Below are 42,415 nucleotides of genomic sequence, written 5' to 3' on the forward strand. Positions count from 1 at the left end.
CGCCTGTGTCGAGGGCATCGCGGCGCTGGCCCGCGCCACCACCTCGGCCGAGGCTGCCGCCGCCTACCATGGCGAGCAGCTGACCTTCGGCGCCGATTACCTGATCCCCAAGCCCTTCGACCCGCGTCTGTCGTCGGTGGTGTCCTCGGCCGTGGCCAAGGCGGCGATGGAAACCGGCGTGGCCGAGCGCCCGCTGCCGGACCTCAAGGCCTACAAGGACTCGCTCAACGCGTCGGTCTTCAAGTCGGCGCTGCTGATGCGCCCGGTGTTCGACGCGGCGGCGACCGCGGCGCGCAAGATCGTCTTTGCCGAAGGCGAGGACGAGCGCGTGCTGCGCGCGGCGCAGGCCGTCCTGGAAGAAACGACGGAGACGCCGATCCTCATCGGTCGCCCCGAGGTGCTGGAGATGCGCTGCGAACGGCTCGGCCTGACGGTGCGCCCGGGCCGCGACTTCCACGTGGTCAACCCCGAGAACGACCCACGCTACCGCGACTACTGGGAGACCTACCATGGGATCATGGCGCGGCGTGGCGTGACGCCGGATCTGGCGCGCGCGGTGATGCGCACCAACCTGACCGCCATCGGCGCGGTCATGGTGCACCGCGGCGAGGCCGACAGCCTGATCTGCGGCACCTTCGGTGAATACCGATGGCACCTGAACTACGTCACGCAAGTGCTTGGCAGCGAACGCATGAAGCCGCATGGCGCGCTATCGCTGATGATCCTCGAGGACGGTCCGCTGTTCATCTCGGACACGCAGATCTGGATCGAGCCGACGCCCGAGCAGATCGCGCTGACGGCCATTGGCGCGGCGCGGCACGTGCGGCGCTTCGGCCTCGAGCCCAAGGTCGCGCTCTGCTCGCGCTCGCAGTTCGGCAACCATGCCGACGGCTCCGGCCCGCGCATCCGCAAGGCACTGGAGATCCTTGACAGCGCGCCGCGCGACTTCGTCTACGAGGGCGAGATGCACGTGGACTCCGCGCTCGACCCCGAGCTGCGCGAACGTCTGCTGCCGAATGGCCGGATGCAGGGCGCGGCGAACGTGCTGGTCTTTGCCGAGGCCGATGCCGCCTCGGGCGTGCGCAACATCCTGAAGGTGAAGGCGGGCGGCCTCGAGGTCGGCCCGATCCTGATGGGGATGGGCAACCGCGCGCATATCGTGACCCCCTCGATCACCACGCGCGGCCTGCTGAACATGGCCGCCGTCGCCGGCACCCCGGTCGCGCACTACGGCTGAAGCCGCCCGGGCCGCGGCAGAGCCCTGCCGCGGCCCTCTATGCCTGTGTTTCCGCCGGGGCTGATCGCGCGGCGGGGCCATCATGGCGCCGCCATCGGCATATTCCCGCCCGCAGATCCGGTGCGGTGGCCCGCCTTGGGCCGCATCTCCCACGGGGACCAGGGGATTCTACGGCCCGGCGCCGCGCCGAATTTGCAAAAATCGGGATGATTTGCAGAAGAATTTGCAGCCGAGGACGGTTTGCAAAGTTTTCTGCGCCGAACTTCGCAAAAAATAGCAAATCTCTGCGTCCATCTGTCCCTGTGCGCGGTAACAGGCTTGCCCGCCGGCCGCCCCGAGTCCTATCAAATTGTGCACCGACGTGGAGACGGCGCTAGGAGGAGGCACCATGGGCTACAAGGACATCTATGACCGCTGGGCATCGGATCCCGAGGGATTCTGGATGCAGGCCGCCGAGGCGATCGACTGGGACAAGGCCCCGTCCAAGGCGCTCTTCGACAAGGGCGAAGGCATGTTCGAATGGTTCGCCGACGGGATGACCAACACCTGCTGGAACGCCGTCGACCGCCATGTCGAGAACGGACGGGGCGAGCAGGTGGCGATCATCTGGGACAGTCCGATCACCCACACCAAGCGCGAGATCACCTACGTCGAGCTGCGCAACCGCGTTGCCACGCTGGCCGGCGCGCTGCGCGCCAAGGGCGTCGAGAAGGGCGATCGCGTCATCATCTACATGCCGATGATCCCCGAGGCGCTCGAGGCCATGCTCGCCTGCGCCCGGCTCGGCGCGATCCATTCGGTGGTCTTCGGCGGCTTTGCCGCGCATGAACTGGCGGTGCGGATCGACGACGCCAAGCCTAAGTGCATCATCGCCGCCTCCTGCGGGCTCGAGCCGAACCGCGTGGTGCATTACAAGCCGCTGCTCGATGGCGCGATCGACCAAGCCACCCACAAGCCCGACTTCTGCGTCATCTTCCAGCGCGAGCAGGAGGTGGCAACGCTGACCGAGGGCCGCGACGTGAACTGGCACGGCTTCCAGTACGGCGTGGAGCCCGCCGAATGCGTCCCGGTCGAGGGCAACCACCCGGCCTATATCCTCTATACCTCCGGCACCACCGGCCAGCCGAAGGGCGTCGTGCGCCACACCGGCGGGCATCTCGTGGCGCTGAACTGGACGATGAAGAACATCTACAACGTCGAGCCCGGCGACCGCTTCTGGGCCGCCTCGGACGTCGGTTGGGTCGTCGGTCACAGCTACATCTGCTACGCGCCGCTGATCCATGGCAACACCACCGTCGTCTTCGAGGGCAAGCCCATCGGCACTCCCGACGCGGGCACCTTCTGGCGGGTGATCTCGGAGCACAAGGTGAAGAGCTTCTTCACCGCGCCGACCGCGTTCAGGGCTGTGAAACGCGAGGATCCGAAGGGTGAATTTGTTAAGAAGTACGACCTCAGCTGCCTGAACGCCGTCTACCTCGCCGGCGAGCGCGCCGACCCGGACACCATCCAATGGGCGCAGCAGCAGCTCAACGTGCCGGTGATCGACCACTGGTGGCAGACCGAGACCGGCTTTGCCATCGCCGCCAACCCGCTGGGGATCGAGGAGCTGCCGGTCAAGCTGGGCTCGCCCTCGGTGCCCATGCCGGGCTACGACGTGCGCATCCTCGACGAGGGCGGTCACGAGGTGAAGGACGGCGAGCTGGGCGCCATTGCCATCAAGCTGCCGCTGCCGCCGGGCACGCTGCCGACGCTGTGGAATGCCGAGGAGCGCTTCAAGTCGGCCTATCTCACCCATTTCCCCGGCTACTACGAGACCGGCGACGCGGGCATGAAGGACGAGGACGGCTATCTCTACATCATGTCCCGCACCGACGACGTGATCAATGTCGCGGGGCACCGGCTCTCGACCGGCGCGATGGAGGAAGTGCTCTCGAACCATCCCGATGTCGCCGAATGCGCGGTGATCGGCGTCACCGACCCGCTCAAGGGCCAGCTGCCCATGGGCTTCCTCTGCCTGAACTCCGGCTGCGACCGGCCGCATGACGAGGTGGTCAAGGAGGCGGTGAAGCTCGTGCGCGACCAGATCGGCCCGGTGGCGGCCTTCAAGCTCTGCACCGTGGTCGACCGGCTGCCGAAGACCCGCTCTGGCAAAATCCTGCGCGCCACCATGGTCAAGATCGCCGATGGCGCCGAGTTTAAGACCCCCGCGACGATCGACGATCCCGCCATCCTCGGCGAGATCCGCGAGGCGGTCGCGCCGCTCGGATACGCCAAGGAGCCCGCCTGACGCGGCGGGCCCTTGCGGCGTCGCACGTCCTGCCTCGGGAGGGGCAGGGCGCGTTTAACATCAGGGCGACCGACACAGCGGCGGTGCGGCTCAGCCGTGGCTCATTGCCGAGCCATGCGCATGGCTCCCGCCCGAGTGATGGTCATGATGGTGGTCATGCGCCCCGGCGTGGCCTTCGCCGTGGTCGGTCATCCGCGGGTCCATCATGCCCTCCTTCACGCCGAACTTCAGCAGCAGCAGGTTCACCGGGTAGGCGGCGAACAGACCGCAGCTCAGTGAGACGATCATCGACGACCAGAAAAGCACGTCTCCCATGCCGGCATTCCCCGCCAGCGAGAGGTCGACGCCGATGGCGACGATCTCCATGACCGCGATCGAGGGGCTTTCCGCCAGGAACGTGTCCTTCAGCGCCTTGCGCAGCGGCATGCCGTCTTGCACCAGCGGGCCAAGCGTCAGCAGGAAGCCGATCACATAGGCAAAGGCAAAAGTGGTCAGCGCGGTGCCGAGGTTGCCGAAGCGCAGCAGCCCGACGGCGAGCGTCACGCCGACGATCTCGCCGAGGCCGCAGCCCGAGTAGCAATGCGCCACCGAGCGGAAGCCGCGCCGCCAGAGGCTGTCGGTCGCGATCTCCTTGCGGCCGCAGGTCCAGTAGACGGCGAGGCCGATGGGACCGGAGTAGAGCACGGTCAGCCCCCAGACGAGTTTCATCAGGCTCATCAAGTGCGCGTTGTTCCGTTTCAGGTCGCGGATCAGTACGATCTCTGACGGGATCATCAGCGCGAGCCAGACGACGAGGAACCAGGCGGACGAGAAGATTGTGGTCAGCATGCGGGCCTCCTTGCAAAAGGCCAACCCGTCGCGGCGCGGCAGGGTTCCGACCGGTCAGTCGACGTTCGGCAGCAGCACCCCCACGGCAAGCTCCGGCTCGCTGCCGCCGCCCTGCGCCTTGCGGTATTCGGCGGGGGTGATGCCGCGCTCGGCCTTGAGCGTGCGCGACAGGTGCGGCCCGTCGCAGAAGCCGCAGGCCAGCGCCACCTCGGTGACCGAGGCATCGGTGCTGCGCAGCCGGATCAGCGCGCGCTCGAGCCGCAGCTCGGTGTAGGCCTTGAGCGGCGTCTGGCGCAGGTCCGCGAGGAAACGCCGCTCCAGCGTGCGCCGCCCCACGCCCAGTTCGCGGGCGATCTCGTCGATGGGCTTGGGCATCTCGATGTGCTGCTGCATGCGCAGCACCGCGCGCTTCACCAGCTCGTCGCTGGCGCGGCGGGTGAGCGCCTGCCCGGGCTGCGCCTTCTCGCCGCTCATCGCCTCGTCGATCATCATGATGTTGAGGCTCTTGATCGCCGCCGACTGGCCGATATGGCGCTGCACGAGAAAGGCCGCGAGATGCGCCGCGCCATGCCCGCCCGAACAGGTCAGCCGATCGCGGTCGACCACGAAGATCTGGTCCGACACGGGGGTCTCCGCCTCGAACCGGTCGACGAAGTCCTGATGGTGGAACCAGCTCACGCAGCAGCGGTAGCCCTTGAGCAGCCCCAGTTCCTGCAGGATGAACACGCCGGTGCAGAGCCCGACCACCGGCACCCCCGCCGCCGCCTGCCGCCGGAGGAAGGCCAACTCGGCGGGGCTCAGCGCCACCTCGTCGCTGATCAGCCCGCCGACCACCACGAGGTAGTCGTAGCTGCCCGCGTTGCGCAGCCGCGTGTCGGGCTGCACCCGCACGCCGCAGCTCGAGCGGACCGGGCCGAGCGTGTCCGACAGCACGGTCCACTCGCAGAGGATCGGTCGGGACATGTCGGCCTCGTCGGCAGCGAGGCGCAGCACGTCGACGAAATTGGCAAAGGCCGAGAGGGTGAACCGCCCGGCAAGAAGAAAGGCGACACGCAGGCGCTTGTTGGGCTGAACAGGGGGCATGGCGGAAATCTTCATGGTTTGGCGGAAATGTACAGGAGTGAAGCGGATGGCGGAAGGGGCATAAGGCGCTGCGCAAACCGGGCGCGCATCTGCCGGTGGGTCGGCGCCGCAACGAGCGAGGTCTGCACTTTGTCCCGCCAAATCCCGACCAAGTCTTAGCTTCCTGCGAACGCCGCGCATTGGTGAGACTGCGCCGATCCGTCGGGGCGGCATCGTGCATCGGGCTTGGTCCGATGGCGCCACGTTGAGCAACGGCTCGTCCGGTGGATTGGGCTTGAGGCCGGGCGAGGACGCGCTGGGTCAGAAAACTGTCACATGACGCTTCAGTTCATTTTCGGTGGCGCATTTCTTCACATCGGCCACCTGCGGATGATTTAGCAGGGAGTCACGCACTCCCACCACAGCCGGGGCACGCCCATGACGCGGTTCAACGCCTTCACCCTTCTCAAGAACGCCGTCACCGGTCACAAGGACTGGACCGAGCAATGGCCGGACAGCCAGCCGAAAGCCGAGTATGACGTGGTCATCGTCGGCGCGGGCGGCCATGGCCTCGGCGCGGCCTACTACCTCGCCACCCAGCACGGGATCACCAATATCGCGGTGATCGACAAGGGCTGGCTCGGCGGCGGCAACACCGGGCGCAACACCACGATCATTCGCTCCAACTACCTCTACGACGAGAGCGCGCGGCTGTTCGATCACTCGGTCGACCTGTGGCAGAATCTCAGCCAGGAGCTGAACTACAACGTCATGTACTCCAACCGTGGCTGCCTGATGCTGGCGCACAACGTGCATGACGTGCAGAGCTTCAAGCGCCACGTCCATGCCAACCGTCTCAACGGCGTCGACAACCGCTGGCTGACGCCGGAGGAGTGCAAAGAGTACTGCCCGCCGATCAATATCGCCAAGGACGCGCGCTACCCGGTCATGGGCGGTGCGCTGCAGGAGCGCGCGGGCACGGCGCGGCACGACGCGGTGGCCTGGGGCTATGCCCGCGGCGCGGCGGCGCGCGGCGTCGACATCATCCAGAACTGCGCCGTGACCGCGATCCGCCGCAACCCCGACGGCTCGGTTGCCGGCGTCGACACCGAGAAGGGCTTCATCAAGGCGGGGAAGGTCGCGGTTTCGGCCTCGGGCCACAACACCCAGGTCATGGCCACCGCCGATGTGCGGCTGCCGCTGGAGAGCATGCCGCTGCAGGCGCTGGTGTCGGAGCCGGTGAAGCCGATCTTCCCCTGCGTGGTTATGTCGAACGCCGTGCACGCCTATTGCAGCCAGTCCGACAAGGGCGAGCTGGTGATCGGTTCGGGCACCGACCAATACGTCAGCTACAGCCAGCGCGGCGGCCTGCCGCTGATCGAGCACACGGTCGCGGCGATCTCCGAGGTCTTCCCGATCTTCAACCGCATGCGGATGCTGCGCAAATGGGCGGGGATCACCGACAACACCCCGGACCGCTCGCCGATAATCGGCAAGACCCCGGTGAAGAACCTCTACGTCAACTGCGGCTGGGGGACGGGCGGCTTCAAGGCCACCCCGGGCTCGGCGCATGTCTTCGCCTGGACCATCGCCAAGGACGAGCCGCACCCGATCAACGCCCCCTTCACGCTCGACCGGTTCCGCACCGGCCGCCTGATCGACGAAGCGGCAGCCGCCGCGGTCGCGCACTGACATGCGCGCCATAATGACTGCCCACTAAGGACGACGACCATGCTTCTGATCCATTGCCCCTATTGCGAAGAGACGCTGCCCGAGGTCGAGTTCACCTATGCCGGTGAAGCCCATATCGCGCGTCCGGAAAATCCCGCCGAGATGAGCGACGAGGACTGGCAGCAGTTCCTCTTCATGCGCGACAACGTCAAGGGCGACCACTTCGAACGCTGGCGCCACCTGCATGGTTGCGGCCGCTTCTTCAACGCGGTGCGCAACACCATCACCGACAAGTTCCTCACCACCTACGAGGCGGGCGCCCCGCGTCCCGACCTTGCCGCACTCAAGTCCAGCGTCTCGGAGGGCCAGAAATGAGCAGCTATCGCGTTTCCGGCAAGGGTCGCGTCAACCAGACCCGCCCGGTGAACTTCACCTTCGACGGCAAGACCTATCAGGGCTTCGAGGGCGACACCGTCGCCTCGGCTCTGCTGGCAAGCGGTGTGCATCTGATGGGCCGCTCGTTCAAGTACCACCGCCCGCGCGGGCCGGTGGCGGCGGGCTCGGAAGAGCCCAACGCGCTGATCGGCACCCGCCGCGGCCCGGGCCGCTTCGAGCCAAACACCCGCGCCACGGTGCAGGAGATCTGGGGAGGGCTCGAGACCACGTCGCAGAACAAGTTCCCGAGCCTCAAGTTCGACGTCGGCGCGGTGAACGACGGCGCCTACATGCTGTTCTCGGCCGGTTTCTACTACAAGACGTTCATGTGGCCGCGCAGCTTCTGGGACAAGGTTTACGAGCCCTTCATCCGCGCCGCCGCCGGTCTGGGTGTCAGCCCGACCGAGGAGGATCCGGACAGCTACGCCTCGCGCAACCTGCATTGCGACGTGCTGATCGTCGGCGCGGGCCCCTCGGGCCTCGCCGCGGCGCGCGTGGCGGCGGAGGCGGGCCTCAAGGTCGTGCTGGTCGACGAGAACCCGGAGGTGGGCGGCACGCTGCTGTCGGAGCCGCAGGCGCAGATCGACGGCGCCGCGGCCTGGGATTGGGTCGCCGCCGAGCTGGCCGCGCTCAAGGCCGCGGGCGTCAAGGTCATGACCCGCACCACCGCCATCGGCTATTACCACCAGAACCTCATCGGCCTCTGCGAGCGGCTGACCGACCATCTGCCCAATCTGCCCGCCGACACCCCGCGCGAGCGGCTGTGGCGGGTGCGCGCCAAGCAGGTCGTGCTGGCGCAGGGCGCGCTGGAAAAGCCGCTGGTGTTCCACGGCAACGACCGCCCCGGCGTCATGCTGGCGGGCTCGGCGCAGACCTACCTGAACCGCTACGGCGTGCTGGTCGGGCAGCGCCCCGTCGTGCTGACCTCGCATGACAGCGCCTGGTACGCCGCCTTTGATCTCGCCGATGCAGGCGCCAAGGTGCAGGCCATCGCCGACACCCGGGCCAGCGTTGACGAGGCGCTGCTGGCCGGGGCCCGCGCGCGCGGCATCCCGGTCAAGCTCGGCCGCACTGCCACCGCCACCAAGGGCCGCCTGCGGGTCAGCTCCATCCGCATCAACCCGGTCTCCGGCAGCACTGTCGGGTCGGGCGAGGACATCGCCTGCGACGCGGTGCTGATGTCGGGCGGCTGGACCCCCTCGCTGCACCTCTTCTCGCACACCAAGGGCACGCTGGCCTGGGACGACGACCGCACCACCTTCCTGCCCGAGCGCACCCCCGAGGATTGCGTCATCGCGGGCGCGAGCCGCGGTCTCTGGGGCCTCGAGGCGGTGCTCAACGACGGCGCCGAGAAGGGCCGCGAGGTCGTGGCCGCACTCGGCAAGTCTGCCGGAGCCGACGCATATGAAGTCGCGCAGGACCGTCCCGGCACCGGCGTGTCGCACAAGGAGCTGCCGACCGACCTGTCGGCCGGCAAGGCCAAGGCCTTCGTCGACTACCAGAACGACGTGACCGCCAAGGACCTGCGCCTTGCGGTGCGCGAGGGCATGCGCTCGATCGAGCACGTCAAGCGCTACACCACCAACGGCATGGCCACCGACCAGGGCAAGATGTCCAATATCAACGGCCTCAACATCGCCTCGGATGCGCTTGGAAAGAAACAGCCCCAGGTCGGTCTGACCACCTTCCGCCCGCCCTATACGCCGACCAGCTTCGGCGCCTTCGCGGGCTACCACCGCGGCAGCCACTTCGAGGTGACCCGCAAGACCCAGATCGACCTCTGGGCCGAGGAGAAGGGCGCGGTCTTCGAGCCGGTCAGCCAGTGGCGCCGGGCCTGGTACTTCCCGCAGACGGGCGAGGACATGGAGGCCGCCGTTTCCCGCGAGTGCAAGGCGACCCGCGCCAGCGTCGGCATCTTCGATGCCTCGACGCTGGGCAAGATCGAGGTCGTCGGCCCCGATGCGGTCGAGTTCATGAACCGCATGTACACCAACCCCTGGACCAAGCTCGCCCCGGGCCGCTGCCGCTATGGCCTGCTCTGCGGCGACGACGGCTTCATCCGCGACGACGGTGTCATCGGCCGCATGAGCGACGACACGTTCCACGTCACCACCACCACCGGTGGCGCGGCGCGGGTTCTGAACATGATGGAGGACTACCTGCAGACCGAGTGGCCCGAGCTCAACGTCTGGCTGACCTCGACCACGGAGCAATGGTCGACCATCGCGCTCAACGGCCCGAACGCCGCCAAGCTGCTCGCCCCCTTCGTCGAAGGGGTGGAGCTGACCGAGGAGACCTTCCCGCACATGTCCTGCGTGGAATGCACCGTCGCGGGCATGCCCGCGCGGCTGTTCCGGGTCAGCTTCACCGGCGAGATCGGCTTCGAGGTCAACGTGCCCGCCCCCATGGGCCGCAAGCTCTGGGAGACCCTCTGGGAAGCCGGGCAGCAGTACGACATCTGCGCCTATGGCACAGAGACCATGCACGTTCTGCGCGCCGAGAAGGGCTACATCATCGTCGGCCAGGACACCGACGGCACCGTCACGCCCTATGACGCGGGCATGGGCTGGGCCGTGGGCAAGAAGAAGCCCGACTTCGTCGGCATGCGCGGCCTCGCGCGGCCCGACCTGGTGGCATCCGGCCGCAAGCAGCTTGTCGGCCTGCTGACCGAGGATGGCAGCAAGCTGGAGGAGGGGGCGCAGATCGTCTTCGACCCCAAGCAGGCGATCCCGATGACCATGGTCGGACATGTGACCTCCTCCTACCACTCCGACGCGGCGGGCCGTCCCATCGCGCTGGCGCTGGTGCAGGGCGGGCACGACCGGATGGGCGAGACGGTGCACATCCCGATGCCGGACCGCACCATCGCCGCCAAGATCACCTCGACGGTCTTCGTCGATCCCGAAAACGCCCGCCTGAAGATCTGAGGAGGCCTTGATGAACGCTCCGCTTTCCGCCTTCCCACCCGCCACGCTGGCCGAGACCTCGGCCGCCAAGGTGAGCTCGATCCTGCCCAAGGTGCGCTTCTCGCTGCGCGCCCGGGGCGATCTCGCGCCGCTCGATCAGGCGCTCGGCGTCGCGCTGCCGCGCAGGATCGGCGAGACCGTGAAGGGGGCCGTCGAGGTGGCCTGCCTCGGTCCCGACGAATGGCTGGTGCTGGCCTCCGAGGCCGCGCCCGTCGCCCAGGCCTGCGCCGGGGTCTACGCGACCCTGCCGCACAGCCTGGTGGAGATCTCGGCCCGCGAGGTGACCTTCGTCATCGACGGCCCGCGCGCGTCTGAGCTGATGACCATCGGCTGCGCCCGCGACATCGACGCGATCGCGGTTGGCTCGGCCCGCCGCACCCTCTTCGACGGCGCCACCGTTACGCTGTGGCGCGATGCCGAGGACCGCTTCCGCATGGACGTGTGGAACAGCTTTGCCCCGCACCTGCTGCACCTGCTGCAGGTCGGCGCACGTGAACTTGCAGCGGAAAGTGTCTGACACATGGGCGTTTTGACGGATATTAAGGCGCCCGCAGCGCCGATCGCGAACGAGGGGTCCCAGACCATGTCCTACCTTCTGACCGTGTCCTGCCCGGTGCGCACCGGCATCGTCGCGGCGATCTCGGGATACCTTGCCGAACAGGGCTGCAACATCCACGACAGCGCGCAGTTCTCGGACCTCGCCAATGACCGCTTCTTCATGCGCCTGAGCTTCCGCTCGGAGCAGGGCCAGAGCCTCGAGGCGCTGGAGGCGGGCTTTGCGGGGATCGCGGACGAGATGGAAATGGACTTCGCCTTCCATGACCCCAGCCGCAAGACCAAGGTCGCGATCATGGTGAGCCGCTTCGGGCACTGCCTGAACGACCTGCTCTACCGTTCGCGCATCGGCGCGCTGCCAGTGGAGATCGTCGCGGTCATCTCCAACCACCTCGACTACCAGAAGGTCGTGGTCAACCACGACATTCCCTACTACTGCGTCAAGGTCACCAAGGAGAACAAGCCCGAAGCCGAGGCCGAGCAGATGCGCATCCTGCGCGACAGCGGCGCCGAGTTGGTGGTGCTGGCCCGCTACATGCAGGTGCTGAGCGACGAGATGTGCACCGAGATGTCGGGGCGGATCATCAACATCCACCACTCCTTCCTGCCGAGCTTCAAGGGCGCCAACCCCTACAAGCAGGCCTATGAGCGCGGGGTGATGCTGATCGGGGCGACGGCGCATTACGTGACCGCCGATCTCGACGAAGGGCCGATCATCGAACAGGACGTCATCCGCGTGACCCATGCGCAGAGCGCCTCGGACTACGTCTCGCTGGGCCGCGACGTCGAGAGCCAGGTGCTGGCGCGGGCGATTCACGCGCATATCCATCGCCGGGTTTTCCTGAACGGAAACAAGACGGTCGTCTTCCCGGCGAGCCCAGGCGAATACGCCTCGGAGCGCATGGGCTGACACCAGCGCCGACGACATTGCAAAAGGCCCGCCGCGACATCCACGGCGGGCCTTCGCTTTGCGTGGCGCGGCGGGCAGGGCGCCCGCCGATCGCGGCTTACCAGGAGGTCAGCACGGTGCCGTGGTACTTCTCTTCGATGAAGGCCTTGATCTCGGGGCTGTGGTAGGCGTCGATCAGCGGCTGCACCCAGGGCTGTTCCTCGTCACCCTGACGCACGACGATGATGTTCACGTAGGGGTTGTCGGCGCTTTCCATGGCGATCGAATCTTCCTTCGGATTCAGGCCCGAGGCGATCGCGTAGTTGGTGTTGATCAGCGCCGCGTCGAGGTCGGCCAGCGAGCGCGGCAGCTGCGCCGCGTCAAGCTCCTGGAAGCGCATGTCCTTGGGGTTCTCGACCACGTCGAGCACGGTCGGCACGAGGCCGGTGCCCTCGGCGAGCTTGACCAGGCCGAGCTGCTGCAGCACCAGAAGGGCGCGGCCGCCGTTGGTCGGATCGTTCGGGATGCCCATGGTGCCGCCCTCGGGGAAGTCGTCCATCGAGGTGACTTTGTCCGAGTAGACGCCCATCGGGGTGGTGATGGTGGTCGCGATCGGCGCCAGCTCGAAGCCGCGGTCCTTCATCTGGTTGTCGAGGTAGGGCTCGTGCTGGAACGAGTTCGCCTCGATGTCGCCATCGGCCAGCGCCTGGTTCGGCACCACGTAGTCGGAGAATTCGACCACGTCGATGTTCAGGCCCATGGGCGCGGCGATCTTCGCCACTTCTTCCATGATCTCGGCGTGCTCGCCGGGCGAGACACCGACCTTGATGTCTTCGGCCATTGCGGTGCCGGCCATCAGGGCCAGGGCGGAGACGAGGGGGATCATACGCTTCATGGGAATTCTCCTTCCATCTGCGTTTTTATTATCGGGTCAGCGGCCGCGATTGCGCGGCGCGCGCTTGTCGACCAGCCGCGCCAGTCCCTCGCCGAGGGACTGCACGAGCTGGACCAGCACGATGAGGATGACGACCACCGCCAGCATCACCTCGGGCATGAAGCGCTGGTAGCCGTAGCGGATACCAAGATCGCCAAGGCCCTCGCCACCGACCGCGCCGACCATGGCCGAGTAGCCGATCAGGCTGACCAGGGCGAGCGTGAGGCCGAGGGTGATGCCGGGCAGCGCCTCGGGGATCAGGACCTTGCGGATGATCTGCAGCGGCGTGGCGCCCATGGCGCGGGCGGCCTCGATCAGCCCGCTGTCGACCTCGCGGATGGCGTTCTCCACCAGACGCGCGATGAAGGGCACGGCGGCGATGGTCAGCGGTACGATGGCGGCGCTGGTGCCAATCGAGGTGCCGGCGATCAGCCGGGTGAAGGGGATGATGGCCACCACGAGGATGATGAAAGGCACCGAGCGCGTCGCGTTGACGATCAGGCCCAGCACCTTGTTCACCCAGGGCGAGGACAGCAGCTCGCCGCGTTGCGAGACGGCGAGGTAGACGCCGATGGGCAGACCGAAGAGCGTGCCGATCGCGCCCGAGATGGCGACCATGTAGAGGGTCTGAAGCGTGGCTTCGATCAGCAGGTTGATGAGGTTAGCCGACATAGCCCAGCACCTCCGTGAGCAGGTCGTGACGGTCGAGATAGGCGCGGGCCTCGGCACCGCGGTCGGCTTCCACCGAGACCAGCAGGTTGCCGAAGGGATGCGGGCCGATCTCCTCGATCGCCCCGGCAAGGATGTTCACCGGGATGCCGAGCTCCGATGTGAGCTTGGCGAGCATCGGGTCGGTGGCGTGTGTCCCGGCAAAGGTGATGCGGATCACCTCCTGGCTGTCGCCCTGCGGGCGCTCGGCCTGCAGCTTGCCGGCGATGAAGCTCGGCAGGGTGATGCCGGTGATGCCCGACAGGAACGAGCGGGTGGTCGGATGCTTGGGATCGGCGAAGACCTCGTAGGTCGATCCGGCCTCGACGATCTTGCCGCCGTCGATCACCGCGACGTGGCTGGCGATGTCGCGGACCACGGCCATCTCGTGGGTGATCAGCAGGATGGTCAGCCCGAGGTCGCGGTTGATGTCGGCCAGCAGCTTCAGCACGGTCTGCGTGGTCTCGGGGTCGAGCGCCGAGGTGGCCTCGTCCGACAGCAGCACCTTGGGCTGGGTGGCGAGTGCGCGGGCGATGCCGACTCGCTGCTTCTGCCCGCCCGAAAGCTCTGCCGGGTAGCGGTTGCTGAACTGCTCGAGCCCGACGCGGCCGATGAGGTCGTTGACCCGGCGCTTTATCTCGGCACCGGGCACGCCCGCGATCTCGAGCGGCAGGGCGACGTTGCCGTAGACCGTGCGCGAACTCAGCAGGTTGAAGTGCTGGAAGATCATCCCGACCTCGCGGCGGATGCGGCGCAGCTCGGCGGCATCGGCCCGGCCGACGTCATGCCCGGCCACGGTGACCGTGCCGGCGGTCGGCTGCTCGAGCCCGTTGACCATGCGCAGCAGCGTCGACTTGCCGGCGCCGGAACGTCCGATGATCCCGGTGATCGTGCCGGGGGCGACGTCGAGGTTTACATCCTCGAGCGCCATGACTTGACCGGAGCCCTTCTTTTCGAAGGACTTGCCCAGCTTGTCGAAGGTGATCGCGGCACCTGATGTCTGTACGTCGGCCATCCGAGTCTCTTGTTTCCGTCCGGCCTCCTCCCGCGGCGCGATAGACCGGATATGCGCCGCGGACGCAAGCCCTGCCGGGCGCTTGCAGGCGCAGGGGCGCTGTGCGGCAGAGTGTATCATGGGTGAGGGGCAGGAGGGTGTTCCGGCTTGTGGCGGTGAGCGTACGGGTTGTTCGCCGCGTGGCGGGGCGGGCCGGAGGATGTTCTTTTTGGTGCGGTGGCGCTGGCAGATGAGGGCTGCGCCCGAGCCTGGGTGGGCGCCTAGCACGGCTGGGACAGCGGGATTTATCTTGCGACCCCTTGCGCCACACGAGCCGGAGAGCGGCGTAGCCATTGCGCCCTCCCGGGGCGAGGGGCGGGCGCGGCCCGGGGCTGGTCGCCCCGAGCCAATAGGAGGCGGACGTGCCCCTATCCCTGGCTGCGTGCCGCCAGCCAGGCCCGCCAGTTCGCTTCGTTCCCGGCAAAGGCGTTGAGATCCACCGGCCCCCGCACCCCGGGCACCAGCCCGGTGCCGGTGTACTGCCAGAAACTCCAGCGCTCGTCGGGGTAACGCTCGGACGGGTGCGCGGTGACCGAGCGCAGCCAGAACTCGGTCCCGCGCAGGCTCCCGAGGTCGTTGCGGGCGTAGAAGTCCGGCGTGGTGTAGATCACCGGCGCGGTGCCGTAGTGACGCTCGACGATGCGGGAGAACTCGCGGATGCTGGCGCGCACCTCCGCCGCGGGCGGGCGGATGCGGCAGGTCGGCGAGAGGTGGTTCCACTCCATGTCGAGGATCGGCGGCAGGTCGCCGCGCCGTTTCGGGACATTGGCGATGAACCAGGCTGCCTGCTCGCGCGCCGGGCGGCAGAAGTAGTAGAAGTGATAGGCCCCCACCGGCACGCCCGCGGCCCGCGCACCCGCGGCGTTGCGGGCGAAGGCTGGGTCGATGTGATCGCCGCCCTCGGTGGCCTTGAGATAGCCGAAACGAATGCCGGCGTCGCGGGCCTCGTGCCAGTTGATCACACCCTGGTAGCGCGCCGCATCGAGCCCGTGCACCGGGTAGCGCTGCGGGCTGACCGCGCCCCAGTCGTGGGGCTTGGTGTCACCGAAGCGTCGGGGGATGCCGGAGGCGCGGTTCTCGCGAATGTAGAGCGCCTGGGTTTCGTTGGCGGAAAGGGTCGCGGTGCGTGGCGCCGAACTGCCGCAACCGCCGAGGGTTGCCGCGAGTGCGACGATCATCGCGCCCGCCCTGACCCATGGTCTGGGGGATGTCGTGATCATCTTCTTGTCCTGCTCTTGCCTGGGACAAGCGTAACGCGAAAAGTGATTCACGGCATCATGTAGTTGTGCAACCTCGGGTCATCCCCAAGTGGTGCAGCCGCGCCGCCGCGAGGGCGGCGCGGGACGATGATCAGCGCTGCGCCGTCTGCCAGTCCGGGTGGATCCACGGCTGGGCATTGTCGCGGGGCAGGGGCTGCTTGCCGAGGATGTGGTCCGAGGCCTTCTCGCCGGTCATGATCGAGGGCGCGTTGAGGTTGCCGTTGGTGATCTGCGGGAAGATCGAGCTGTCGGCGACCCGCAGCCCCTCGACACCGATCACCCGGCATTCCGGGTCGACCACCGCCATTGGATCACTCGCCGCGCCCATCCGGCAGGTGCCACAGGGATGGTAGGCGCTTTCGGCGTGCTCGCGGATGAAGTCGTCGAGCTCCGCGTCCGACTGCACCGCGTCGCCGGGCTGGATCTCGTGGCCGCGGTAGGGGGCAAACGCCTCCTGGCCGAAGATCTCGCGGGTCAGGCGGATGCAGGTGCGGAAATCACTCCAGTCGTCTTCATGCGACATGTAGTTGAAGAAGATGCTGGGCGCGTCCTTGGGATCCGCCGACTTCAACGACACGGCGCCGCGCGATTTGGAGCGCATAGGGCCGACGTGGGCCTGGAAGCCGTGGCCTTCCGCAGCCGCCTTGCCGTCATAGCGCACGGCGATGGGCAGGAAGTGGTACTGGATGTCGGGGTATTCGACACCGGGCTTGGAGCGCACGAAGGCGCAGCTCTCGAACTGGTTCGAGGCGCCCGGGCCCTTGCGGGTGAAGAGCCATTGCGCGCCCACGTAGGCCTTGCCGAAGAGGTTCCAGTACTTGAACAGCGACACCGGCTGGGTCGCCGCCTGCTGGATGTAAAGCTCCAGATGGTCCTGCAGGTTCTGCCCGACGCCTGGACGATCGGCCACGACCTCGATGCCATGCTCCTTGAGATGGTCGGCGGGACCGACGCCGGAGAGCATCAGCAGCTTCGGCGAGTTGATCGACGAGGCCGAAAGGATCACCTCCTTCTCGGCCTTGATCACCTCGACCTTGCCCTTGCGCTCGATCTCGAGGCCCGTGGCGCGGCCGTTCTCGATGACCACCTTGCGGGCGAAGCCGCGCACGACCTCGACGTTGCCGGTGGCGATGGCGGGCTTGAGGTAGGCCTTGTAGGCCGACCAGCGCTCTCCCTTGTAGATGGTCGCCTCGAACGGGCCGAAGCCCTCCTGCTTCTCGCCGTTGTAGTCGTCGGTGGCCTCGTAGCCCGCCTGCACACCGGCCTCGACGAAGGCGCGGGTGAGCGGGTTGTCGCGCTTGCCGCGCGAGACATGCAGCGGGCCGGACTTGCCGCGCCAGTCGGCATCGCCGCCGTGGCCGCCCTCGTGCCAGGTTTCCATGCGCTTGTAGTAAGGCAGCACGTCGGCATAGGCCCAGCCCTGCGCACCCATCTCTTCCCAGGTGTCGAAGTCGCGGGCATGGCCGCGCACATAGACCATTCCGTTGATCGACGAGGAGCCGCCCAGCACCTTGCCGCGCGGCGTGGCGAGGCGGCGATTGTCCAGGTGCGGCTCGGGTTCGGACTCATAGCCCCAGTCGTAGCGCTTCATGTTCATCGGGTACGACAACGCGCCGGGCATCTGGATGAAGGGGCCGGCGTCGGTGCCGCCGAACTCCACCACGATGACCTTCTTGCCCGCCTCCGCGAGGCGGTAGGCGATGGCGCAGCCTGCGGAGCCGGCGCCGACGATGACATAGTCTGCCTGCATCAGGGCCTCCTTCAGAACGGGGCTTCGGTCGGGTTCATCCCGACGTAGACGGATTTCAACTGGCTGTAGTGCTCGATGGCGGCCTTGGAGTTCTCGCGGCCCACGCCCGACATCTTGGAGCCGCCGAAGGGCGCCTCGACCGGCGTCAGGTTGTAGGCATTGATGTAGCAGGTGCCCGCCTCGAAGCCCGCCGCCACGCGGTGCGCGCGGGTGAGGTCCGCGGTGAAGACACCGGCGGCGAGGCCGAACTGGGTGTCATTGGCGCGGGTCAGCGCCTCCTCCTCGGTGGCGAACTTGAGTACCGACATGACCGGCCCGAAGATTTCCTCGCGGGCGATGGTCATCTCGTCGGTGACATCGGCAAAGAGCGTCGGCTCGATGTAGAAGCCCGCACCGTCCAGCACCTTGCCGCCCTTCACGAGCCGTGCGCCTTCCTCGACACCCTTGGCGATATAGCCCTCGACGATCTCGCGCTGACGGGCCGAGACCATCGGGCCGATGGTGGTGGCCTCGTCCATCGGATCGCCGATCAGCGCATTGTCCATGCGCTCGGCGACGCGGGCGACGAACTGATCGTAGAGCCCCTCCTGCACGAAGACGCGGGTGCCATTCGAGCAGATCTGGCCGGTGGAGTAGAAGTTGCCGTTGATCGCCGCGGCGACGGCGCTTTCGAGATCGGCGTCATCGAAGACGACGATCGGGGACTTGCCGCCGAGCTCCATGGTCACGTGACGGATGCCGTCGGCGGCCGCGGCATAGACCTTGCGGCCGGTCGGCACGGAGCCGGTGAGCGACACCTTGTCGACCCGCGGATCGGTGATCAGCGATGCGCCGACGGCGCCATAGCCCTGCACGACGTTGAAGACGCCCGCCGGAGCACCCGCCTCGATCAGGATCTCGGCCAGCTTCAGCGCGGTGAGCGGGGTCATCTCGGAGGGCTTGAAGATCATCGCGTTGCCGCAGGCCAGCGCCGGGGCGGCCTTCCAGCTGGCGATCTGGATCGGGTAGTTCCAGGCGCCGATGCCGACGCAGACGCCGAGCGGCTCACGGCGGGTGTAGACGAAATCGCCGCCCGCCACGGGGATGTGCTCGCCGGTCAGCGTGCCCGCCAGACCGCCGAAGTATTCCAGAGCGTCGGCGCCCGAAGCGGCGTCGGCGATCAGCGTCTCGGACATCGGCTTGCCGGTGTCATGAGTCTCGATCTCGGACAGCTCGCGGTTGCGCTCGCGCAGGAGGTCGGCCGCCTTGCGCAGAACGCGGCCGCGCTCGGTGCCCGACAGAGCACCCCATGCGGCCTGCGCCGCCTTGGCCGCGGCGAGCGCCTGCTCGATGATCGCCGGGGTGGCGGCGTGCAGGGTGGCGATCACCTCGCCGGTGTGAGGATAGATCACCTCGATCTTCTCGCCTGCGGTGTCATCTACATAGGCGCCGTTGATGAAGTGGCTTCCAGCGGGTTGGTAGGCAGAGGTCATGATTACTCCTGAGGTCCTGCAAGGGGGGCCATGGGCGCCGGATCGGCGTCCGCCATGGAGATGTCGTCGTTTTCGTGAACTTCGGTGCATTCTGCGGCGATGGCGCGCAGCACGTGTTGGGCGCCTTCCGAGCCGTCGACTTCGCCGACGGCTTCCTCGCGCGGGCGCAGCATCTTGGTGTCTAGCGCGTAGCGCAGGTAGAGCCCGTCGATCAGACCACCGATTCGCCGCGCCACATCCGGTGCGCGCTCGGCGATTCTCGGGCGCAGCGCGAAGACGAGGTTGCTGTGCAGCCGGCGCTGATAGAGGTAGAGCAGCCGCCGCGCCTCTTCCGAGCGCAGCGCGAGTGCGTAAAAATTGACCCAGGCCGAGATCGCCTCGCGGCGGAAGCTGCCCATGCCGAAACTGGCCTGCACGATGGCGTTCACCCGATCCTCGGGCGTCCTGGCCCCGGCGAGGGCATGGGTCACGTCTGCTTTATATTCCGAGAGGATAGAGCGCATCGCGGCGAGAAACAGCGTGTCCTTGTCGTGGAAGTAGTGGAACGCCAGCCCCGGCGAGACACCGGCGCTCTTGGCGATCTGGCTGGTGGTGACGTTGAGCGTGCCCGAGGCACCGATCTCGCGGATCGTCGCAGCGATCAGATCTCTGCGTCTTTCTTCCTCGGATTTGCGTGCCATGCGGGGCTCCCACAGATTTTTGGTTGCTTTTCTGGAATAACCCGTCATTAATTGACTCGTCAATCAATAACTCAGACTTCATCACGCTAACCTCAAAAGGGGACCCTATGAAACTCGTACTGACCACCTCCGCCATCGCTCTTTGCGCAAGCGCCGCCGCTGCAGATTGCTCCAAAGTCAGGTTCTCGGATGTGGGATGGACGGACATCACCGCCACCACGGCCGCGACCACGACCGTGCTGCAGGCGATGGGGTATGATACCGAGATCAGCGTGCTTTCCGTGCCGGTGACCTACGTGTCGCTGGAAGAGGGGGACATGGATGTCTTCCTCGGCAACTGGATGCCCACCATGGAGGCCGACATCGCGCCCTACCGCGAGGCAGGCACCGTCGACACGGTCCGCGCCAACCTCGAAGGCGCGAAGTACACGCTGGCCACCAATGCCGCCGGGGCCGCGCTGGGAATCACCGATTTCGCCGACATCGCCGCGCATGCCGATGAGCTGGACGAGACCATCTACGGCATCGAGCCCGGCAACGACGGCAACCGCCTGATCATGGACATGATCGAGGCGAACGCCTTCGGTCTCGAGGAGTTCGACGTCAAGGAAAGCTCCGAGCAGGGCATGCTGAGCCAGGTCGCGCGCCTGTCCAAGAAGGACGATCCCATCGTCTTCCTCGGCTGGGAGCCGCACCCGATGAACGCCAACTTCGACCTAACCTACCTCTCGGGCGGCGACGAGTGGTTCGGCCCGGACTTCGGCGGGGCCACGGTCTACACCAACACCCGCGCCGGCTATGTCGAGGAATGCCCCAACGTCGGCAAACTGCTGAACAACCTCGAGTTCTCGCTGCAGATGGAAAACGAAATCATGGGCGCGATCCTCAACGACGGCGAAAAGGCGGATGACGCCGCCAAGGCCTGGCTGACCGCCAACCCCGAGGCGCTGGACGGCTGGCTCGACGGCGTGACCACGCTCGACGGCGAGCCCGCGCTTCCGGCGGTGAAAACGGCCCTGGGTCTCTGATCCCGGCTGTCGCACCTTGGCTTCGCGTTCCGGCGCGGAGCCAGACGGCATCTTTCTCCTGATTGCTCATAAAAAGGAGCGCAGCCTTGGATTGGCTCACTTCATACAAGATACCTGTCGGCGACTTCGCGGCCTTCATCTTCGAAGGCATCCGTGACCACGCCGAAGGTCTGCTCGATCTGCTCTCCGTCGTTCTCGAAACGATGATCGAGGGCATCCTCTGGGTTCTGCAGGAACCCCATCCGTTCATCATCATCGCCGCCTTCATGCTGTTCGCCTGGCTGATCCAGCGCAGCTGGAAGATCTGCGCCTTCGTCGCGCTCGGTTTCCTGTTCGTCCTCAACCAGGGCTACTGGGAGGAGACCACGGAGAGCCTGACGCTGGTGCTTTCGGCCTGCGTCGTCTGCATGGCCATCGGCGTGCCCGTGGGGATCGCCGCCGCGCACCGGCCCCGGCTCTACGCCGTGCTGCGCCCGATCCTCGACCTGATGCAGACGCTGCCCACCTTCGTCTACCTGATCCCGGCGATCGTCTTCTTCGGCATCGGCATGGTGCCCGGCCTCATCGCCACGGTGATCTTCGTGCTGCCCGCGCCGATCCGCCTGACCCAGCTCGGCATCTCCTCGACCCCGGACCAACTGACCGAGGCGGTGCGTGCCTTCGGCGGCACCAACCGCGACGTGCTGCTGAAGGCCGAACTGCCCTATGCGCTGCCGCAGATCATGGCCGGCCTCAACCAGACCATCATGCTGGCGCTGTCGATGGTGGTGATCGCCGCGCTGGTCGGTGCCGACGGTCTCGGCGTGCCGGTGGTCCGCGCGCTCAACCAGGTGAACACCTCGCTCGGCTTCGAGAGCGGCCTGGTGATCGTGGTCGTGGCCATCCTGCTCGACCGTCTACTCAACCTGGGAGGCGACAAGAAATGACCGTAGCCGTGAAAATCGACAACGTCTCCATCGTCTTCGGCGAGGAGCCGGAGACGGCGCTGCCGCTGATGGACGAGGGCCTCGACCGGGCCACCATCCAGGAGCGCACCGACCAGGTTCTGGGCGTGCACGACTGCAACCTCGACGTGCAGGAGGGCGAGATCCTCGTGCTCATGGGGCTGTCGGGCTCGGGCAAGTCGACCTTGCTGCGTGGGATCAACGGCCTCAACCCGGTGGTGCGCGGCGGCGTGCATGTCCGCGAAGGCGAGCGGATGGTCAATGTGACCGACGCGAGCGCCAACGACCTGCGCCGGATCCGCCGCGAGCGCGTCGCCATGGTGTTCCAGCAGTTCGGCCTGCTTCCCTGGCGCTCGGTCGCCGAGAACGTCGGGCTCGGCTTGGAACTGGGCGGCATGGGCAAGGCCGATCGCCGCAAGAAGGTGCTCGAGCAGCTCGAGCTGGTCGGACTGTCCGACTGGGCCGACAACAAGGTGAGCGAGCTTTCGGGCGGCATGCAGCAGCGCGTCGGCCTGGCCCGCGCCTTTGCCACCGAGGCGCCGATCCTGCTGATGGACGAGCCCTTCTCGGCGCTCGACCCGCTGATCCGCACCAAGCTGCAGGACGAGCTTCTGGAGCTGCAGGCCAAGCTCAAGCGCACGATCATCTTCGTCAGCCACGATCTCGACGAAGCCTTCAAGATCGGCAACCGCATCGCGATCATGGAGGGGGGGCGCATCGTGCAGTGCGGCACGCCGAACCAGATCGCCGGTGATCCGGCCAACGACTACGTCGCCGAGTTCGTGGCGCATTCCAACCCGCTCAGCTTCCTGCGGGCCAAGGACGTGATGCAGCCCTCCGAGGCGCCGGCCGAGGTCGAGGTCGACGAGGAGACGCCGGTGCTCGAGTTTGCCGCCAACATGACCGAGCGCAACGCGCCGGTGGCGGTGACGCGGGACGGCGTGCGCGTCGGCACCGTGACGCCCGCAACGCTGCTGGAGCGGCTGGTGGCGCAGTAGCGTCGCCTTGGAACTTGAAGGCTGGAAGGCGCGGCATCAGCCGCGCCTTTCTTCTTTTCCGGCGGTTTCGGCTTGTTTCCGGGGGCGTTCAGCCCGCGTAGACCAGCAGCAGGTTCACCCGCGCCCCGCCGCGCCGCATCTCGCGTTCCAGCAGCGCCTGCCGGCGGGCCAACTGCAGTTTCTCGAGCGCCCTTTGGCGGGCGTTGTAAAGCTCGCGGACGCGCGAGCCGCGGTTGCCGATCTGCACCGAAAGGTGGGTCTGCCGCCCCGGGAAGAACCCCCTCACGTTGCGCTGCGCCGCGCGAAAGGCCTCGTCCGCCTCGATCCAGGCGCTGTAGGTTTTCAGCAAGAGTCGTCGTGATGCGGAAGCCATGCGTCTCCTCCCCAGGATGTGCCTCGTTCTCGACAGGGTTCCAGTATAGGGGGCACGGCTGCGGCTGTCAGCATCGCCAAGTGACGCAGGGGGAAGATGTGAACGGCCGAGAGGCTCAGCTCCCGGCGCGCACCGCCCAGGGCAGGATCTCGGAGATCATCTGCCGCGCGGCCCGGTCGAAGGCCGCAACGATGCTCGCCGTGCCGTCATCAGCCGCGGGCGCGCGCACCTCGAAGGTGCGGCTGGCCACCACCACCACGTCGCGCTCGCGCACCAGCCGCAGCATCAGCCGCAGATGCACCGACACCGGCGCGTCGGCAGAGCCGCCGTAGCTCTCGGCCTGGAAGTCGGTCAGCTCGCCGAGCAGCGCGTAATCGCCCTGTGCCCCGAGCGGCGCCCGGCCCACCGAGGCGAAGGCGCCAGTTTCGGCGAGGCTGCGCACCAGCAGGGTCTGCAGCATGGCGGGCGCGTCGTCGGACCAGCGCGCCTCGGGCAGGTATTGCGCCTGCAACGGGGCGGGGCGGATCATGATCCGCTCGCTGCTCAGCGCGCCGCTGGCAATCGGCGGCTCGACCACCAGTTCGGCCCAGCCGCGCCCCGCCGCACCGTCGATGGCCGGCGTCTGCAGCTCGTAGACGTCGAGCGGCTCCGAGGCCGTGTCGAGCGCCGAGATCGCGGCGCAGCCGGAGGTGCCGAGGGCAAGGGCAAGGGCGGGAAACAGGAATCTCGGGAACATGGGATCACCTTCGGTATTCGGGGGCACGGTCGTCGAGGAAGAAGCGCGTCGGGTCGCGGCGGAGCTGCGTGGTGAGCGCGTCGAGGTTGTCGATCAGCGCGCGCGCCTCCGCGGCGAGCCGGCCGAATTGGGGCAGGGCGGTAGCGCTGAAATCGCGCAGCGCAGGGCGGGTCTCGCCGACCGCGCCTTCGAGGCCGGCGAAGGCGGCAGCGGCGGAGCGGCTGGCGGCCCGCAGCTCGCTGGTGATCCCGGGGATCTCGCCCGAAACCTGCCCGATCGCCGTCTCGAGTTCGGCGAGCGTGTCGCGCAACTGCGCGGCGATCGGCGCGACTTCCTGGGTGATCGCCCGGTCGGCGCCGTCAAAGGCACGCTCGGCGGCCGAGAGCGCGCGGTCGCCGGTCTCGAGCGTGCCGTTGATCGTCGAGAGCGTCACATTCGCCGCGGCAAAGGTCGAGCGCGCGGCTTCCAGCGTCTCCGAGGCCTCCCCGGCGAGCCCGTCGAGCTGGCCCGAGGCGGAGCTGAGGTCGGCGCCGACGGTCTCGATTGTCTGCACCGCCGAGCGGGTGGCGGCGCGGATGTCCTCGAAGATGGCGGTCAGATCGGCGCCGGTGCTGTCGCCGAAGCCGCGGATCACCGCGGTGGCCTCGGTCGTGGCCTCGCGCAGCTCTGCGATCAGCGCGGCGCCATCCCCGGCCAGCAGCCCGTCGAGCCGCTGCGCCGCCCCGTCGACGCTGCGCGAGGTCTGCGACAGGTCTGCAATCAGCCCGTCCATGGCGGCAATCGTGGCCTCGGCCTCGCTCAGGCGCGCGGTGGCGGCGCTGCCGGTCTCGGTGAAGGTCTCGGCAAGGGTTCCGGCCTGCGCGCTCAGCTCGGCGAAACGGGTCTCGATCTCGGCCACGGTGCCTTGCAGCTGGTCGGTCGCCGGGCCGAGCCGGTCGGTGATGTAGCTCTCGGCGACCGCGGCCGTGTCGGTGCCCTGCGCCACGAGCCCGCGCGCCTCTTCCGACAGGGTGGTGATCGCCCGCAGCGTCTCCTGCGCCTCGGCCATGACCCCGGCGACATCGCCGGTCAGCCCCTCGACGCTGGCGTTGAAGCGGTCCATCTGGTCGGTGAAGGTCGAGACCGCCCCGGTCACGCTGGACAGATCCTGCAGCGTCTGCGACAGCTCGCCCGAGGCCTGCTCGACGTTGCTGAGGATCGTGGTCACCCGCTGCTGGTTCTCGCTGCCAAGCATCTGGCGCAGACCGCGGACCAACTCGAGCGTCTCGTCGAGGATCTCGGGGCCGGATTCGGTCAGCGATTGCAGGGCGGACTGCCCGGCCTCGATCTGCGGCACCGTCTCGCCGGTCTGTTCCGGCAGCAGCCGCGCGCCGGGGCTGCCGGAGGTGATGCTGACGTAGCCGACGCCGGTCACCCCCTGCGCCTCGATCGTGGCGATGGAATTGCTGCGCACCGGCGTCCCGGCGGCGACCTCGGCGCGGACGCGAACCGTGCCGTTCTGCTCGGGCGAGAGCCCGAGGCTCACCACCTGTCCCACCGGCAGGCCGGCAAAGCGCACCTCGGAAGCCACCGAGAGGCCCGAGACCGAGGGGAAATCGATGTCGTAGTAGTCGAACTGCCGGTCGAGCTCGACATTGGCGAACCACAGCAGGAAGCCAAGCAGGCCGAGAAAGCCCGCGATGGCGAAGGCTCCGACAAGCACGTAGTTGGCGCGGGTTTCCATGGTCAGTCAGCCTCGGTCTTCGTGTCGGGCCGGACCGCGTCGCGCGCGAGGCGCGCTCTCGGCCCGGTGAAATATTCCTGCACCCACGGGTGATCGACCTCCAGCATCTCGGGCAGCGTGCCGGTGACGAGCACCCGCTTTTCCGCCAGCACCGCGATACGGTCGCAGGTTGCATAGAGCGTGTCGAGGTCATGGGTGACAAGAAAGACGGTCAGCCCGAGCGCCTCGCTCAAGGTGTTGATGAGCTGGTCGAAGGCAGAGGCGCCGATCGGGTCGAGCCCGGCGGTGGGCTCGTCGAGAAACACCACCTCGGGATCGAGCGCCAGCGCCCGCGCCAGTCCGGCGCGCTTGCGCATCCCGCCCGACAGCTCCGAGGGGTAGGCGTCTCCGGCGCGGTAGGGCAGCCCCACCAGCGAGATCTTGAGATCGGCCAGCGCCCGCCGCAGCTCGGGCGTCAGGTCGGGGATCCGGCGCAGCGGCACCTCGACGTTCTCGCGCACTGTGAGCGAGGAGAAGAGTGCGCCGTCCTGAAACATCACGCCCCAGCGGTCATCGAGCCGGTCACGGTCGTCGGGCGAGGCGGTCAGCACCTCGGTGCCGAAGGCCTCGATCCGGCCCGCCGCCGGGCGCTCGAGCCCGGTGATGGCGCGCAGCAGCACCGATTTGCCGGTGCCCGAGCCGCCGACCACGCCGAGGATCTCGCCGCGGTAGACATCGAGGTCGAGCCCGTCGTGCACCACGTGGCTGCCGAACTGGGTGCGCAGGCCGCGCACGCGGATGATCGGCGCGCTGTCGTCAGGCTGGGTCACATCCCCACCTCGGCAAAGAAGATGGAAAAGAGCGCATCGGCGACGATGACCGCGAAGATCGCGGTGACCACGGCGCTCGAGGTCATCCGCCCCAGCGATTCCGCGTCGCCCTTCACCTGCATCCCGGCGTGGCAGCCGACCACGCCGATGATCACCGCGAAGACCGGCGCCTTGACCAGCCCGACGATCACGTTGCTGATGTCGATGTCGGCCACCAGCCGGGTGCGGAACATCGAGGGCGAGATGCCCAATTCGATCCAGGACATCAGGGCGCCGCCGAACAGCCCCATGATGTCGGCGATAAGCCCGAGGATCGGCAGCATCAGCAGCAGCGCGAGGATGCGCGGCACGAAGAGCACGGTGACCGGGTCGAGCCCGAGCGTGCGCATGGCGTCGATTTCCTGGCGCATCTTCATCGAGCCGATGGCGGCGCAAAAGGCCGAGGCGGTGCGGCCCGCGACGATGATCGCGGTGAGCAGGATGCCAAGCTCGCGCAGCACCGAGATGGCGATGAGATCGACCACGAAGACCTCGGCGCCGAACTGGCGCAGCTGTGTCGCGCCCTGGAAGGCCAGCACCACACCGATCAGGAAGGCCATGAGCGACACGATCGGCACGGCGCGCAGCCCCACGTCGTCGCAATGGGCAACCAGCGAGGTGAAGCGAAATTCGCGCGGGTGGATTACCACGCGGAAGAGCCCGGCGAGGAACATGCCGAGGAAGGCCACCAGTCCGCGCAGGAAGTCGTAGCCGCCGACGACGCGTTTGCCGGTGGCCTCGAACAGGGCGCGCAGCCCGGTCGCCGTGCCGGGCGCGGGCTCCGCCACCGGCATCGCGCGGCGCACCGTGTCCAACAGCAGCTCCGCCGCCTCGCTGGCACCCCGGTAGCGCAGGCGGCCGCCGCTTGCGGCAGCGCGCCGCTCGAGGTCCGCCAGGGCCCAGGCCCCGGCGGTGTCGATCCTTGTGACCTTGGAGAGATCGATGACCGAGGTCTGCGGCACTTCCTTGAGCCCAGCCTGCAGACTGGCGAGTGCGTGCACGGTCAACGCCCCGGAAAGGCTGATCACCGGCGCGGCGCCTGATTCTTCGTGCTCGATCTGCAAGCCTGAGGTGGGCATGGAAGTGGTCATGGGCCGGAAGGCTCCCCGCGTATCTTTTTCATTTTGAAGGCTTTTGCCCGGCTTCGCCAGTAGAATTCGCTGCGCCGGGCCGGGCGGTTTGACGCAACCTTGCGTTGGTCGCGTCGGCTGGCAGGTCGCTCCGCGTCCCGCTTTCTGCCTTGGTTCTGGCCGCTGTCACTCGCGGCTCTCGCCCCCGGCTGCACGGAATTTAGGCAACCGCCGCCTCGAAACGCTTTGGAGGTGATTAAACGTTTAATTTCCCGTTGACCGGCGGGAATGGCGCTGATTAATCGTTTCACCAAAGAGGAAACGGCATGGCCAGCATAAAGCAGATCGCACAGGATATCGGGGTTTCGGCCGCCACGGTTTCGAACGCGCTGACCGGCAAGGGTCGCGTGTCGAAAGAGCTGGCCGATCGCATCCGTGCCCGCGCCGAGGCGCTCGGCTACCGCCCGAGCAGCGCCGCGCGCGCGCTGAAGACCGGGCAGAGTGGTATTCTCGGCCTCGTCATGCCCGACCTGACCAACCCGCTGTTTCCGCGCATCGCGCAGAACCTGTCGATCGCCGCCGAGGCGCGTGGTCTCGGCATCCTCATCGCCGACTCCCGCGGCAGCGAGGCGCGGCAGACCGAGGCGCTGCAGCAGCTTGTCGGCCGCGGCGTCGACGGGGTGGTGGTGGTGCCGCAGAAGGGCACCTCGCCCGCGGCGCCGGGGCTGCCCATGGTGACGATCAACACCGCCCGCGATCCACGCAACACCGTTTCGGCCGATCACATCGGCGGCGGCGCTCTCATCGGCGCGCATATTCGCGAACTGGGCCACAGCGATGTCGTGCTGCTCGGCGGCGACCGGGTGTCGGACGTGCAGCAGGACCGCATGCGCGGCATGGCCGACGGCCTCGGCCCGAGCGTCCGCGTCCGGACGGTCTGGGGCGACGCCGGTCTTGCGGCGCTGCCGGACCTCGTGGGGCAGGGCGCGACCGCCATCCTCGCCACGTCCGACCTGTTGGCGCTCGCCGCGCTGTCGGAGCTTGCGAGGGCGGGGATTTCCGTGCCCGAGCATGTCAGCCTCACCGGCTTCGACGATCTGCCGTTTGCCACCGCCATGCACCCGGCGCTGACCACCACCGCGCAGGACGTGGGCGCCATCGCGGAATACGCGCTGGAGGTGCTGACCAGTCTCATTGCCGGCGGCCTGCGCCCCGATGCCGGCCATGCGGTGCCCATGCAGCTTGTGCCGCGCGCGTCGACAGCCGCGCCCCGATAAGCAATCACGCCCCTGATAAGACCCCCGACCAACACGGAGAGACTGCCATGAAGACCACTCTTTCGATCCTCGCGCTTGCCAGTGCACTCGGCACCGCCGCCCAGGCCCAGGACAAGACGCTGACCATCTCGGTCTATTCCTTCGCCCAGGACGAGTACCGCGAAGCGCTCTACGATCCCTTCGAGGCGATCTGCGGCTGCGAGCTGGTCGTCGAGACCGGCAACAGCGTCGAGCGCATGGCGAAGATCGAGGCCAATGCCGCCGATCCGGTGATCGACATGGCGGTGATCTCCACGCAGGACGCGCTGGCGCTGGCCCGCAAGGATCTGATCCAGCCGCTCGACACCGCGAAGCTGAGCAGCTTCGACAAGCTCTACGACAGCGCCAAGGACCCCATCGGCAACAACATGGCCGTCGGCTACACGTTCTACGCGAGCTCCATCGTCTACCGCTCGGACCTTGTGGAGATTTCCAGCTGGGGTGACCTGCTCGGCGAAGAGCTGGCCGGTCAGGTGGCCCTGCCCAACATCACCGGCACGCAGGGCCCGCTCACCGTCATGATGCTGGGCAAGGCCATGGGCGAGGAAGGCGATCTCTCGCCGGTGATCTCCGAGATCGGGGCGCATTCCGATGACATCGTGACCTTTTATTCGCGTTCGTCCGAGCTGGTGCAGCTGATGAACCAGCAGGAAGTGATCGCCGCCCCGGTGGGCCGTTTCGCCTGGGGCAGCTTCAAGGACGCGGGGCTGCCCTTCGCCTGGGCCGAGCCCGAGGAAGGCCAGGCCGGTGGCATGAACGTGATGGTCATGACCAAGGGCAACGGCAACGAGGAGCTGGCCTACCAGTTCATGGACTACTGGCTGTCGACCGAGGTGCAAACCAAGATTGGCGAGATGCTGATCGATAGCCCGGCCAACAAGGAAGTCGAACTCAGCGCGGACGCCGCCGAGAACCTCACCTATGGCGCGGATGTCATTGAATCGCTGAACATCCTGCCGGCCGCCGAAGTGCTCGACAAGCGCGAGGGCTGGGTCGAGCAGTGGAACGCCGAGGTGATCCAGTAACCTGATCGCCGGGGGTTTTCTCCCTCCCTTGTTGCCCCCGCGAATGGCCATGGATGCCCCATCTTCCTGGCGTCCATGGCCCCCCGAACACCCTGATCGCACGTGGCTCCCCGGCGGGCCTCGGCGATCCGAGCGCTCCGCCCCGCGGGCCGAGCGCCTTCCGACACCCGCCCCAGACAGAGGGGAACACGCATCATGTTTCGCAACACCCGCGAGGGGCTGGCGCTGGCGCTTCCCGCCGCCATCTTCTCGACGCTGCTCTTCCTCGTTCCGGTGGGCATCCTGCTCTCCGAGGCCTTCCGCGGCACCACCGGCGGCTGGTCGCTGCAGGGCTACATCGACTTCTTCTCGACGCCGCTCAACCGCACGGTCTTCCTGCGCACGCTGAAGCTGGGCGTTCTGGTGGCGGGCACGGCGGCGGTGATCGGCTATGCCGCCGCCTTCTGCATCGTCAACCTCGGACCGAAATCGCGAGGTAAGGTCTTCGGGATGGTCGTGTTGCCGCTGATGATCTCGCCGGTCGCGCGCACCTACGCCTGGATCGTCATCCTTGGCCGCACCGGCATCGTCAACGAGGCAATCACCGGGCTGGGCCTGTCGGACACGCCGCTGCGGCTGCTGTTCACCGAGACCGCCGTGTTCCTCGGCCTGCTGCAGCTCTTCCTGCCGCTGATGATCATCAGCCTCGTGTCGGCGATGGAGAACATCCCGCGCGACGTGATCCCCGCCGCCCGCGTGCTGGGCGCGAGCTGGTTCGCGGTCTTCTTCAAGGTGATCCTGCCGCTGACCAAGGAAGGGCTCGTCATCGGCGGCACGCTGGTCTTCACCGGCGCGCTCACCGCCTACATCACCCCGGCGATCCTCGGCGGCTCGAAGGTGCTGATGCTGGAAACGCTGCTCTACCAGCGGGTCAACGTGTCGAACGATTTCGTCTCGGCCAGCGTCATCGCCATGATCCTCATCGTCATGTCCTTCTCGGCGAACCTGCTGCTGAAGCGCATCGCCACCGCCCGGAGCTGACCTCATGAACACCTCCATGCGCCACCTCGCGAACTGGTCGATCCTCGGCCTGACGCTGACCTTCCTGATCGGGCCGTTCCTGATCATCATCCTCGCCGGGGCCTCGGACACCGAGTATCTCGCCTTCCCGCCGCAGGGGCTGACCTTCAAGTGGTACCTCAAGGTCTTCACCGTCGAGAGCTTCCGCGCCTCCTTCCTGCTGTCGATGGCGCTGGCGGTCTTCGGCACGCTGGCGGCGCTGCTGCTCGGGGTGCCGGCGGCCTATGCGCTCAACCGCTACGACCTGCCGATGGCCGAGACCGTGCGCACCATCGTCGCCGCGCCGATCATCGTGCCGGGCATCATCGTCGGCCTCGCGCTCCTGCGCTACATGGTGGTCCCGACCGGCGTGACGGTCACCTTGGCCCTCTTTATGGCGCACACCGCGCTGGTGCTGCCCTACGCGGTGCGGGTTGTCTCCTCGTCGATGACCAACCTGCGCGCGGATATGGAAGAGGCCGCGGTGCTGCTCGGATGCACGCGCCTGCAGGCCTTCACCAAGGTGGTGCTGCCGAACATCCGCGGCGGGGTGCTCGCCGCCTTCATCCTCGGCTTCGTCACCTCCTTCAATCAGGTGCCGGTCTCGCTGTTCCTCTCGGGGCCCGGCGTCCGCACCCTGCCCATCGACATGCTGGCCTACATGGAGATCACCTTCGATCCCTCCGTCGCCGCGCTCTCGGCGCTTCTGGCCTTCATGTCGCTCGCCATCGTCTTCACCGCCGAACGCCTGCTGGGATTCTCTCGCTATGTCTGACGCCTTCGTCCAACTCTCCGATCTCACCCTCAGCTACGGTAAATCGGTCGCCGTGCCGAACCTCGATCTGTCGATCCGCGAAGGCGAGCTGATCGCACTGCTCGGCCCGTCGGGCTGCGGCAAGACCACCACCATGCGCGCCATCGCCGGGCTGCTGTCGCCCACCGGCGGCACAATCACCATCGACGGGCGCGACGTGACCCGCGTGCCCGCCAACAAGCGCGGCATCGGGCTGGTGTTCCAGAGCTACGCGCTCTTCCCGCATCTGATGGCCTACGAAAACGTCGCCTTCGGCCTGCGCCTGCAGAAGCTTCCCGAAGCCGAGATCAAGCAGCGCACCGAGGAAGGTCTGGCGACCGTCGGCCTCACCGGTTTTGAGAAGCGCAAGCCCGCCGAGATGTCGGGCGGCCAGCAGCAGCGCGTGGCGCTGGCGCGGTCGCTTGTCATGCGGCCCAAGGTGCTGCTGCTCGACGAGCCGCTGTCGAACCTCGACGCCCGGCTGCGCCTCGAGATGCGCACCGAGCTGCAGCGGGTGCAGAAGGAGACCGGCATCACCATGGTCTTCGTCACCCACGACCAGGCCGAGGCGCTGGCGCTCGCCGACCGCATCGTGCTGATGAAGGACGGCAAGATCGAGCAGCTCGGCACACCGTCGGATCTCTACGCCCGCCCGGCGACCGCCTTTGCCGCCGAGTTCATGGGCTTCGAGAACATCTTCAAGGTCGAGGGCGCCGAGGTGGTCAGCGCCAACGGCCGCCTGCCGCTTGAGGCCCGGCCTGAGAGCTCGATCCTCGCCTGGCGCCCGGATGCGGTGACCGTGGGCAGCGGCCCGCATGAGGGCCGCGTTGCCGCCTGCAGCTTTGCCGGGGCGCATCGCGAATATGTCATCGACAGCGCGCTCGGCCCGATCAAGGCCGATGCCGCCATCGCGCTGCCCGAGGTGCCGCTGGGAGAGACCATCCGCTTCGACCTGCCGCTCTCCACCGCGCGGGGACTCGCGGCATGAGGCTCTGGGTCGACACCGACTACGGCTTCGACGACCTCTGGGCACTGCTGCTGCTGCGCCACTACGGGGCGACGGTCGAGGGCATTTCGCTGGTGGCGGGCAACACGCCGCTGCCGCAGGTCATCGCCAATGCGCTCGGCGCCGCGCAGGCCTACGGGATCGACGCGCCGCTGCATGCCGGGGCCGAGAAAGCGCTTGTCCGCGAGGTCGAGACCGCGCAGGAGATCCTCGGCGAGAAGGGCATGGACAGCCGCGGCCGCTTCCTGCCCGAGGTCGATGGCCCGCAGCCGCCGGCTGATGCCATCGAGGCGCTGGCCGCATGGTTGATGTTGGACGGCCCGCGCGAGGTGCTCGCGCTCGCCCCGCTGACCAATATCGCGCTGTTGGTGCAGCGCTTCCCACAGGCCGCCGCGCGCATCACCCGGCTGGTCTGGATGGGCGGCAGCAACGGGCCGGGCAACCATTCGCCGCTGGCCGAGTTCAACGCCCTCTGTGATCCCGAGGCGGCAGCGATCGTCGCCGAGGCAGGTCTGCCGCTCGAGGTCATCGACCTGATGATCTGTCGCCAGGCGACCTTCGGCTCCGACGACATGCCGCAGACCGATCCGCTCACCGCGGACTTGCTCGGGGGATACCTCGACATCGGCCTCGAACGCGGCCGTACCGGCATGGCGATCTACGATCCCGTCGCCGCCCTCGCCATGGTCCGGCCCGAAGCCTTTGCCTTCGAGCGCCAGAGCCTGTCCGTTTCGACCCGCAAGGACGAGACCTACGGCGCCACCGACTTCACCGCCGATCCGCAGGGGCTGACCCGCCTGCCGACCGCTCCCCTCGACGACATCGCACGGCTCTGCCTCGAGGCTCTGGCGGGAGCGGACGCATGACCTTTCCCAGTGATCTCAACGGTCCCGCGCTGCGGGCCCGCGCGGTGCAGGCCGCGCGCGGCGAGGCGCCCTTCGACCTGCTGATCGAGGGCGGCACGGTGCTCGACATGGTGACCGGGCGCGGCCGCAAGGCCGACATCGGTATCACCGGCCCGCTCATCGCCAGCGTCCACGCCCCCGATCCCGCGCGCAAGGCCAAGGCGCGCATCGGCGCGCGCGGCATGACGCTCGTGCCGGGGTTCATCGACAGCCACATGCACGTGGAGAGCTCGATGATCACCGCCGCGGAATATGCCGCCGCTGTGGTGCCCCGCGGAGTGACGACGGCGCTCTGGGACCCGCACGAGCTGGCCAATGTCTCGGGCGAGGCGGGGCTCGGTTTTGCCTGCGACGCGGTCAAGGACCTGCCGCTGCGCCTGCTGCCGCTGGTGCCGACCTGCGTGCCCTCGGCGCCGGGCTACGAGGTTTCGGGCGGTGATTTCACCCCCGAGACCGTCGCCCGCTGGCTGGCGCGGGGCGACATTCAAGGCGCCGCCGAGCTGATGACCATGCGCCCGCTGCTCGAGGGCGATCCGCGTGTCGCCGGGATCGTGCAGGCCGGGCTCGACGCGGGCAAGCGGGTCTGCGGCCACGCACGCGGGCTCACCGGCGGCGATCTCGCGGGCTTTGCCGCCGCCGGGGTCGAGACCGACCACGAGCTCACCGGCGCCGGCGACCTCATGGCAAAACTCGAGGCGGGCTTCACCATCGAGCTGCGCGGCTCGCACGAGCACCTGCTGCCCGAGTTCGCCGAAGCACTGGTGGAACTGGGCGAGCTGCCGCAGACGGTGACGCTCTGCACCGATGACATCTTCCCCGACGACCTGGTCCGCAAGGGCGGGCTCGACGGGGTGATCCGCATGCTCATCGACTGCGGGCTGCCGCCGGTCTGGGCCTATCGCGCCGCCACGCTCAACGCCGCGAGCCGCATCGGACGGCCCGACCTCGGCCTCGTCGCGCCGGGGCGCCGCGCCGATCTTGTGCTGCTCTCGGATCTCGAGGCGGTGCGTGCCGAGGTGGTTATTGCGAACGGGCAGGAAGTCGCCCGGGCCGGCAAGCCGACGAGCCTGCCGTCCGCCGCGGCCGTGCCGGCGGCGCTGCGGCAGACCATGCGCCTCGATCCCGTGACGCCGGAGGATTTCGAGATCGCCGCGACGGGCCCGCGCGCGCGCATCGCCACCCTCTCCAAGCCGCGCTTCCCGGTCTGGGGCGAGCGCCGGGTCGCGGTCGAGGAGGGCAGGCTGGTGCTGCCCGAGGACATGATCCGTATGGGCATCGTCAACCGCCATGGCGCGGCCACGCCGATGCGCACCGCCTTTCTCGAGAACTGGGGCGACTGGCGCTGTGCCTTTGCCACCACGGTCTCGCACGACAGCCACAACCTCACGGTCTTCGGGCGCCGCCCCGAGGACATGGCCGCCGCCGCCAATGCGCTGCGCGACTGCGGCGGCGGGGTCGCCGTCGCTTCCCGGGGCAAGGTGCTGCATTGCCTGCCGCTGCCGGTCGCAGGGCTGATCTCCGAGGCGCCGCTGGCGCAAGTGGCCGAGAGCTTCGCCGCGCTGCGCGCGACGCTCGACGGGCTGGTCGGCTGGCAGCCGCCCTACCTGGTGTTCAAGGCGCTCTTCGGCGCCTCGCTGGTCTGCAACGCCGGGCCGCGGCTGAGCGACGTCGGGCTGGTCGATCCCTTCGCGGGCAAGGTGCTGGAGAGCTGCGTGCTGGAGGACGGGCTGGGCTGAGCTTCGGTCCGGCGCTCGGGAGGGGCAGGAGTGCTTCCAGAAGGGGCGCTGCCCCTCTTGCCGCTGCGCGGCAATTCACCCCGGCGTATTTGGAAAGAGAAGAAGGCCCTGGGCTGGAAGCATGCAAAGGGCCCGCACGCTTGGCGTACGGGCCCTGTCTTGTCATGTGCGCGTGATCACTTCAGGTCGAAGCGGTCGGCGTTCATCACCTTGGTCCAGGCATCGACGAAGGCGGCGAGGAAGGTCTCGGTGCCATCGTCCTGGGCGTAGATCTCGGCGTAGGCGCGCAGGATCGAGTTCGAGCCGAACACCAGGTCGACACGGGTCGCGGTCCATTTCACCTCGCCGGTCTTGCGGTCGCGGATCTCGTAGAGGTCGCGGCCCGCGGGCACCCAGCTGTACGCCATGTCCGTCAGGTTGACGAAGTAGTCCGTGGTCAGTGCGCCGGGACGGCCCGTGAAGACGCCATGCTTGGTGCCGCCGTGGTTGGTGTCCATGGCGCGCATGCCGCCGAGCAGGACGGTCATCTCGTTCGCCGTCAGGCCCATGAGCTGCGCCCGGTCGAGCAGCATCTCTTCCGAGGAGACCACGTAGTCCTGCTTCTTCCAGTTGCGGAAGCCATCGGCCAGCGGCTCGAGCGGCTCGAAGCTCTCGGCATCGGTCATCTCGTCGGTGGCGTCACCGCGGCCCGGTGCGAAGGGCACCGAGATGTCGTGGCCGGCCGCCTTGGCCGCCAGTTCCACGCCGACGTTGCCGGCCAGGACGATGGTGTCCGCGAGGCTTGCACCGGCGGCGGTTGCCAGCGGCTCGAGCACGTTGAGCACGCGGGCCAGACGCGCGGGCTCGTTGCCTTCCCAGTCCTTCTGCGGGGCGAGACGGATGCGCGCGCCATTGGCACCGCCGCGCATGTCCGAGCCGCGGTAGGTGCGGGCGCTGTCCCAGGCGGTCGACACGAGATCGGACACGCTCAGGCCCGAGGCCGCGATCTTCGCCTTGAGGCCGCCGATGTCGTAGCCGGTGGTGCCGGCGGGGATCGGGTCCTGCCAGATCAGGTCCTCGGCGGGCACGTCGGGGCCGACGTAGCGCACCTTCGGGCCCATGTCGCGGTGGGTCAGCTTGAACCAGGCGCGGGCGAAGGTTTCCGAAAAATACGCCGGATCGGCCATGAACTTCTGGCAGATCGCGTTGTAGACCGGGTCGACCTTCATCGCCATGTCGGCGTCGGTCATCATCGGCATGCACTTGATCGAGGCGTCCTCGACGTCGACCGGCATGTCCTCGTCGTTGATCGCGACGGGCTTGTACTGCCAGGCGCCGGCGGGCGACTTGGTCAGTTCCCACTCGTGACCGAAGAGCATCTCGAAGTAACCCATGTCCCACTGGGTCGGGTTCTTCGTCCAGGCGCCCTCGATGCCGGACACCACGGTGTCCCGGCCGATGCCGCGGCCCTTGGTGTTCATCCAGCCCATGCCCTGCGCGGTCACATCCGCCGCTTCGGGATCGGCGGAGAGGTCATCGGCGCTGCCGTTGCCGTGCGATTTGCCGATGGTGTGGCCGCCGGCAGTAAGCGCCGCGGTCTCTTCATCGTTCATCGCCATGCGGGCGAAGGTCTCGCGCAGGTGCGCTGCGGTCTTCACCGGGTCGGGCTGGCCGTTGACGCCTTCGGGGTTGACGTAGATCAGGCCCATCTGCACCGCGGCGAGCGGGTTTTCCATGGTCGAGGGGTCGGCCACGTCGTCGTAGCGGTTGTCGGACGGCGCGAGCCATTCCTTCTCGGCGCCCCAGTAGACGTCTTTCTCGGGGTGCCAGATGTCCTCGCGGCCGAAGGCGAAGCCAAAGGTCTTCAGACCCGCGACCTCATAGGCGATGGTGCCCGACAGGACCATCAGGTCGGCCCAGGAGATCTTGTTGCCGTACTTCTTCTTGATCGGCCAGAGCAGGCGGCGGCCCTTGTCGGTGTTGACGTTGTCCGGCCAGCTGTTCAGCGGTGCGAAACGCTGGTTGCCGGTGCCGGCACCGCCGCGGCCGTCCGCCAGACGGTAGGAGCCTGCCGCGTGCCATGCGACGCGGGCGAACATGCCGACGTAGGAGCCCCAGTCTGCGGGCCACCACTCCTGGCTGTCCTTCATCAGCTGACGCAGGTCATCCTTCAGGGCTTCGACGTCCAGCTTCTTCAGCTCTTCACGGTAGTCGAAGGCCGGGGCGAAGGGCTTCGTCTTGCTGTCGTGCTGGTGCAGGATGTCGAGGTTCAGCGCGTTCGGCCACCAGCTGGTCACCGAGGTTGCGGTCGAGGTCTGACCGCCGTGCATCACCGGGCATCCGCCCGAGGGTTTCACATCATTTCCGTCCATCGTTGGCTCCGGCATTCGCTGCGTTGGGTTGTTCTCTGCGGGTCCGTGCCGCCATTCGGCCCTGGGGCCGATGGGGTGGTCAGGCACCGCGGCCCAAGGTCTACAGGCTGCGCGCGATAAACGGAAATCGGATTTATTTGGATATGTGATAATGTATAGTTATCACAATACCTGCCGGAAGACTTGCCGCGCCGGGCAGGGGTCTTTGCCGGGAACTCCTGCCGCGCTGGATGGTTCCCAAGGCATGAATGATCTTGGCACAACGTCCCGCATGTCCATCGCCAACAGCGAAACCATCCACCGCCCGTCCGAGGAACGCTCGGTCGACAGCGCCTCGCGGCTCTCCGCGCGGCTGATCTACGAGGTCATCCGCCGCGACGGCGAGGAGGAGCTGAACCGCCCCTCGGTGTCGCTGATCTGGTCGGGACTCGCGGCGGGCATCCTGATCAGCCTGTCGGTGATCGCCCAGGCGGTGCTGCTGACCTATCTGCCCGAGGCCGACTGGGCGGTCCTGGTCGAGAGTCTCGGCTATTCGCTGGGCTTCATCGTGGTGATCTACGGGCGGATGCAGCTCTTCACCGAGAACACCATCACCACCGTCATGCCCGTGGTGGCGCAGCGCTCGGCGACCTGCCTGCGCAAGATGATCCGGCTCTGGGCGATTGTGCTGGCGGCAAACGTGGTCGGCGCGATGATCGCCTCGGGCTTCCTGCTGCTGCCCGGAGTGCTGCCGCCGGAGCTGACAGAGAGCCTGCTGGCGGTGGCCCGCCACGCTGTCGAGGGCACGGCGGGCGGAAACTTCGTGCGCGCCATGCCCGCCGGGGTGCTGATCGCCGCGCTGGTCTGGGTCATGCCCGGCGCACGCGGCGAGGCGCTGGTGATCGTCCTGGCCATGACCTGGCTGCTGGCGGTCGCCGGCTTTGCCCATGTCATCGCCGGATCGGTGGAGGCGGGGCTACTCGTCTGGCATGGAGACATGGGCATGGCCCAGGCCGTTTTCGGGTTCTTCCTGCCGGTGCTCGCCGGCAACGTGGTGGGCGGCACCGCGATCTTCACGCTGGTCACCTGGGGGCAGGTGAAGAACGAGGTTGCCCAGGCGGATACGCCGGACGAGCCCGAAAAGCCCGCGAATGCGCAGCGCGCCTAGGCGGCCTCGGGCGCGGACGGGTTGCCGGTTTGCGTGTTGCCGGTTTGCTGGATGCGGAAGTTCCAGGCGATCACCGCGTTCAGCACCGCCGCGCCGATGAAGGAATAGACCACCAGTTCGAGCGGCAGCACGAAGCAGGAGACAAGGAAGATCACCGCGTCGAAGCTCATCTGGAACCAGCCGGTCTTGAAGCCGGTCTTCTCCTCGACGATCAGCGCCAGCACGCCGAGCCCGCCGGCGGAGGCATTGTGGCGAAATAGTGCGATGAGGCCGGCACCGGCGCTCGCCCCGGCGAGGATCGCGGCGACCAGCGGCGGTAGATGGTCGAAGGAGACCCAGCGCTGCAGAAGCGGCGTGGTCACCGAGATGCCGACCACCGCCGCGATGGTGCGCAGGGTGAAGGTCTTGCCGCGGCGTTTCCACGACAGCCAGAAGAACGGCATGCTCACCAAAAGGAAGATCGCCCCGAAATCCAGCGGCAGCACGTAGGACAGCAGCACCGAGGCCCCGGCGGTCTGGCCGGTGATCAGCCCTGCGGCCTTGAGGAAGACCACGCTGAGGCTGGCCATGAGCACGCCGAAGGCGATGCCTTGCGCGTCGTAGAGCGAGATCGGGGATTTCAGGTTCATCGGGAGGTCTCCGGGCTGGCGGCAGGTCTGAAAGGTTGGTCGAGGGGCAGGGCGCTTAGGGTCGGTTGGCCGGCGAGAGCACCTGGGAGAGGGCGCTTTCCCCGTCATCGAGGGTGCCGTCGAGCCTGCCGGCGAGCAGGGCGGCGGTGGTCGGGCCGAGGGTGAAGCCCTGGTGGCCGTGGCCGAAGTGGAACCACAGGCCCTTGTGACGCGGCGCTTCCCCGGCCAGCGGCAGCATGCCCGGCAGGCAGGGGCGCGTGCCGGACCATTGCGGCTCCTCGACACGGGCGCCGATCTCGAGCATGTCCGACAGCGCCGCGCGGCCGCGGTCGAGCTGGCGCAGGTCGGCGGGCGCGCCGCGGGCGACCAGCGCGGCCCCGGTGGCAATGCGCAGCCCGGCCTGCATCTGGCCCGCGACCACGCCGTTGTCCATGTCGACGATCGGCCGCAGCGGCGGCTGCGCGGTCTCGAAGTGGCCGTGGTAGCCGCGCTTGTAGATCATCGGAATGCGGTAGCCGAAGCGGCGCAGCAGAGAGGGCGACCAGGGCCCCAGCGCAACCACCGCGTGCTCGGCTTCGACGTCTTCGGCGACGGTCCGCACGCGCCAGCCCCCGAAGGTCTGGGTCAGCGTCTCGGCATCGCCCTCCAGCAGGCGCCCGCCGCGGCCTGCGAAGAGCCGGGCATAGGCGTGCACCAGGCAACCGGGCGCGCTGCAGCTCCAGCTGTCGGACCAGTGGATGACGCCGGCGGGATCGCCGCGCAGGGCAGGGTCCTCGCGCCGGTAGTCGGTCCCCGAAAGCGCCCGGTGCCGCACGCCGTACTCGCGGCCGAGCCTTTCAGCATCCGCGGCATCGGCCTCGAAGGCGGCGCCGCTGCGGTATAGCTGCACCAGGCCGTCCCGGGTGATGAGGTTGCCTGCGCCCGCGGCCTCGATCAGCGGCGCGTGATCCGCCGTGGCGCGGGCGGTCAGTTGCGCATAGCTGCGCGAAATCCCGGCGTGGCGGCGCGGCGCGGAATGGCGGAAGTACGACCAGAGCGCCGGGGCCATCTGCGCGACGCCGCGCAGCGACCAGGTCACGTCGTTGCTGCGCCCGGTGGCAAAGGACCAGAGCGTGCCGAGATCGCGCGGCAACCCGTAGGGCTCCGCCGCCTCGGCCTGGATGATCCCGGCGTTACCGAAGGAGGTCTCGCGTCCCGGTGCGCCGCGGTCGACGAGGCTCACCGCATGGCCGCGCGTCTGCAGCGCGAGCGCGGTCGACACACCGACCATTCCGGCACCGAGAACAAGGATGTCAGCCATGCGCGGGCTCCTTGTGTGAAAGCGTTGCGGCGCGGACCGCGATCCCGCCGATCAGGATGTCGAGAAGAACGGCGAAGCTCTCGTCGTAGGAGACGTCGGCACCGTTCTGCCAGCGCAGCACGAAGATGCGGTTGGCAAGCTGCGGCAGGGCGGCCTGAGTCAGCGGGTAGGCCTCGGCATCGACCTCGGCCATGCGCTGCGAGATACGGTTTTCCCAGGACCCGTCCTCGGAGGCCGGCGCGGGCGCCAGTTCCATGGTCACGAACCCGCAGAGCCCGCCGATCAGCGCGTTGAACGCATCGCGCAACGCTGCGCCCTCAAAGCCGCCGTCGTGCAGCGCGGCCAGCACGGTCTCGATCCAGTCGAGGTTGGCGACGCCGTTGGACTTCATCTGGGCGCCGAGCAGCGGCGAGATATTGGGATGGCGGTGCACCGCGGCGCGATAGGCATGGAACACCTGTTTCAGGCGCTCGGTCCAGGGCGCCTGCGGATCCTGCGCCGCCGCCAGCCCGCCGGTGATGGTGGCGGCGATGGCGGCAAAGAGGTCTTCCTTGGAGCCGCCGACATGCCAGTAGATCACCGCCGGGGAGACGCCGAGGCTGCGCGCCAGCTCGCGCAGGGAAAAGGCCGATAACCCTTTGGCGTCGATCTGCGCGATGGCGGCCTCGACGACCTGCGCGCGGGTCAGCCCGACGGCTGCGGCACGGCCCCTTAGCGGCTTGGCAGTGTCGGTCTCCGAAAGGCGGCTCATACGCAATTCCTCACGCGCTGGCGCGGTGTCCGAGGCTGTCTTAGCTGGGGCGTTTGCGTCATGGGCGGTTCTTCCTCGCGGGTCGGCACCGGCATAGCGCATCAATTGAACAGTGTTCAATTGAAAATCTTATCCTCCGAGGGTCGAACGCCGCGTCACGCGCGACCAGGGTCAGCGCGGGCCGTTCGGGCGGCTGAGAACGAAAGCCGCGGCGCCACCCATGCACAATGCCTGCAGGAGAAGAACACGGCTCGGCACCTGTAGCCAGAGACTGAGCCCGAACGCCGCCGCCATCATCGTCACCGCCATGGCCTTGTAAAGCGGTGCAATGGCGCCATGCGCGCTCCAGTCGGCAATCATCGGCCCGAAGCGCGGATGTTCGGCAAGGTAGAGGTGCAACCGCGGCGAGCTTTTGGAAAAGGCAAAGGCTGCGAGGATTACGAAAGGTGTCGTCGGCAGCAAGGGAAGGACAATCCCGACCGTGCCCGCGAAGAGCGCCAGCGCGCCGACCACCAGCCATACGAGGCGCAGGCCGCCGAAGCGCGGCTGGGGCAGCTCATTGTGGTGCTCAGGGCTCATCTGGGGCTCGAGTGGCGATGCAAGGGCGACTGCACATGTAGGTAGCGCGGCTCGGATGCCAAGCAAAGGCAGGATGCTGTGTTTGGCGCTCTCGGGGCGCGGAGGTGCGCAAACGGCAGCGTTCGCTACCGACGAGTCGGCCTGAGTTGGGTTTTGTTGTTTATTTACAGTTTTATAGAGTGATTTTTGCATTCCAGATTCGCGGGTGCCCCATGAGAGCTCAAGGATCGTTGCGACAGGCTCCGCTATCTCAGTTTCGCCATTTCCTCTCTGAAGGCTTCTGCCGGGGTTCTCCAGCCGAGGCATTTTCGCGGTGTCGCATTCAATCTCTC

The 42,415-nt window shown here is 67.7% G+C and carries 37 protein-coding genes (1 of these 37 only partly in view); 18 read left to right on the plus strand and 19 right to left on the minus strand.

Annotation, left to right across the window (positions count from 1 at the left end; translation table 11 throughout):
• Together LC039_RS22800 and prpE are read left to right on the plus strand one after the other, a co-directional pair.
• Positions 1–1,237, plus strand: partial view of an NADP-dependent malic enzyme gene (locus tag LC039_RS22800; RefSeq protein ID WP_226628520.1) — the 3' portion only. The gene continues 1,043 nt to the left of window position 1, outside the view; only the last 1,237 of its 2,280 coding nucleotides appear in the window; its start codon lies beyond the left edge, outside the window; it ends in the stop codon at positions 1,235–1,237.
• A 388-nt stretch (positions 1,238–1,625) separates the two neighbouring features.
• Positions 1,626–3,524: a propionate-CoA ligase PrpE gene (prpE, locus tag LC039_RS22805; protein ID WP_226628522.1), complete on the plus strand. Its 1,899-nt coding sequence runs from the start codon at positions 1,626–1,628 to the stop codon at positions 3,522–3,524.
• Positions 3,525–3,614: 90 nt separating this feature from the next.
• Here the strand turns inward: prpE and LC039_RS22810 are convergent, their stop codons facing one another.
• Both LC039_RS22810 and LC039_RS22815 read right to left on the minus strand, forming a co-directional pair.
• Entirely contained in the window at positions 3,615–4,352 is a 738-nt protein-coding gene (locus tag LC039_RS22810; RefSeq protein ID WP_226628524.1) for a DUF4396 domain-containing protein, read from the minus strand.
• A 54-nt stretch (positions 4,353–4,406) separates the two neighbouring features.
• Complete coding sequence (locus LC039_RS22815; protein WP_226628526.1) at positions 4,407–5,450, minus strand: GlxA family transcriptional regulator; 1,044 nt, start codon at positions 5,448–5,450, stop codon at positions 4,407–4,409.
• Positions 5,451–5,852: 402 nt separating this feature from the next.
• Between LC039_RS22815 and LC039_RS22820 the strand changes: the two genes are divergently transcribed.
• The 5 genes from LC039_RS22820 to purU all read left to right on the plus strand — a co-directional run bounded on the left by LC039_RS22820 (position 5,853) and on the right by purU (position 11,951).
• Positions 5,853–7,106, plus strand: a complete 1,254-nt coding sequence (locus tag LC039_RS22820; protein WP_226628528.1) for a sarcosine oxidase subunit beta family protein — start codon at positions 5,853–5,855, stop codon at positions 7,104–7,106.
• A gap of 39 nt (positions 7,107–7,145) precedes the next feature.
• The gene (locus LC039_RS22825) at positions 7,146–7,460 is read left to right on the plus strand and encodes a sarcosine oxidase subunit delta (protein ID WP_226628529.1); all 315 of its coding nucleotides are present in this window, start codon (positions 7,146–7,148) and stop codon (positions 7,458–7,460) included.
• Positions 7,457–10,447 (plus strand): sarcosine oxidase subunit alpha, encoded by a 2,991-nt coding sequence (locus tag LC039_RS22830; protein ID WP_226628531.1) that lies wholly within the window; start codon positions 7,457–7,459, stop codon positions 10,445–10,447. The genes LC039_RS22825 and LC039_RS22830 overlap by 4 nt, the downstream gene beginning before the upstream one ends.
• A gap of 10 nt (positions 10,448–10,457) precedes the next feature.
• Complete coding sequence (locus tag LC039_RS22835; protein ID WP_226628533.1) at positions 10,458–11,003, plus strand: sarcosine oxidase subunit gamma; 546 nt, start codon at positions 10,458–10,460, stop codon at positions 11,001–11,003.
• A 66-nt stretch (positions 11,004–11,069) separates the two neighbouring features.
• The gene (gene purU, locus LC039_RS22840) at positions 11,070–11,951 is read left to right on the plus strand and encodes a formyltetrahydrofolate deformylase (RefSeq protein ID WP_226628535.1); all 882 of its coding nucleotides are present in this window, start codon (positions 11,070–11,072) and stop codon (positions 11,949–11,951) included.
• A 97-nt stretch (positions 11,952–12,048) separates the two neighbouring features.
• Here purU and LC039_RS22845 read toward each other — a convergent pair whose 3' ends face one another.
• The 7 genes from LC039_RS22845 to betI all read right to left on the minus strand — a co-directional run bounded on the left by LC039_RS22845 (position 12,049) and on the right by betI (position 19,787).
• Positions 12,049–12,825 (minus strand): MetQ/NlpA family ABC transporter substrate-binding protein, encoded by a 777-nt coding sequence (locus tag LC039_RS22845; RefSeq protein WP_226628537.1) that lies wholly within the window; start codon positions 12,823–12,825, stop codon positions 12,049–12,051.
• A 36-nt stretch (positions 12,826–12,861) separates the two neighbouring features.
• A complete protein-coding gene (locus tag LC039_RS22850; protein ID WP_092420517.1) occupies positions 12,862–13,536 on the minus strand; it encodes a methionine ABC transporter permease in 675 nt (224 codons plus the stop codon).
• Positions 13,526–14,587, minus strand: coding sequence for a methionine ABC transporter ATP-binding protein (locus tag LC039_RS22855; protein WP_226628539.1), 1,062 nt, complete (start codon positions 14,585–14,587; stop codon positions 13,526–13,528). The genes LC039_RS22850 and LC039_RS22855 overlap by 11 nt, the downstream gene beginning before the upstream one ends.
• Before the next feature lie 407 nt (positions 14,588–14,994).
• The gene (locus tag LC039_RS22860; protein WP_226628541.1) at positions 14,995–15,846 is read right to left on the minus strand and encodes a glycoside hydrolase family 25 protein; all 852 of its coding nucleotides are present in this window, start codon (positions 15,844–15,846) and stop codon (positions 14,995–14,997) included.
• A 130-nt stretch (positions 15,847–15,976) separates the two neighbouring features.
• Positions 15,977–17,635, minus strand: coding sequence for a choline dehydrogenase (gene betA / locus LC039_RS22865; RefSeq protein WP_226628542.1), 1,659 nt, complete (start codon positions 17,633–17,635; stop codon positions 15,977–15,979).
• Positions 17,636–17,646: 11 nt separating this feature from the next.
• Positions 17,647–19,107 carry a betaine-aldehyde dehydrogenase gene (gene betB, locus LC039_RS22870; RefSeq protein WP_226628543.1) on the minus strand — a complete coding sequence of 487 codons (1,461 nt, stop codon included), beginning with the start codon at positions 19,105–19,107 and terminating at the stop codon, positions 17,647–17,649.
• Between the two features lie 2 nt (positions 19,108–19,109).
• Positions 19,110–19,787 (minus strand): transcriptional regulator BetI, encoded by a 678-nt coding sequence (betI, locus tag LC039_RS22875; RefSeq protein WP_226628544.1) that lies wholly within the window; start codon positions 19,785–19,787, stop codon positions 19,110–19,112.
• 107 nt (positions 19,788–19,894) lie between these two features.
• Here betI and choX point away from each other — a divergent pair, with 107 nt between their 5' ends.
• From choX to choV, 3 genes are all read left to right on the plus strand, one after another.
• Complete coding sequence (choX, locus tag LC039_RS22880; protein ID WP_226628545.1) at positions 19,895–20,815, plus strand: choline ABC transporter substrate-binding protein; 921 nt, start codon at positions 19,895–19,897, stop codon at positions 20,813–20,815.
• Between the two features lie 86 nt (positions 20,816–20,901).
• Positions 20,902–21,741 (plus strand): choline ABC transporter permease subunit, encoded by an 840-nt coding sequence (gene choW, locus LC039_RS22885; protein ID WP_226628546.1) that lies wholly within the window; start codon positions 20,902–20,904, stop codon positions 21,739–21,741.
• Positions 21,738–22,757, plus strand: a complete 1,020-nt coding sequence (choV, locus tag LC039_RS22890; protein ID WP_226628547.1) for a choline ABC transporter ATP-binding protein — start codon at positions 21,738–21,740, stop codon at positions 22,755–22,757. The genes choW and choV overlap by 4 nt, the downstream gene beginning before the upstream one ends.
• 88 nt (positions 22,758–22,845) lie before the next feature.
• On the opposite strand, the gene LC039_RS22895 is transcribed toward choV, so the two are convergent.
• The 5 genes from LC039_RS22895 to LC039_RS22915 form a co-directional block, all read right to left on the minus strand.
• Positions 22,846–23,130 carry a hypothetical protein gene (locus LC039_RS22895; protein ID WP_226628549.1) on the minus strand — a complete coding sequence of 95 codons (285 nt, stop codon included), beginning with the start codon at positions 23,128–23,130 and terminating at the stop codon, positions 22,846–22,848.
• 115 nt (positions 23,131–23,245) lie between these two features.
• Complete coding sequence (locus LC039_RS22900; protein WP_226628556.1) at positions 23,246–23,866, minus strand: ABC-type transport auxiliary lipoprotein family protein; 621 nt, start codon at positions 23,864–23,866, stop codon at positions 23,246–23,248.
• Positions 23,867–23,870: 4 nt separating this feature from the next.
• Positions 23,871–25,589 (minus strand): MlaD family protein, encoded by a 1,719-nt coding sequence (locus LC039_RS22905; protein ID WP_226628559.1) that lies wholly within the window; start codon positions 25,587–25,589, stop codon positions 23,871–23,873.
• A 2-nt stretch (positions 25,590–25,591) separates the two neighbouring features.
• Positions 25,592–26,398 (minus strand): ABC transporter ATP-binding protein, encoded by an 807-nt coding sequence (locus LC039_RS22910; protein WP_226628561.1) that lies wholly within the window; start codon positions 26,396–26,398, stop codon positions 25,592–25,594.
• The gene (locus tag LC039_RS22915) at positions 26,395–27,528 is read right to left on the minus strand and encodes an ABC transporter permease (RefSeq protein ID WP_226628566.1); all 1,134 of its coding nucleotides are present in this window, start codon (positions 27,526–27,528) and stop codon (positions 26,395–26,397) included. The genes LC039_RS22910 and LC039_RS22915 overlap by 4 nt, the downstream gene beginning before the upstream one ends.
• A 305-nt stretch (positions 27,529–27,833) precedes the next feature.
• Between LC039_RS22915 and LC039_RS22920 the strand changes: the two genes are divergently transcribed.
• The 7 genes from LC039_RS22920 to LC039_RS22950 all read left to right on the plus strand — a co-directional run bounded on the left by LC039_RS22920 (position 27,834) and on the right by LC039_RS22950 (position 35,326).
• Positions 27,834–28,784 carry a LacI family DNA-binding transcriptional regulator gene (locus LC039_RS22920; RefSeq protein ID WP_226628567.1) on the plus strand — a complete coding sequence of 317 codons (951 nt, stop codon included), beginning with the start codon at positions 27,834–27,836 and terminating at the stop codon, positions 28,782–28,784.
• Positions 28,785–28,831: 47 nt separating this feature from the next.
• Positions 28,832–29,848, plus strand: coding sequence for an ABC transporter substrate-binding protein (locus LC039_RS22925; protein WP_226628568.1), 1,017 nt, complete (start codon positions 28,832–28,834; stop codon positions 29,846–29,848).
• A gap of 195 nt (positions 29,849–30,043) precedes the next feature.
• Positions 30,044–30,868, plus strand: a complete 825-nt coding sequence (locus LC039_RS22930; protein WP_226628569.1) for an ABC transporter permease — start codon at positions 30,044–30,046, stop codon at positions 30,866–30,868.
• Between the two features lie 4 nt (positions 30,869–30,872).
• Positions 30,873–31,661 carry an ABC transporter permease gene (locus LC039_RS22935; protein WP_226628570.1) on the plus strand — a complete coding sequence of 263 codons (789 nt, stop codon included), beginning with the start codon at positions 30,873–30,875 and terminating at the stop codon, positions 31,659–31,661.
• Positions 31,654–32,667, plus strand: coding sequence for an ABC transporter ATP-binding protein (locus LC039_RS22940; protein WP_226628571.1), 1,014 nt, complete (start codon positions 31,654–31,656; stop codon positions 32,665–32,667). Before LC039_RS22935 ends, LC039_RS22940 begins: the two co-directional genes overlap by 8 nt.
• Entirely contained in the window at positions 32,664–33,551 is an 888-nt protein-coding gene (locus LC039_RS22945) for a nucleoside hydrolase (protein ID WP_226628572.1), read from the plus strand. Before LC039_RS22940 ends, LC039_RS22945 begins: the two co-directional genes overlap by 4 nt.
• Positions 33,548–35,326 carry an adenine deaminase gene (locus tag LC039_RS22950; RefSeq protein ID WP_226628574.1) on the plus strand — a complete coding sequence of 593 codons (1,779 nt, stop codon included), beginning with the start codon at positions 33,548–33,550 and terminating at the stop codon, positions 35,324–35,326. The genes LC039_RS22945 and LC039_RS22950 overlap by 4 nt, the downstream gene beginning before the upstream one ends.
• A gap of 176 nt (positions 35,327–35,502) precedes the next feature.
• Here LC039_RS22950 and katG read toward each other — a convergent pair whose 3' ends face one another.
• The gene (katG, locus tag LC039_RS22955) at positions 35,503–37,677 is read right to left on the minus strand and encodes a catalase/peroxidase HPI (protein ID WP_226628576.1); all 2,175 of its coding nucleotides are present in this window, start codon (positions 37,675–37,677) and stop codon (positions 35,503–35,505) included.
• A 271-nt stretch (positions 37,678–37,948) separates the two neighbouring features.
• Between katG and LC039_RS22960 the strand changes: the two genes are divergently transcribed.
• On the plus strand, positions 37,949–38,824 hold the full coding sequence (locus LC039_RS22960; RefSeq protein WP_226628578.1) for a formate/nitrite transporter family protein: 876 nt from the start codon (positions 37,949–37,951) through the stop codon (positions 38,822–38,824).
• On the opposite strand, the gene LC039_RS22965 is transcribed toward LC039_RS22960, so the two are convergent.
• The 4 genes from LC039_RS22965 to LC039_RS27005 all read right to left on the minus strand — a co-directional run.
• Positions 38,821–39,453 (minus strand): YitT family protein, encoded by a 633-nt coding sequence (locus LC039_RS22965; RefSeq protein WP_226628579.1) that lies wholly within the window; start codon positions 39,451–39,453, stop codon positions 38,821–38,823. The two genes, LC039_RS22960 and LC039_RS22965, sit on opposite strands and share 4 nt — an antisense overlap.
• 55 nt (positions 39,454–39,508) lie before the next feature.
• A complete protein-coding gene (locus tag LC039_RS22970; protein ID WP_226628580.1) occupies positions 39,509–40,753 on the minus strand; it encodes an NAD(P)/FAD-dependent oxidoreductase in 1,245 nt (414 codons plus the stop codon).
• A complete protein-coding gene (locus LC039_RS22975) occupies positions 40,746–41,504 on the minus strand; it encodes a TetR/AcrR family transcriptional regulator (RefSeq protein WP_226628581.1) in 759 nt (252 codons plus the stop codon). Before LC039_RS22975 ends, LC039_RS22970 begins: the two co-directional genes overlap by 8 nt.
• A gap of 171 nt (positions 41,505–41,675) precedes the next feature.
• Positions 41,676–42,415 (minus strand): YbaN family protein (locus LC039_RS27005; protein WP_319003742.1); only part of this gene is annotated, 740 nt, incomplete at its 5' end.

The organism is Alloyangia pacifica, assembly GCF_020524285.1.
Classification (GTDB): Bacteria; Pseudomonadota; Alphaproteobacteria; order Rhodobacterales; family Rhodobacteraceae; genus Salipiger; species Salipiger pacificus_B.

Bases quoted from the DNA above. Each gene is read 5' to 3' on its own strand.
- betI (WP_226628544.1), bottom strand. From the start codon at position 19,787: ATGGCACGCAAATCCGAGGAAGAAAGACGCAGAGATCTGATCGCTGCG.
- LC039_RS22930 (WP_226628569.1), top strand. From the start codon at position 30,044: ATGTTTCGCAACACCCGCGAGGGGCTGGCGCTGGCGCTTCCCGCCGCC.
- LC039_RS22905 (WP_226628559.1), bottom strand. From the start codon at position 25,589: ATGGAAACCCGCGCCAACTACGTGCTTGTCGGAGCCTTCGCCATCGCG.
- LC039_RS22860 (WP_226628541.1), bottom strand. From the start codon at position 15,846: ATGATCACGACATCCCCCAGACCATGGGTCAGGGCGGGCGCGATGATC.
- purU (WP_226628535.1), top strand. From the start codon at position 11,070: ATGTCCTACCTTCTGACCGTGTCCTGCCCGGTGCGCACCGGCATCGTC.
- LC039_RS22965 (WP_226628579.1), bottom strand. From the start codon at position 39,453: ATGAACCTGAAATCCCCGATCTCGCTCTACGACGCGCAAGGCATCGCC.
- LC039_RS22900 (WP_226628556.1), bottom strand. From the start codon at position 23,866: ATGTTCCCGAGATTCCTGTTTCCCGCCCTTGCCCTTGCCCTCGGCACC.
- LC039_RS22825 (WP_226628529.1), top strand. From the start codon at position 7,146: ATGCTTCTGATCCATTGCCCCTATTGCGAAGAGACGCTGCCCGAGGTC.
- prpE (WP_226628522.1), top strand. From the start codon at position 1,626: ATGGGCTACAAGGACATCTATGACCGCTGGGCATCGGATCCCGAGGGA.
- betA (WP_226628542.1), bottom strand. From the start codon at position 17,635: ATGCAGGCAGACTATGTCATCGTCGGCGCCGGCTCCGCAGGCTGCGCC.
- LC039_RS22970 (WP_226628580.1), bottom strand. From the start codon at position 40,753: ATGGCTGACATCCTTGTTCTCGGTGCCGGAATGGTCGGTGTGTCGACC.
- LC039_RS22835 (WP_226628533.1), top strand. From the start codon at position 10,458: ATGAACGCTCCGCTTTCCGCCTTCCCACCCGCCACGCTGGCCGAGACC.
- LC039_RS22855 (WP_226628539.1), bottom strand. From the start codon at position 14,587: ATGGCCGACGTACAGACATCAGGTGCCGCGATCACCTTCGACAAGCTG.
- LC039_RS22815 (WP_226628526.1), bottom strand. From the start codon at position 5,450: ATGAAGATTTCCGCCATGCCCCCTGTTCAGCCCAACAAGCGCCTGCGT.
- LC039_RS22940 (WP_226628571.1), top strand. From the start codon at position 31,654: ATGTCTGACGCCTTCGTCCAACTCTCCGATCTCACCCTCAGCTACGGT.
- LC039_RS22820 (WP_226628528.1), top strand. From the start codon at position 5,853: ATGACGCGGTTCAACGCCTTCACCCTTCTCAAGAACGCCGTCACCGGT.
- LC039_RS22925 (WP_226628568.1), top strand. From the start codon at position 28,832: ATGAAGACCACTCTTTCGATCCTCGCGCTTGCCAGTGCACTCGGCACC.
- LC039_RS22810 (WP_226628524.1), bottom strand. From the start codon at position 4,352: ATGCTGACCACAATCTTCTCGTCCGCCTGGTTCCTCGTCGTCTGGCTC.
- LC039_RS22975 (WP_226628581.1), bottom strand. From the start codon at position 41,504: ATGAGCCGCCTTTCGGAGACCGACACTGCCAAGCCGCTAAGGGGCCGT.
- choV (WP_226628547.1), top strand. From the start codon at position 21,738: ATGACCGTAGCCGTGAAAATCGACAACGTCTCCATCGTCTTCGGCGAG.
- choX (WP_226628545.1), top strand. From the start codon at position 19,895: ATGAAACTCGTACTGACCACCTCCGCCATCGCTCTTTGCGCAAGCGCC.
- LC039_RS22915 (WP_226628566.1), bottom strand. From the start codon at position 27,528: ATGACCACTTCCATGCCCACCTCAGGCTTGCAGATCGAGCACGAAGAA.
- LC039_RS22830 (WP_226628531.1), top strand. From the start codon at position 7,457: ATGAGCAGCTATCGCGTTTCCGGCAAGGGTCGCGTCAACCAGACCCGC.
- betB (WP_226628543.1), bottom strand. From the start codon at position 19,107: ATGACCTCTGCCTACCAACCCGCTGGAAGCCACTTCATCAACGGCGCC.
- LC039_RS22845 (WP_226628537.1), bottom strand. From the start codon at position 12,825: ATGAAGCGTATGATCCCCCTCGTCTCCGCCCTGGCCCTGATGGCCGGC.
- LC039_RS22895 (WP_226628549.1), bottom strand. From the start codon at position 23,130: ATGGCTTCCGCATCACGACGACTCTTGCTGAAAACCTACAGCGCCTGG.
- LC039_RS22920 (WP_226628567.1), top strand. From the start codon at position 27,834: ATGGCCAGCATAAAGCAGATCGCACAGGATATCGGGGTTTCGGCCGCC.
- LC039_RS22960 (WP_226628578.1), top strand. From the start codon at position 37,949: ATGTCCATCGCCAACAGCGAAACCATCCACCGCCCGTCCGAGGAACGC.
- LC039_RS22950 (WP_226628574.1), top strand. From the start codon at position 33,548: ATGACCTTTCCCAGTGATCTCAACGGTCCCGCGCTGCGGGCCCGCGCG.
- LC039_RS22945 (WP_226628572.1), top strand. From the start codon at position 32,664: ATGAGGCTCTGGGTCGACACCGACTACGGCTTCGACGACCTCTGGGCA.
- katG (WP_226628576.1), bottom strand. From the start codon at position 37,677: ATGGACGGAAATGATGTGAAACCCTCGGGCGGATGCCCGGTGATGCAC.
- LC039_RS22935 (WP_226628570.1), top strand. From the start codon at position 30,873: ATGAACACCTCCATGCGCCACCTCGCGAACTGGTCGATCCTCGGCCTG.
- LC039_RS22850 (WP_092420517.1), bottom strand. From the start codon at position 13,536: ATGTCGGCTAACCTCATCAACCTGCTGATCGAAGCCACGCTTCAGACC.